Origin of the sequence: Fluviispira sanaruensis, from assembly GCF_004295685.1 — a bacterium.
GTDB classification, from domain to species: Bacteria; Bdellovibrionota_B; Oligoflexia; order Silvanigrellales; family Silvanigrellaceae; genus Silvanigrella; species Silvanigrella sanaruensis.
In genome coordinates, this window is the sequence record NZ_AP019368.1 from 3098186 (window position 1) to 3155319 (window position 57134).

The window sequence follows — 57134 nt, forward strand, 5'->3', positions numbered from 1 at the left end:
TTTTGGAATATCAATCCAACTTTTTATTTCCTTCATAAGACTTCCTTTACTAAGTAAGAATTTTATGATCAATAAGATGCTCTATGGGTTCTAAAAAACTACAAGTTCCAAAACTTTTTATATATTTTTTTCTAAGATTTTCAATCTCTTTATTTGTTAATAAAAAATTTCGAATTTTTAATCCATCCTGAGAAAATTTAAAATCTTCATATGTATAATTAGAGATTATTTCTTCAATTTCTTCTTCGCTAATATCGCCTTTATATAATAGCATCATAGAAGAAAAAACATTTAAAAATCCATGCAACAAAGTTCCAACTTCTTGATTAAAGTTAGGTATAGGAACATGCAACCCTGCAGTTGCTTTTATGCCTAATTTTTTTTGGGCACATAAGCTAATAAATTGCGCAATTTTTTTTGCTGGGGGGATTTGATCTTTTTTAACCCCTCCAGTCCTGATTTTAATTTGCACTTGATTGTCAAAATTACATCTGTTATAATCAAATATTTCATTTATTTTTTTGTTGAAATTATCATTTAATGGGATTTCACAAAAATATTCTATTTTTTTATTTAATGCAGAAAACTGCTGGAATAAAATTGACAAATACTCTTCTATCCTTTTATTTGAATTTGCAATGAGAATATCTTCTGCTGGCAAAAATTCTATGGAGAGAATATCAAGCGAAGTCTCAAAGTTTTTTGAAAGTAATTTAATGTTTTGAAAATCCTTATGCAGTATACTTGGAAAATCACTAAAATTCTTACATGTTGAAAGAATTATTGAAAAGTTTGCTTTTCTTTTTCCAACTTTTAAAAAAGAATTATGTGTGTTAAGAAACGAAATAGTTTCATCTATTTTATTTGCAGGAAGTACAAATTTCCCTAGCATATCTTCATACTCATGTGATAAATATTCCGCATAGTTCTTAAGCGATTCTTCTAACGAAAGCTGCGCTGGTGGAAACATTCCAGCGTAATCTAAAAGCTCATTCATAAAAACTTTTAAACTTTGCATAAATTCTCCTAGTGCTAAAAATGAATGAATAGATTTCTTGTTTCAAACAAAGAAATTGCGCTATCTTTAAAGAGACGATAATTTTGAATGGAGAGTAAGCTGAATGCATAATGTTTTTATCCAAGATCTCGCAGCCATCCTTCTCACAGGAGGAGCGTTCGGTTGGATGTTTAAAAAATTTTTCAAGTTGCCATTAATCTTAGGATATATATTTGGGGGAGTCCTCCTTTCATTACCGATATCCTACACGCCTTATGTTGTTAGTAAAGAATCAGCCAATACCCTCGCTGAAATAGGGGTTTTATTATTAATGTTTTCGATGGGACTGCATTTTGGCCTGCGCAAAATTCAATCTCTTGGTGTCTCACCCGCTATTGTAGGCGCTTCACAAGCGCTTTTGATGTGGTTGATTGGTACAAATGTCGCTCCCTTTTTCAATATTACGGGCTTTGAAGCGCTCTTTTTAGGGGCCGTCATAGCGACAGCTTCTACAGCAGTCATTGTTAAAATCCTTGAAGATCATCAACTGAAAAGTGCCCGCTTCGCAGAAAAGCTGATGGCAGTCTTGTTGATTGAGGATTCAATCGCAATTTTTATGATCATTTGGCTTTCGACCGCATCGAGTGGAGAAAGCATACAATTGATGGAAATTATCCCAATTTTTATCTTTAGTATTTTACTATGGTGGTTTTTAGGTACTTTATTATTACCACGTATTATTCACTCTGCATTTAAAACTGGAAAAGAAGAACTTCTTGTTATCTTAAGCATTGGCCTTGCACTTGGCCTGGCCTATTTATCTGCTTCTTGGAATTTCTCAGCTGCACTCGGTGCATTTATAATGGGATCTATCCTTTCTGATTGTAGAGAATTGAAAAAAATAGAATTGGTAATTGAACCCGTTAAAAACTTATTTACTTTAGTTTTCTTTGTTTCTGTCGGATTTCTTTTTTCGCCAGAAATTATTCTTGAAAAGTGGAGTCTTATTTTAGCGCTCGTAGCCACAATTATAATTTGTAAAATTGGTCTTAATCTCATTTTTAATTTATTTGTCGGTCAAGGTATTAAAGACTCTATTAGAATTAGCGGGAGTATGGGACAAATAGGAGAGCTTTCATTTGTAATTGCGCAAGTTGGAGTGAGCCTTGGCGTAATAGAAAATAAAACTTTTTCTGCTATCGTAGCAACTGCTGTGTTCACTATGCTTTTAACTCCATTTATATTTAAGTTTTCTATTAAATTAGCAGAAAATCCAGAAACACTCATACCAAAACCAATTTACAAGTTTATTGAGTCTTATTCACAAGCAGTGATTAATTTTTCACTTGAAAATAAAATGGCTCCCTTTTATAAAAGATTTTCTATTTTTAAATGGATTCGCTATTTAACTGAAAATACAAAAAGCCGACTGAAAAAAAACTTTATGTTGATGACTTCAAAAAACGTAACAGCAACTCTTGATCGCCTTGCACCATGGGACGAATATTTGGTGCATGTGCATGTCGGAGCAGATGCAGATATCACAGGACGAAACTTAATAGATCTTAAACTCAGAGAGAAGTTTTCTGTAAATATTGTAGCAATTGAACGTAATAATAGAACGATTATATCACCGAAAGCTACGGAAGTTGTTATTCCAGGCGATACCCTTTTAGTTTATGGCAATGAAGAATCCATTACAAAATTAGAATTATTTTGTTCAAAAGAAAAACAAGAAGACGAAAATCCTCTTACAATTGATCAATGTTTACTAGCAGGGGTAAATCTCCATGAAACACATCCATTTATTGGCAAAAGTATTTTAGAACTTGGAATAAGAGTCAATTATAATTGCATTGTTCTTGCCGTAAATAGAAATAATGTGAGAATAAAGAACCCAGTGTCAAACTTTATTTTTGATCAAAATGATGAGCTCTTTATCTTTGGCACGAGAAATTCTCTGGAAAAAATAAAAGAGTTACATGCTAGCGTTTAGATCTGTTGCTCTTTTTTCGTGTTGATCTTTTTTTTTAAATTTATAAATTAAATTTAACTTATAATCATGTAATTTCTTTTCGAGACCTGCTGGATAATGATGTGGGTTCATCAATCTTCTTATACTTGCATGTAGTTTTCTAAGTTGGGTGAAAGATCTTTCTCTTATTTCATTTAGTGTAGGGGGCTTATAAATAAGTTTACCTTCACGATAAATTGGCACTAGAAGATCTTCAGATTCACAGTTCTTGGGTATTTCACAGAAACGAGTGAAATCTTCTGGATCTATTATTAGAGATGACTTAATTTTATCAGAGCTCAGCGTGTCAAAAATCATATCTGCTTCAAATAAGTTTTTATTGGAAAACCTACGTACCTGCAAAATTCCTGGGGTAGAAATTTTCATAGATTGCTCAGATAATTTAATGCGATGTTCCCAATGCCCAGTTGAAGATTTTATCGCTGATATTTTATAAACAGCGCCCAAAGCTGGCTGATCGAAAGCTGTAACCAATTGTGTACCAACCCCCCAAACAGCTACTTGTGCTCCCTGTTCTTTCAGGCTCGCAATAACATTTTCATCTAAATCATTGCTCGCAACAATAACTGCTTCAGGAAAACCAGATTTATCTAGCATTTTTCTGGCTTCAATACTTAAATAAGCAAGATCCCCTGAATCGAGGCGAATTCCGCCCAACTTCTTTCCTTGAGTCTTCAGCCAATTGCCAACTTCAATCGCTTTTTTTACACCTTCTAAACTGTTGTAGGTGTCGACTAAAAAAATAACATTATTTGGCATGGCACGGGCAAATGCATAAAAGGACTCCACTTCATTATCAAATGCCATCACCCAGCTGTGTGAATGTGTTCCACGCACAGGAATATTAAAAATTTTCCCCGCTAAAGTGTTCGATGTAGCAGAACAACCCCCAATAAATGCCGCTCTACTTGCGCTTAAACCACCATCAACGCCCTGCGCTCTGCGCAAGCCAAATTCAAGCACTTGGCTCGTACCCGCCACTGACACAACCCGTGCAGCTTTTGTAGAAATCAATGAATGAAAATTAATAATATTGAGCAAAGGAGTTTCTAAAAGCTGGCATTGGATAAGAGGACCCGAGATTCTTAATAAAGGTTCATAAGGAAAAACGATTGTCCCTTCTTGAATCGCATCGAGATTACAAGTAAAAGACATATCTTTAAGATATTCAATAAATTCTTTTTCAAATAATTCTTTTCCATCTGCATCTTTAATAGAGCTCAAGTAACACAGATCATCTTCAGAAAATTTAAATTGATTTAAATAATCAATGACAAGCTCAAGTCCAGAGTTTAAAGTATATCCACCGTTAAAAGGGTTTTTACGAAAATAAAGATGAAAAACACTTTCTCTTTCAGAAATTCCAGATTTCCAATATCCATATGCCATGGTTAATTGATAAAAATCAGTTAATAATGTTAGAGAACCCTTGTAAACTGTTTCAAAAAATGAGCTCATGAATATTTACCTTAATTTTTTTTCTTACCACTTGTTTTGCCGCTCACAGCCTTCAAAAAACTCAGCAAGCCTTCTTCTAGTAGCTCTTGTGACATCATAAGGCAAATCTTCTAGGGAAAACCACTTGGCTTCTTTAATCTCTGGACTTTCAAAAGGCTGAGTGTCAAATTTTTTTATAACATAAAAACAGACAAAGTCATCCACACCAAGAATTTTATGATAATAGCAATCAAAAATAACAGGAAATTCATTCACAATAATACCTGCTTCTTCCCGCACTTCACGGACAATTGCTTCACGGGGTGATTCATTTTTTTCCACACCCCCACCTGGAAAATGCCATCCATTTAAATAAGTATGTTTGACAAGTAATATTTTATTTTCATGATTTATGACGAGTCCTCTCACACCGCAGGTGCGCACTCCAGAAATTCTTTGAATAATTTTCTTCAATATTTGATAAACAGTGTATATTGATATTGAGACTTTACGCATAGTTTCCCTATTTATATTTTACTTTTTCCGTATAAGTGGAATAAAATATACAAGAACAGGCAAGAGCATAGCAAGGACAAATCCATATTCTTCCGAAGTACTCATACCAAGTCCGGCAACGGGAGGTCCTATCAACGAACCCAAGCCAAACATAGCAACAACCGCTGTATTTGCTCCTGCCAAACTACTTCCCTTATATTTTTTTCCAACAATAATGAGCGCCAATGTATAAAAACCAGAAATACACGCTCCCCAAAAGAATAGTATAGGATATAAAACAAAAGGGGTGTTTATAAAAATCCCTATTCCAATTGCCCCTATTATTCCTATTAATGTACAAATAGTAAGTGCTTTTTTTGCACCATATTTATCTGCAATTGCACCAATAAAAAATTGTAAACACGCTTGCCCTATCCCTACAGTCACAAGTAAAGAGACTGAAGCTTTTTCAGTTAATCCATTATAGACACCATAAATTGGCAATAAATTAAATGCTGTGGTTTCCAAATATCCATAGACAATGGCTGCGCCCATTGCGATTGGCGATGACAAAATGATTGGTTTCAACGCAGTTTTTTCTTCACTTTTAATATCTGGTATTTGCTTTCTAGCTAAAATTATTGGCACAAATACGAGCAGGAGAAAAAAGGAACCCACAGCAAAAGGCAAAAGTCCTCTGCTTCCTGTAAAGGCTAAAATTCCTGCCCCCAAAAAATAGCCAATACTGAGACAAGATGAAAAAATCCCCATAATGCGTCCACGCATTTCATCGGATGACAGTTCCCCTATCCACGTTTCGCTTGCGACAAATATCCCGTCAAGGCAAGCACCAAAAACAAACCGAAGAACAAACCACAAAATTACGCTTTGGGTAAAAAAGAAAGACAGAAAGCACATAACCGCGAGAAAAACAGCGAATGTAATAAAACTTTTTAAGCCATATTTTTCCATAAACTTCAAAAAAATCGGCGAAAGCACAAATGCGGCAATAGCTGGCATAGAGGTATTTAAACCAATCATTATTGAAGAATATCCCATTTCTTTCATAACAAATGAAAGGAGAGGGAGGGAAAGACCAAAACCAATCCCTGTAGCGGCCACGCAACTCAACCCAGCAATGATTCCTGAACGCGACAAAAATTTGTTCTTGGCTGATAAAGAGCTTAAATTTTCTGAAGAATTCATAATATTTCTGATTCCTAAGGGAAAAATTCTGCTTGCAAACTGGGTTTGCTTAAAAACAAATGAATGTTTCTGCCATTTTTAAGCAAATAGCAAATAAAAGAGTTATTCAGGATAACTTTTAAACTGATATCCTTTAGGAAGAAGCTCATTTTGCAATTTTTTATTACTGATCTTTTTATTCATTTTTTTTATGCAAGTCACTGGAAATGAAAAATTTAAATCAATTTCTTTTTTTTCTTTTAATTCCTTAATAACTTCTGAATTTTTTTTATAAAATCCATTGCAAATATTAATACGTGATTTAGCTTTAAATTGCTCGAGTATAATATTTAAACAATAAACAATATCATCAACATGAATGAGATTTATAATTCCGTCTGGATCTTGAACCCTGCCTTGAATAAACCAATTTTTAGGCAAGCGATTCGGTCCAAAAATCCCTGCTAAATGAACAATACACGCACCCTGCAACCGCAATTCTTCCTCCGTTTTTATACGCAGCCTTGAATTATCGAGAGGTGAATTCTCATCTATGACTTCATCGTCATATGCATGGATATATGCCGAGGTTGTGCTTAATATTAAAACTTTTTTATTTAAACAATAATATGAAAAGAATTCTTTCGCATACTGACTTTCTATTTCACTTTCAGCCGCTGAAAATGTCCAAATAATATTTTCGCAAAATGGTAGATTTTTCCAAGAATCTTTATTTGTTAAATCGAAATATATTGCATCATCTTGAGAGTTTTTATTACGACTTGTTGCTAAAACATTTGGAAATTTTTCACAATAAAACTTTCCCACATAACCTTTTCCTAAAACGATAGTTTGACTCATAGCTATTCCAATCTCATTTCGTTGCGCCATCCTGTCCCTGTTCTTGCACAGGATTATTATCAGATTGATTTGGAATTTGCTCTGATTTATTTTGCGGTGCCATCATAGATTGCTCCGAAGCTGGTACAGGTGGAGCAAACTCTTTCGGTAGAGTAAGTCCACGCGTCGGCTTGCCCGTTTCTTTAGAATACGTACCTTTTGGTACAGGCAGATCTGGAAATTCGTTTTTTGGAAATTTTGGCAGCTCTCCTGGCATCATCGGATGATAGCTTTGCTCAACGCCCACTTCATATTGAGGTGCCTCAATTTGAATATTACCATTTTTATCAATCCGGACCGTTACATTTTCTAAATCTTGATTACGCACCGAGCTGATATTGACTCCATTTAAAAATATAATTCGTCCAGACATATATGTCGATTCATATGGCATCCTTTTTGAAATTGTATTGCCTGACGGCTGAATTGTCCCCCCTCGCACTGGCAAAGTAAAACTTGGAATAATCATTTGCTCAATATTTTGTGTTTGAATTGGAATTGGTGCACTGCCTACCCGCTGAATTCCAGATCCTTGCAATGATTGTGTTTGAATAGGCAGTTCTTTTGGCAATTGCTGCGCAGTTAAATACGGATGTATAACGCTTAGAATTGAAATAATAATATTTATTTTTAAAAAATTTTTTTTCATTTCTTGAATTTCCATTTTACATTTTTTCACAGAATAACATTGTATTATATCTTCAAAAAATATAAGAAATGGAGAGAAAAAATTGCCGCATTCGTTTTTTTTTAACACGAACCATATTATATTCCAATTAAACTTTCAGAAGGAGTTTGTATGCCAAAATTATTAGCTATTTTTCTAGTCATATGCTCAACATTTTTCTGGGGCACAAACTTCAACGTTGGGAAATATGTAGTCGGCGAAATAGCCCCCATGATAGCAACAGCGCTGCGCTTTCTTATAGCATCATTCCTTATTTTTGTCCTTGTTATGCTCAAAGAACGAAATTTTTTACAAACTTTCAAAAAGAATATTAAAATATATTCAATTTTAGGAATTATTGGCGTTGCAGGTTTCAATGGCTTATTTCTCTTTGGGGTAAAATACTCCTCTCCTATAAATTGTGCACTCATCATGTCTACCAACCCTTTAATTACAAATATTTTCGCTTATTTTATATTAAAAAAGAAAATATATTCATATCAAAAAATAGGAATGCTCCTGAGTCTCATCGGAGTGATCATTATTTTAACGCAAGGTTCTTTTCATACTATATTGAGTCTTAATTTTGCTGTTGGCGATATTTTAATTATCATTGGCAACATTTGTTGGGCACTGTATGGTGTTTTGAGTATTCGTTATTTAAGCAAATCTTCTCCAATTATTACAACTGCTTCTACTATGATTATTGGTACAATAGCTCTCATCATATTTTCCTTTTTTGAAGGACATGTCGATCAAGCTTTTCATCAATCCTCATCGATTTATTTTGCAATCACTTTTATGGCAATATTCGGCGCTGTCTTAGCTTACCTGTTCTGGAATATTGGTATGGCTCAGCTTGGAGCCGCACAGACATCTATATTTTTTAATTTCGTGCCAGTTTTTACAGTTCTAGTTTCACTCTTTTTAGGACATCCTATTTATTTTATCCAAGTTGTTGGTGGAGCAATTATTCTCTGCGGTGTGATTATTTCTTCGAATGTTATTAGGCTGCCCATTAATGCAAATTAAAGATATTCAAGCTTAAAAAAATAATTTATAAATTTTCGTTTAATAGACATAAAAATATTGCGAAATTTATAAAGCATTGAATCAGTCGAGAGTTTTTACTTTTAACTACTTAGTAAGATCTGCTTTTAAAAATTCAAAAGGTTTGGATTCTCCAAATAAACGAGCATTATTTCCTGAATAAACCTTTCCACCCGTAAGAGTTAATTTCTTAATTGGTGCCCTTTTTGAGAAATTTAAACCTTTAAAATCAACCCAAAATGTATTTGGTGTTGTAACTGAATCAAAATAATAAACCTTATTTTTCTGATCTGAAACGGTTCGCCAAATGGTAGAGGAAATGTTTGGTTGATCCTGAGACGAAATTCCTAATGGAACAGATACACTGCGAACAACACTTAAAGTGCTTGCAATAGCTTGATATACAAATTTTTTCTCAGGTATTGCATTGATATAATTATTAGAGATGCTTGTAGGTAAAGACTTTATTAAGAAAGAAGCTCTCGCAAATCGATCTGCAGCACGATTGGTTCCTGGTAAAAAATTTTTCTCCGAATAATTATCTTTAATAAATGTTATTCAATTAAAATATTGCCAAATTTCAATATCAAAGTTTAAATCTGCGCTTTTTTTTTTTAAAATTTAAAATAAAATTCTTCAACTTTATTATTATAATTATATATTTTTGATATTTATGAATTTTTGTAGGCAAAAAATTTTATTAAAAATTCATCTCGCTGTCTTCAATAATGGTATAGAGATAGCTCACCATATATTTTTCTTAAATGTTCTTTTAAGTTTTACTAAATTGAGATAGTCTGTCCCGCATATGTTGTATTCCATTTTTATCCATAGTAGATATAAAGCGCTGCATATAAAACAAAAAACAAGAAGGAAATCTATGTCTTTTTCTCTTTGTATTATTTTTTACTTACTAACAGGTGCTATTGCCGGACTTTTAGCTGGACTTCTCGGCATTGGTGGTGGAGCTATTGTTGTTCCAACCCTTGCATTTATCTTCCTGCACAATGGCATGCCAAAAGAACACATCATGCATTTAGCAATTGGCACATCATTGACTGCCATGTTTTTTACTTCCTTTTTTTCGAGCTATTCTCATCATAAAAAAGGACGAGTCGAGTGGGATATCCTTTTAAAAACTGCACCAGGAATATGCTTAGGTGTTTTTGTAGGAGCTTTTTTTTCTGCAAGAATGAATACAGATACTCTTACAATCGTATTTGCAATTTATTTGATTTTTATTTCCATTCAAATGTTCCTTAAAAAAGATAAAGTAACAGAAAAAAAACACCTCTTTAAAGATTCAAAACCAACGCTGGCTGGTGGTGGAGTGATAATAGGTTTGCTGTCGGGGCTCTTAGGAGTGGGAGGAGGAACGCTCACTGTACCTTTTCTAACCTATCTTGGCAAAAGTGTGCACAAAGCAATTGGTACATCTGCAGCCTGTGGATTTCTTATCACAATCGTTGGTACTATGAGTTTCACCTTATTAAGCAGTGAAGCTAAAAATCTTCCAGAAGGATCAATTGGATTTATTTATCTACCAGCAGCTCTTGGAGTTACAGTTATGAGCTCAATTTTTGCGCCTATTGGGGCAAAAATATCGGGACAATTGTCTCCAAAAGTTTTACTCAAATGTTTTTCGATACTATTGTTTGCAGTAGCGGTAAAAATGCTCGTTTAATATTGCTTAAAACAATTTCTCAAGCTGAGTTCCAACCATAGGCGCAAAAAGAAAGCCACTTTTGTGCGCTCCCGCGCACACATATCCAGTCAATTGATCACATTTTATATTAAGCTTTTCAATGACTAATTCACTATGGCCATAACCTACTCTCAAACCTGTTTTGTATTCCAAATTCTTTATTTTTTCCTTTGCTAAATAAGGATCATTTGCAAAAGATTCAGAGCAAAGTTTTATAAGTTCCTTATTTTTTTCTAATAGATCAGTTTCATCGAAGACGTTAATATCATCGATTTTGAGAGTGGAAGCTGAGATTGATTGATTATCAATTGGACCACTCATTGTCACTTTAGTTTTCATATTCTCAGCAACTCTTTCCATGAGAACATATTCTTCACTATAATTTTCAAAAATATTGTTCCCATAAAATGTTGTACCCACAGTTATTCTTTTTGCTTTTTTCATTTGATCCGGAATGGGTATCTCAAGATCTTTCAATAAAGACTCTGTCCATGCTCCTGTGCAAAAAATAATTTTATGCTGAAGACCTTCTTCGCTTAGTTTCTCCAGTTCGTTTTTCGTAAAAATTTTATTTATAAAGTTTACTTTTCGTTTAACTAATACATCTGTTAGCAGTTGCATGAGAACAAATGAATTGACCCATGCTTCTTGTTGGTATTTAATTTTTCTCTCCCCCTCTTTCAAAATAAAATCGAGGGGAAGATTTTTATTTTTCAATTCATCATCGTCTTGTTTAACTCTTTTATATTGTTTATCTCTATTATAATGACTCGAAAAGAAGTCTATGCCAAGCCCTAACTTAAACACAGATTTTATTTTAAGATCTACTTCTACTTCTAAAATTAAATTTTTAATCCAGTTCTGATAGCATTTTTTTGCATCTAACTTTACTTGAAAATGTTTATCTCGACCAAACAATTGTCCTTTTGTTGCTAAGTTTGCTGCAGCTGCATATGATCCTGCTAATGGATTGTTAGAGGAAATGATTTGTATTTCATTTCCATTTTTCTTTCCTCGTGAAAGATATTCCGCAATCGATAAGCCTAAAACCCCAGATCCAATTATTGATATTTTTTTCATATATATTCTCACTTCCAAACTTACAATCAAGACTTTCAGTGAATGATTGTGTAATATTGACATACTTTAAAAACAAAAAGAATAAAATAAAATTTTGACCATATATATTTACATTGCCGAAATAAATGCTTAAATTTTTTTTAACTAAAAAAATTACTTTTTATGAAATTTTCATATATAATATTATCGATATAAAAATCTAGGACCAAACAGAAGAGCTGTTAGGGTATTTTGAAAGAAAGCAAAGAGGACAATATCTTGCAAGATAACAATCCATCCTATTTTAATAAAACATTTCTTATTTTAAGCCTAGGATATTTAATTGATTATTTCGATCTCGCTCTATTTGCAGTTATTAGGCACAGTGCACTTTCAGCAATCGGGGTGATCGAAGCAGATATACTCACAACAAGTTTGCTTATGTTCAATTTACAAGCTCTGGGTTGCGTTATAGGCGGCTTTATTTTTGGTATTTGGGGAGATAAATATGGAAGAATATCAGCTGTACGAGCTGGTATTCTTTTGTACTCAATTGCCAATTTGGCTAATATTTTCGTTACAAATGTTCCTGCATTTGGCCTTATGCGCTTTTTAGCTGGCGTAGGCCTTGCTGCCGAATTAGCAGCATCAATCACTCTTTTAAGCGAAATTTATTCCAAAGAAAAAAGAGGAATTGCATCTGGAATTTTATATTCCTTCGGAATAGTTGGTGGGATCCTTGCTACATTCGTAGGTAGTCATTTGCAATGGCAGCAAGTATTTTTAATCGGAGGAATTTCAGGCCTTGTACTTTTATGTCTAAGATTTGCTTTTTTAGACTCGAAAATATTTATTAATTTAACAAAAAATAAAGAAATACCTAGAGGTAGCATAAAGTTAATGTTTCTGAAAAAGGAAAGCATAAAAAAACTCGTCTGTCTCACATTAGGTGTTTTTCCATTTTGGTTTGTTGCTTTTACTGTAAATTTCTCACCTGAAATTGCTAAACATTCTTTTTATACCTTCACACCCAATCAATCTATTTCTCTGGCAATCTTTTTTATTGGCAGTTTAATAGGTGCGCTCTTTTTTCCAATCCTCAGCAAATTTTTAAAGAGTCGAAAAAAATCTATTTTAATCGCTCTTTTTCTTATGCTAAGCTCATTTTCTACCTTTGCATTGCCCAATTTCATGCAATTAGAAATCTTTTATGGCATACTTTTTATCGGTGGATTTACCAATGGCTATCTTGGAATTTATTTGCTTTTTTGTGCAGAGGTTTTTGGTACAAATCAGAGAGTCACAGCAACATCTCTCATTTCAAATATTTCAAGAGGCTCGCTCATATTAAGCAATTTACTGGTACCTTTGGTTGCTTCATTTTTTTATGAAATGGGAACAGGCGTTGCTCTTTGTGCTGCTTTTTTCTTTATACTCGGTATAGTTCCTATTTTTGTTATTAAAGACACATTTAATAAAAATATAAACTTTATAGAGAAATAAATTATTTGCCATTACTTTCCATAGCAAATGTAAACTTTCCCATACTCTTTAAGTACATATATGCACTTTTAACTTGATAATCATCGCGCAATGAAAGCGGCCAGTGATCGGTATCTCTTTCTTCTTTTTTATTTTGCAGAGCAATTGTATTTTGGTCTTTTGCCTCTATATGTTTATCTAAATCTGCTTCGCGCCTCGCTCGGCCAATATTGGATTCACTTTGCACTTGCTGAACTTTGCCTAAGATAGATTGCGAAATAAGTGGAATATCAGGTGTAATACCCTTTGCTTGTATGCTTCGCCCTTTCGGAGTGTAATAACGCGCTATAGTGAGTTTCAATGCTCCTCCATTTGGCAATGGGACAATATTTTGTACGCTGCCTTTGCCAAATGTTTGGGTTCCCATAATAATTGCTCTCTCTCTATCCTGTAATGCCCCCGCAACAATTTCACTCGCGCTTGCTGTTCCTTCATTGACAAGAACAATCATAGGAAAATACGATAAAGAATTTCTCTTCACAGCATATTCAACATCTTCAGGTTTATTTTGATCTCTTCCAATTGTTGAGACAATTATACCTGAATCAATAAATAAATTGGTTACACGTACAGCTTGATCCAACAGTCCACCTGGATTGTTTCTGAGATCTAATATGAGTCCTTTTACCTTCCCATGATTTTTTACTTCAAATTCTTTTATACTTTTCGAAAGTTGTTCAGAAGCATCTTCTTGAAATATTGTTAATTTAGTATAGATATATCCTGTACCTAATTGATACATTACCACGCTATTACTACGAATAACTTCTCGCTCTAAAGTAACACGTTTCGTAATTATAGTTTTAGATGATTTATCTGGTGTATAAAATTCAAGAGTGAGATCTGTCCCAACCGCTCCACGCATTTTTGAGAGTGCTTCTTCAATATTTTTAGTATTTACGACTATGTCATTTACGTTGGTGATAAAATCACCTGCGCGAATTCCTGCTCTCTCAGCAGGAGAATTATCTATCACTTCAATTACTTCTAATTTTCCACCCGCAGGATTTACCACAACTCCTATTCCACCAAATTTTCCGCTGGTATCTGTTGAAAAGTCTGAATATTGTTTTTGTGATAAATAAGTTGTATGAGGATCCAAATCCGATGTCATTCCTTTCAATGCTTTTTCTATTAATACATCTGGATTTACGACACTTGGATCGACATAACTTGACTCTAAAAGATTGAGTGCCTTTGAAAAAGCTTCGAGAGCTTGATATTTTTTATTTTCAATTTCAGCTCTTTCACTAATGATATGTTCATTTGTTACAGGCGGTGGAGTGACTCCTGCAAAATTTGAATTTGCTAAGATATTTATATTAATTAGAAATTGTGGAAAAAATAAGAATAGAACTTTATTTATTTTTTTTCTTTTTATTTTTAACATCACGATATTCCTCAATAAAAAAATTGAATATCTTTTCAATAGAAGTCAATCAATATGATAGGATTAAAAACAGACCTTTGTAAGCATGCAATAAGCTCCTAATTGACATCAAATAATAACTTGACTGTATAAATGAGCAAAAAATTCGTCTCTTGAGACCATCTCCATAAAAATCAAAAAATATTTTGCTTTTTTTCTAAAAAATACAATAAAAAATTGCACATATTACGTCAATTAAATGACATTGATTCATAATTGTTTTTTTCACCCAAATTATAATATATTTTTTTAATGCATATAATAAATTTCTTCTTATTTTTGAAAAATATATCTAATAAAATTGTGTTATAACTCTATTCAATTTAAAAAATATTCAAAAATAAAAATCAAATATTATAATAAAATTAATTTTTATTACCAAGACATACACAACTTGAACTAGTATAATTTACCAAATAATAATCGACAAATTTTTGGCGCATAAAAATTGTCTTTAATTTTTTCACTGCTAGATTAATTTTTTCAACACAAAAATATTAATTTAGGAGATAGAAATGCTTTTTTTATTTATTAAAAATACATTAAATCAAACAAAGAGGTTTGCTCTGTTAGGCTTTGTAGCTGCTAGCTCTTTACCTGCAATTGCCAATGCAGAAGAATGCTTTTTTATGCAAGATAAAGCAACTGGCCATTATCTAGATGGTAATAATTCCTCTATTTATACACAAGATTTTAATAATGGAATGTATCAAAGATGGAGTTTAATTCACACGGGTGATGGAAAATCTGTCTTTTTAGTAAATAAAGCCACTGGAAAAGCTCTTGATGGCAATGGAAAAGCTCTTTATCCACATGCCCCTAATGGTGGTGCATATCAAAAGTGGGAATTGGTTTCATCCCGTGATGGTGGAAATTTGTTTTATGTAAGACACCAAAATTCAAGGAAGGTTTTAGATAGTAACCATGCCTATAATGCTTATTTATTCGATTACAATGGTGGTGATTTTCAAATCTGGAGATTTCACGCTACTGGCTGTAATTGATAACTTGCTTGACATAAAATATTCTTAAAAAGGTATTTATAAAATATAAATACCTTTTTTTATTTATGAAATAAAGTAGCAAGTTGAAAAAATTTCAATCAGCGATTTAAATACCTGTTTCGTTATGCAGGAGATCCTTCGTTTGCTCCACCGCCGGAACGTGGGTAACTTTTGCGTCCCGATATCATTGAGCGCATAAACTCACGGTTCAAACGCGCAATATTTTCAAGGCTGATATCCTTCGGACATGCACCCGCACAACTACCCATATTTGTACACGAACCGAAATCTTCTGCGTCCATTTGATAAACCATTTTTGCCACCCGCTCAGATCTTTCAGCTTGTCCTTGAGGCAACAAAGTCAATTGAGAAACCTTAGCAGAAACAAACAACATAGCCGCTCCGTTACGACAGGCTGCAACACATGCGCCACAGCCTATACAAGTTGCAGCATCGAAAGCTAAGTCAGCTTTTTCTTTTGCAATTGGCAAAGCATTTCCGTCTGGTGCACTTCCAGTATTCACAGAAACATATCCACCCGCTTGAATAATTCGATCAAAAGCGGATCTATCGACCACTAAATCTTTCATGACAGGAAAAGATTTTGCTCTAAAAGGCTCAATCACGATAGTTTGTCCATCGCGATAATGGCGCATATGCAATTGGCAAGCTGTTGTTGATTTTTGCGGCCCATGTGGGTTGCCATCAATTACCATTGAGCAAGATCCACATATCCCTTCGCGACAATCATGTTCAAAAGCAACGGGCTCTTCACCTTTTAAAATAAGTTTTTGGTTAAGGATATCAAGCATTTCAAGAAATGACATATCTGGATTGACACCTTCGAGATCATAATCACAGAGTTTTCCTTCTGCGTTCTGATCTTTTTGTCTCCAAACTTTAAGGTGTAAGGTCATATGTTTGTTAGAACTTTTATTTTTCATAAGAATTTGTCCTTCTTGTTTACTTATAACTGCGTTGGGTTGGATGACAATATTCAAAATCCAATTTTTCAACATGACGCTCAGGTTTTTTAGCATCCCCTTTGTATTCCCAAGCAGCTACATGGGCAAAATTCTTATCATCACGCTTAGCTTCATTGTCTGGAGTTTGATGCTCTTCTCTAAAATGTCCACCACAGGATTCTTCTCTTGTGAGGGCATCGAGACACATTGTTTCACCAAGTTCTATAAAGTCGGCAACTCTACCTGCTTTCTCAAGTTCTTGATTGAGTCCTTCACCATGTCCTGTGATTGCCACATTTTGCCAAAACTCTTCGCGAATTTTTGGAATCTGTTTGAGAGCTTTTTGTAGGCCTTCTTTATTGCGCGCCATGCCACAATGATCCCACATAATATGCCCCAATTCTTTATGAAATTGATCGACAGTCTTGTTACCTTTAATTCCAAGTAGCTTAGTTGTTCGTGCTTTTGCACTTGCTAGCGCTTCTTTAAAGGCAGGGTGATCGGTTGTTACCTTAGGAAGGGTTGTGCCCCCAATATAGTTTGTCAAAGTCGTTGGAATAACAAAATAACCATCAGCAAGTCCTTGCATAAGTGCAGATGCTCCTAAGCGATTCGCACCATGGTCGGAAAAGTTTGCTTCACCTAGAACATGCAAGCCTGGAATTGTTGATTGAAGATTGTAGTCTACCCAAAGACCACCCATCGTATAATGGACGGCAGGGTAAATACGCATAGGGGATTGATAAGGATTTTCTCCCGCAATTTTTTCGTACATTTGAAAGAGATTTCCATATTTTTCACGGATTTTATCTTCTCCTAAACGTTTAATAGCGTCGGCAAAATCCAAATAAACAGCAAGCTTTGATGGACCGACCCCTTGTCCATTGTCACATTCCAGTTTTGCCGCACGGGATGCAACGTCACGCGGAACCAAGTTACCAAAACTTGGGTAACGGCGTTCTAAATAATAATCTCTTTCATTTTCTGGAATTTGTGCAGGTGGACGGGTGTCGCCTGCCTTTTTAGGTATCCAGCAACGGCCATCATTGCGCAAAGATTCTGACATAAGAGTTAGTTTTGACTGATGATCACCTGAAACTGGAATACAGGTAGGGTGAATTTGGGTGTAACATGGGTTGGCAATAAGTGCGCCTTTTTTATGTGCCCGCCAAATAGCTGAGGCATTAGAAGCTTTTGCGTTGGTAGATAGATAAAAAACGTTTCCATATCCACCAGTTGCTAAAACAACGGCATCGGCATGGTGCGTTTCAAGTTCACCCGTTGCGAGGTTGCGCACAACAATTCCTCGTGCGTGCCCGTCTATGACAACAAGTTCAACCATTTCACGGCGTGGATACATGTCGACATTGCCGTCTGAGACCTGTCTCATCATGGCTTGATAAGCACCAATTAGCAGCTGCTGTCCGGTTTGCCCTCGCGCATAAAATGTACGAGAAACCTGAGTTCCACCGAAAGATCTTGTGTCTAAAAGACCACCATATTCACGTGCAAAAGGCACACCGAGTGCAACACAGTGGTCAATGATACGCACGGATGTTTCCGCTAAACGATAGACATTTGATTCTCTCGCACGGTAATCTCCACCTTTAATTGTTTCATAAAAGAGGCGATAAATGGAGTCGCCGTCATTTTTATAGTTTTTAGCTGCATTGATACCACCTTGAGCGGCAATTGAGTGCGCTCGGCGTGGAGAATCATGAATGAAAAAGCTTTTCACATGATAACCCATTTCACCCAATGATGCTGCTGCCGATGCACCACCCAAACCTGTTCCTACAATTATTATGGAATGTTTTCTACGGTTTGCAGGATTTACAAGCTTTGAAGAGAAACGATGGTTCGTCCATCTGTCTTCAATAGGACCTGTCGGAGATTTGGAATCGAGGTTGATTGCCATTTGATATTACCTCGCAAAATAGACAAAAAGTGGTTGAGAAATAAAACCAGCAGCAACAACAACTGCATAGGTATAACCAAAAATTTTAAAGAATTTATTATAGCGTGGGTGGCTGAGACCAAGCGTTTGAAAAATAGATTGCACACCATGATAAAGATGTAAGCCAATTAAAATCATAACAAGACCATAGCCTGCAACATAAAGTGGTTCATGAAATTTTTCGATCACCAATTTATAAATGTCTCTCATTTCAATGCCATTATAAGTAACAAAATATTCTGGGCCAAATTTAAAGGTAATAAGGTGCCAAATCACAAAAGCTAGTGTAGCTGTACCTGTGTAAATCATGGTTCTTGATGCAATAGAAGCTGATTTTTCACGCATAGGAGTGACGGCATAAAATTTTGGTTTTGTCCGAGAGTTTCTTACCACTAAAGTCAAACCCGTAACAGCATGAAATAATAAAACAGCTACTAAAAATGCCTCGATCAAATAAATTATTGGATTTGAAGTGAGCGCATGACTATAATTATTGTATGCTTCTGCACCGACAACAATAAGCATATTTCCTATCATATGAACCATGACAAATAACGACCAAACGATAGCAGTTAATGCCATTAAGTATTTTTTACCAATGGTACTCGTTAAGAAACTAGAATTTGCTGACATAGAGCAATTCTCCTAATAAATGATCAGAAAAAACAAAACCTCTCAATACACAATTGAGCATTCACACTCAACCTGTCAAACGTATAAAGATAATATTCTCATAAGACAAATTGCAAGTTTTGCGCGCGGATTACAATTTGCTTGAAAGATAATACAAATCAATAAAACACATCGGTATTATCAAGTTGCTTCTCAATATTAACATGCAAAACGGATGACATATTTTCTGTTGATTCCTGATTGATCTTATCAAATTTTGCCGCAAATTATTTGCCTGCGTTGAGTTTTTGAAATTTACATGAAATACATTTTTGATTCGCTTTTAGCTTAAAAGTAAGGTATAAAATTTTTCTTAAATAAAATAAAAATATTTTATACGTAGTTTTTTTCGCTCAGATTAAAACTAAGCTGCGATGAAAATTTCAAAAAATGATTTATTATAAATATATTTTAAGCTTTTTAAATATTTTTTATTCGATAAGGAGATTTTATGAAATTTTTTGTTTCTTTAATTATTTTTGTGGGATTTTTTGTGGGTTGTGGGAAGGAAAATGCGAATAATATACCTGCAGAACAGCTAAAAACAAGACAGATTACAGATGAAGAAATAGCCCAGTGCTTAAAAGAAGATCCAACCAATCGATTTTGTATAAAATATGTTTTAAAAAGCACAGAAGTATTAAGTTATGATGAATATGAAGCAGATAGACTTTATCTTTTAAAGAATAAACGCATTACACAAAATGAGTATAATACTCTTGTTAAGTTTGAGTATGTCCCGAGTTATAATGATAGAATTGTGTATATTACCGGACTAACAGATTGCCTTCCAAAACCTAAAGCGAATTAACCAACCTTAGACACAAGTAAGGTCACAGCAAAAAAGCACATAACGAGACCGGAAAATATTGAAATATAGCGCGCTTTGTTTTGTAAAAATCCGGAAGCTTTGCGTGCAAGCAATAGATAAGTTAACATTGATAAACACGTAACGATAATTTGAATAATACACAACGTAATAAGTTGAGAAAATGCTTTCTCATCCTGCGTTATAAACTGCGGAATAAGAGCAACATATATAAATAATACTTTCGGGTTCGTGATACAGCATAAAAAGGCTTCACTAAAAAGAGCTTTTTTAGACCGCTCTGCAATAGAATCGGTTAAAGAAAATTTTAGATTGCCTTTGCTCATAAACGATTTAATTCCCAAATAAAATAAATATAAAGCTCCTACTATTTTGAGACCCATAAAGAAATTGGGAGAGATTTTTAAGACACCACCAACACAAAATACAGTGACTGCGGCAAAAAATAATAGAGCAAAAGCAGTACCAGGAACCGCAAATAAAGCGTTATTTAATTTATACTTTAAGCCATTGTTGATCATGAGGACAACATTTGGCCCAGGTGAATAAGCAAGTGCCAAAACTGTCCAAGTGAACAACAAATAAACATTTAAATTTTCCATATATTTCCTTATTAAACTAATTTGTCTTGAAAACGAGCGAGCAAAGGGGTTAAGTTTACATTTTTTATTTCAAAATAGATCCGTTCAATTCCCTTCGACTTTCCTTTGCGTTTGATATGAATATCACCCACATCATACAGAGCTTCGAGGTGAGTGCCACCGCAGGGTATGGAAATACCGTTCATCTGCCAAATTCGACACTCTGGTTCGCCTGGAATTTCGACTATCTCAACTTTGTCTTTATTTTGAATAGAATTCTCTACGAATAACTTAATAAATTTAACATCATCTTCCAGAAATTTTTCGACGCCAACGTCAAAACGTCCACCTTCATTGCCAATAAGACACCCAAAAGTTGTTTCAGGAACAGCGTTTCTCAGTTCAGTCATACCCATATAAACAACATGCGATATTGTGTGACTTATAGTCAATTCACAACGGTTTTTAAGATCAATTTCGACTTCAATCTCACCAGAGTCTGGCAATAAATCAAAATTTTCTTGCGCAAGGGTCAAACGCACTTCACCCTCAACGTTTATCAGTGGAAAATCTTTTCTGACAACAGAGCGACCCATTCCAACTGACTTTTGAGTGTCAATAAAAGGTAAAGTTATTGCTTGGTATTTTACCACACCTTTATCACCAAGTTGTCCGCCTCCTTCCGGATAAGCAATGGAACGTGCCAATGCGATGGTATTGCCTTCTCTTTTTTCAAATTGGGTCTTTGCTCTTTTACCATATGGAAATTGGTAAAATAGTTTTTCTGTTTTAAAGGTCATAATATTCCTTTCAGACATGCATTCAGTCTCTGTAACAAATTTTCTAAATTCACCGTTGCGTCAGGACTGAGTCGAATGCGTTCATTTCTAATTTTTGCAATGACTCCGAATTCGAGCAGTTTATTATAAATTTCCAAAGTATCAATATTTGCTAAGGTAAATGACACGATACCTGTACATTTTTCTTCAACAATTGGAGAATGTACAATTGCTCCATAACTTAATAAATGCTGCGTAATGGCAAAAGAATTTTGTTTTAATTTTGTTACGACATTATTATAATTTTCATTTAATAACTCTGATATTGCGCTGTGTAAACTTATAAATGAAACCCCACTCAAGGTTCCTAATTCAAACCTAAGCAACGAATGATTAATATGACGATTTTTACAATCATATTGATTCCTATCAGAAAAACTATTATAGCCAAAAATAGTTTGTTTTAAGAGCGAATTCATTCGTTCCGACACCACAGCAAATGCGGCTCCCTCGAGGGCACGTAGCCATTTGTGTCCAGCTGAAATGAAAAAATCGATATCGTGAATATCAAAATCAATCGCACAAGAGCCAACCCCTTGCACGGCATCCACAGCAAAAATTACATTGTTTTTTCGACACCAATGCGATAGATCTTTTAAGTTATTTTTATAACCGTTCCAATAATTAACCCACTCTATCAGCAGAACATCAATTTTTAGATCCTGTATATCTTCAACTTTTATTTCACCTTTGTCATTGCCTATCTCGACAACTTTATATTTCATTTGTTCAAAAGATAATTTTATTCCTCCAATTGATGGAAAATATTCTTTTGGAATAGCAACAACACTCCCTTCTTTCAACCTTAACTGAGTAAGTAAAATACTCATTGCATCGGTGGTTGAAGTATAAAGAAGAACGCTATTTAATTTATTTTGTAAAAGTTCAGAAATTTTTGAACGACACTGCTCTACTTTTTCCCATCCTTTTTTATATCCAGATATATAAAAATTATTTTCTTTATAAGAGTTAATAAACTCCATGACAGCTGCGTGGGTTTCAGCACGCAGCTGTCCAACTGATGCTGTATTTGAATAAATCATTGTCATTACCTATTTTAAATTTTGAAAGCACAATTGATTTCATCTGTATAAGTTTCTCCTCGATCTGGAGAAATGACTAAAACGGTTTCATTCGCTTTACATTGCTTTAAAAGTTGTTTTTTAGCAACACTAATTGCTAAACAAGTACTCATTCCGACCGTAAAAGAATTGCTGTTTGTAAATATTTTCATTTCATGCAATGTTCTATAAATATTTGAAACAAAAATCTCGTCTATATATTTTGCAGCTTCTAAAAATGTCAAACATATTTCATCCTCAGAACCCACCCCCCTACATGTTGATAACTTATAAGTGATAGAACGTTTTGCCTGATTCACAATGCTACTTGAAATATCACAACCAACTATTTTAGTTGCAAATCCGTTTTCTTTTAGGGCGAGACTCACCCCTGCGAGCAATCCGCCCGTACCAACAGGAGCCACAACAAATTTTGGTTTTATCTGCATTGCTTTGAGATCATTTACCAACTGCATTCCTAATGTCGCTTTAAAAGCATCTATAAGATCTAAATTATTATGCTGATCAAATGAATACCAACCTTCATTGTCAATCAGATGATTTAATTCTTCTATGCGGACAGAATTATTTTTTACCATTTTAAAGCATCCATTTTTGCTTTCGACAACTTTTGCCAAATATGGATGAGGAATTTTTGTTGTAATGAACTGTGTTTTTCCTTTAGCAAGATGCACACAATGGGAAAGAGCCATGGACCAAGAGCCACTGCTTCTATCGGCTACTTTAGATAGATCGACTTTTTTATTTAATGCCTTTTTTACTAGAAATGCCGCTGAACGAAACTTATGATTGTAATTTAGCGATCCCCCCTCCAATTTTAAATAAATACGCTCATCGTCAGAGGATTGAATAAGGGGAGTCTGTAAATGCATAATTCTGTCTAAATAATCTATACTTTTCATAGTTTCCCTTAAATAAAATTCTAAAGACAAATGACTTCATCACAACAAAGATGTTGTTTATTTAAATAAAAATCATTTAATTCTAATGAATCACATATTATGATATTTTGATTATTATAAGTCAAAACTTTTTCGAAATATTTCTCTTGAGACTTATCTTCATTAAATAGTATTACTTTTGAACAGACATCCACACCTGTAAAATGATTTGGCAGAGCTAATAACCCTTCTTGAATAATGTATTTATCTCTCTTTACATAAACAGAGCCACTTAAAAAGGAAAGACCCAAATTTTTATTTTGCATCGTATGAATAGTATCTGTTTGTAAATCTTTTACATACTTTCTCATACCTACAGCTTGCAAAAGAGAAAGAATATAAAGACAACAAAGGTCGTCGACTTTACCGACTCTATTTCTCAAATAGCTTAGTAAAATATTAAAACTCTGAGGAATGTTATCATTCAATTCTTTTACATAGATATTTTCACATACCAATGAACATGAATAGTTATGTATTTTAAAAAAATCATGATTTATCTCAACTTTAAAAGAAATATTTAAATCTGAATTTGTTACAGGAATAACAGCTTCCAGATCCTGACTCACAATAGGCAAATAAGTATTATAAAATTTTATATCCATTTTTTTCTCATACATCATAAGACATTATTTTTGAATAAGTGCTTCTATAAATTTCAAACGAATAATTATTTCTATTAAAAATATTAACTATGTTACTTTTTTTAATATTGTATGCAGGATCTGTGATATTTAATATAATTCCAATAGCCGTCCCTGAATGAGCAACACAAACACCACAAGCTTGATTTTCTAGACATATCTCTTGTATCTCGGTAAAATTCTTTTTTGGCAAATAATTCTGACTAATCTGTGCACTCATCGTAGCACATTTTCCTAAAATTTCAGTATTCCTTATTTTAAGAGCAAGTTTGAGCTGCTGATAAATAATTTCAAATTTATTCACTTCAATATTACTGTATTTAATATTTTTTGAATTAAATTTTAAAGTATCCACAACCCCATCTTCAACTATACCGATTATTTCAAAAGGCATATAGCCTAAGCTTTCCATTAAATGACAGTCATGATGATGATAAGCGTTAAATCCAGGATACATCACTCCATCCGTTGGTTCGACCTGTCGACAAATAGAGGAAATCAAATCACGTTCTTTATCTTCTTCAATTTTTTCATTATGCAGAATTGCTTTTAATGTGGCGACAATGTCAGCTGAGCTTGATGCTAGCCCTTTGCCACGAGACAATTCTGAATGTATTATAAGTGAATAATCCCCTTTTTTTCCTATGTTTTCTCTTAATATATCTGCAGCTAGATAGCTTTTTGCATAAATATCCCTGTTCTCAAGAAGAGTTCCTTCAAGATATTTAGCACAAGAAAATTTTTGAATTGGCAGAGTAACAAGAAAAGGTTTTGAGTGAATAACTCCTTGGATAAGTTCACCAAAGGTTCCGTTGCAAACAGCTTGTGATTGGATGTACATATATGCATTAAATCTTTCTATAGAATAATAAAAAAATTCTTCAAATATCAAAAAGTGAATATTCAATCCTATAAATTACATTTCATAACAATTACATTTAATGAACTACTCTTAAAGATTTTTCAATGCAAGATGATTTAATAAATTTTTTATTTAGATATTTCACATAGACTTCCAATAATTAAACATAAAATTCTGATATTTTTTCAAATTCTTAATTCATAGACTACCATAATAAAATATGTTCTTTAATAATTTTTTATGGCTTTAAAGAATTTTATCTTAAATACAAATGTAAGTTTTTTTATTTTACAAAGTATTATTTGTAAAAAAATTTAGATTAAGCATTATTTTATTTTTTTAAAAAAAATTCAAATAATTATTTCTGACAAATTCAACAACTCCTTATTTGAAGTCTACTCCATTTCATAAGTTTTCGTGAAATAGAATAAAAACAGAAGCTTAATAAAAATGATAAATTTAATTATATATGTGAAATATCATTTAGAATAGAAAAATTTGTGCATAGCTAGAATTGTCGATGGAGATAAAACATCGGGTCTGGTTTCTTCAGTAACTCCATGTGAGGCAGCAAGTTGCCAAAATTCACTCATTCTACCAGGACTTTTTTCTTCAAGCTGCTGGAGCTGCGCATGCAATGCTCTTCTTAACATCTTTCTCCGCGCACTGAATAAAACAGTGGTAAATGAACTAAAAGCATTATCCTCATCTGGCGTTGGAAAAGAAAAACTCTTCGGACAGAGCAAAACAATAGCAGAGTCTACTTTCGGCTGAGGAACAAAACATTTCGCAGGCACGACAAAAAGTTTTTTGACCTCGAAAAAAAGCTGAATACGTACGCTCAAACGTCCGTAATCCTTTGTTCCAGGTTTTGCTTGTAACCTATCTGCAACTTCATTTTGCACCATGAAAATACCATGTGTATAAAATTTATAATATCTACAAAACCAAAAAAGAATATCACTTGTAATATAATATGGTAAGTTTCCGACGCAAATACATTTTTGTTCTAAACTAAGAGCGGGATCTTCACTTGGATTCCATTTTAAAATGTCAGTCTGGACAACTTGAAATTGATTTTTAAAATCTTTTGCTAAGGTTTCATTTAAGCCTTGTACGGAACGTTCGTCTTTTTCCAGAGCTTTTATTTTTATATTTTTTTGTAGAAGAGGCAGAGTCAAAGCCCCTGATCCTGGGCCAATTTCATGCACATATTTTTGTTCTTTTTCACTAAAAAGTGTATCAATAGAACTGGCTATTTTTTCAACTACGTTGGCATCTCTTAAAAAATTCTGACCAAGGGATTTCTTTGCGTGAAGATGAAAAGCATGGTCTGCTTTCTCTTTTTTGAAATCTTTTTCTTTTTTGAATTTACTGCGCATAGCCGTCCTGCCAGTTGAGGGTTTAGAGGAGATGACTCCAGTTATTGCATTGCAAGAAGGAGGGTTCAGTGTCAAGCAATCCTTTTAGACTTTACGAATGTCCAGCAACACGGTCCGACAGAATTAAGTTTATGCTCGAAGAATTATGCATTCCCTATGATTTAAAATTGATAGACCTTGCAAATGGCGAGCACAAAACCCCTGAGTTTTTAAAAATAAACCCCTATGGCGCCGTTCCTGTGCTTGAAGACATAGAAAAAAAGCTTTTTATTTCAGAATCAGGCGCTATCTGTGAATATATAGCAATGAAATATAAGCATAAACTTTATTTCCCTAATGAAAAGAGCGATGAATTTATTCGTTATAAAGAACTCATGTATTTTGCTGTCAGTTCCCTTGATCCTATCTGTTTAACTATTTTACACCAGGCAAAATCACTTGCTCCAGAAAATCGATCGGTATATCTTCTTGAAGACGCCATTAAGAAATTTTCTTATTGTGCTCAATTTTTAGAACACGCTCTTAAAGATAAAACTTATGTACTTGGAAGCAATATAAGCACACCGGATTTTATCATTGCAGCAACACTGATTTGGGTCAAAGAAGAAGTTGCAAAACATCCTATACTACAAAAGTATATAGAAAATATTTTAAAACTTCCTTCTATGATGAAAGTCCGAAATGATATTAAAAACCGCATTAAGTAGCAAAAATTAAAAAGGCCTTAACAAATGTCTCCACAAATGAATTTTATCTATAAAGCAAGGAATGAATTGCCATTATATATGCAAAATAAACATATTCACTATGCATATGGGAATACCTCTTTTGGCACTTATTTTTGCGTCTTTGAAAATCATAATATTATACATTTAATTTTTATTGATGAAAATAACTTAAAAAAGACAATTGAAAATTACAGTATAAAATATCGTTCGGCCTTATCATTTCATTCAGCTGAAGCCACTCATATTTTTGATAAAGATTTAAATATTATAGACGAAAAAGCACATTTTATATTATTCGGCACGCCCTTCCAAATAAAAGTTTGGCAATCCCTTCTTTTAGTGCCATTTGGTAGCCAAATTTCTTATAGTCAATTGGCCATAAATGCCAATTTACCTAAGTCCTGTCGAGCTGTCGCAAATGCTATTGGTGCAAACCCAATCGCCTATTTTATTCCTTGTCATCGCATTTTGCGCAAAGATGGAGGGATTGGTGGATATCGTTGGGGAATAGAAAGAAAAAAAATTATGCTCAGTTATGAAAATATTAAGATGCCGTCTTCTTTTTGTACAATGTAAAACTCTATTATTTATTAAGGAGAAAATATGGAAATTGCTACATTCGGTGCAGGGTGTTTTTGGGGAGTGGAAGCGAAATACAGAACAATTAAAGGTGTTATTTCAACAGAAGTTGGCTATCTGGGAGGGACTCTTAAAAATCCCACTTATGAAGATGTCTGCTCCGACAAAACAGGACATGCTGAAGTTGTACAAATCACTTTTGATCCTAAAATTGTCAAATATTCTGATTTACTCGATGTATTTTGGAAGTGTCACAACCCTACGACGTTAAATAGACAAGGTCCAGATATTGGCTCACAGTATCGTTCAGCCATTTTTTATCACAGTGATGAGCAAAAAGTTGTTGCTGAGAAATCGAAATTAACTTTAGAAGAAAAGCATGTGTATAAAGACAAAATTGTTACAGAAATAACCCCTACCTCAACATTTTATAAGGCGGAAGAATATCATCAACAATATTTAGAAAAAAAAGGACTTGCGAGTTGTCACATTTAAAACAAAAAAAGCGTTGAGTTATCAACGCTTTTTTTGCTCTTTTTGGTTAGTAACAGGCTGCTGCTCTGGCTGTTTTTGACTATTAGCCTGATTCGCAGTGGCAGCTTTTTTATTCTTATCTTGCTTTGGTTTTTTCTTACCATCTTTACCTGGCATCGAAATCTCCTTTTCAAATGTTATGTTAAAGTAACTTTAATAAAGTAAGCGATGTCAAATTAGATTGCAATGAGGAAATAAAATTTATTTTAAGTCGAAAATAAAAATCAGAAGGCCTGCCGTTCGGTGCCGACCTTCTGCGTCGTTCTTCTGAGGAAGAAAAGTGGAATGTAAATGTAAGTGAGGACAATGCTAAGGCGAGAGATCAAAGGTAGGGATTTTTTTATAGGTTGGAATAGAAACCTTAATCCGAACACGTTTGTTTCTGGGTGTGTTATAAACTCAAGTAATTTCAAAATGCAAGTTCTGATTTATGACTTCGCAAAAAAATAATAATTAATTTCTCAGCTACTGCACAGAAAAATGCATTTGTTCTTAGTTTTTTCCTCTACTTGTCCCCATGAGCTCTCTTTCAAGTTGATTCTTGTCAATAAATTCAGCAATATAAATTATTTGGGATTTTTCATACCTCTAAGACAGCTGCTCGTTCATATAACAAAAAAACCGCGTTTTTATTGTTTTTAAACCAATTGGGAGGGAGGTATTCACAAACTCTCCGTAAAATTATCACTCAGATTTTCTTCGCTAGGAGAGTAAAAGAATTAATTATGACTGATAAAAAAAGAGCTAAAGGTTATGGAGCTTTTTTAATTTTTCAATAGTTTCTCTTTTTCCTCTTATTTTATAATTAATTCCTTCATTTTCATATTTTTCCACTAATACACGAAATAAACTTCGGATTTCACCAATCACTCCTTGAACATTATAAGGAACAAACAAATCGGCCTCAAGCATATCTTTTTCAAAAAATTCCTGAATAAAGTGATGCATAAATTCAATATCTTTTTCATTTTTAGTGGAGATCAGAAGCGCATCAGGAAAGTCACTTTTTAATTGTTGAATATCATCTTTACTGAGTCTATCACTTTTATTTAAAACCAAACGAGCGGGAGTTTCGTCTGTCACACCTATTTCTTTCAAGACAGATTGGGTTACTTCAAGCTGAGATTTCCATGATATATCTGAAGAATCTACCACAAATAACAGTAAAGAAGCGTTCATAGCTTCATCAAGAGTTGAACGAAAGGAGGCGACTAAATCATGTGGGAGTTTTTTTATAAAACCAACCGTATCTGAAATTAAGATCCGCGGTTGCGTTTCAGGATAAAGGGTACGCACAGTTGTGTCGAGGGTCGCAAACAATTTATCTGCGACAAGAACCTCACTACCTGTAAGTTTTCTCATAAGTGAAGATTTACCAGCATTGGTATAACCAACAAGCGCAACGCAAGGCTGTTCCGAGCGCTTTGCTCTTCTGTTACCTTGTTCTTTTTGGATAGCTGCAATTTCACGTCGGAGTTCCGCAATGCGATCCCGGATCCTGCGCTTATCTATTTCGACATCGGTTTCACCCGAGCCACGCGCCCCAGCCCCACTCCCTTGTCTTTCACTTTGCCCAGCTTCTCGAATTCTGGGCGAAAGATATTTCAGTTTGGCAATTTCAACTTGTAGACGTGCTTCACGGGTCTTTGCATGACGACTGAAAATCTCAACAATAACTCCTGTTCTATCAAGAACCTCCACACCAAAAGCACTTTGCAAGTGCGTAATTTGTGAAGGAGTCAACTCACAGTCAAAGACAACAGCCTCTGCTTTTTCTAATATTTCATCCTGTTCATTATTTTCTTCATCTTTATAATCCGCAAAAGCTTCCTGTGCTCCAATCTCACTTTCATCTTCTGCTGACCCTTGCTCCGCCTCTGCCCTTAATTTTGCTTTATTTTTCCTAACAGGCACAGCAGATTTCACAATCCCTGTTCCGCCTGTAATTTTGGCAATTTCTTTTAGCTTACCTTCTCCTAATGGCACAGCTCCTGACAGATTCGGACGTCTTTGCTGAGTTGAGCCGACAACCTGAAAACCCAGAGTCTGCACCAATCTCTCAAGTTCTTTTAATGATTCTTTATTTTCAATATCGCTTGTACCTGGTAAAGAAATACCAACAAGAATGGCTTTTAAAACCTTATTACTTTCATTTTCAAGCAGCATAAATACCTTTAAAATATATTAAATGAACTGGTTCAACCAAATTACTGTGTAATTATGGATAGAGTTTAGTGATTCAGAGCATTGACGGCATTCCTAAGCACAAAGTCGATCTCCGCCAGCTAGCACCAACTTTATCGTAAATATTTAAAAAACCAAGAGCATTTCTGAGTAAAGAGACAAGGAGCAATTTAAAATGATCCTGAATAATTGACTTGAGCAATTCTTCAAGAATTTAATCTGTCTAAAAATAGAATAAGTATTCATAATCCTCTTTATTTGACTATAAAAGTAACAACATTAAATTATGACTAAAACTTGACAACTAATTCCTTATTTGAAAACTAATAAGATCTAAAATGAAATGATTTTATTTCATTTTAGATCTTATTTTTTGCTTTTATTTTGCTTTATTTTATTAAAAATACATACAATAAAGTGACCAAATCAAAAAATAGAAATGTTCTTTTAAAGAGTGACAAAATAATTGTTACTCTTTAATAAAAGGAGGATTGTTGCATTATGATTTTTTTAGAGTTTACTATAATCATTGCCTGCCTATTGTTAGGCACTCGATTTGGTGGTTTAGGTCTGGGCGTCATTTCTGGAATAGGTTTGCTTTTATTAACATTTGTTTTCGGCCTTTATCCTGGAACACCACCTGTGAATGTCATGCTGACAATCATGGCCGTGATTGCCTGTGCATCCATTCTGCAAACAGCTGGAGGACTCAATGTCTTAATGTGTTTTGCAGAAAAACTTTTACGTAAGCATCCAAAATATATTACCATTTTAGCCCCCCTTGCCACTTGGACTTTAACAGTTCTTTGCGGTACGGGCCATGTCGTTTATACGATGTTTCCTATTATTTATGATATTGCAATTAAAAAGAATATTCGCCCAGAACGCCCAATGGCTGTCGCATCTGTGGCTTCACAATTAGGAATTTGTGCTTCACCTATGTCCGTCGCCGTTGTCTCTATGATATCCATTTTAGGCAGTGCGCATGGATTAACGCATGTGATTAGCTTGATCGATTTATTAAAAGTTGCCATTCCTTCTTCATTTATTGGTGTTTTAATTGCAGCAATTTGGAGCTTGCGTCGTGGTAAGAATTTAGAAGACGATAAAGAATTCCAAGAAAAAATCAAAGATCCCGAGAATGAAGCTTATATTTATGGAGGAGCTAAAAGCACTTTACTCAATGAAAAGTTTTCAAAACATGCATATCTTTCACTTATCATATTCTTTTTTGCAATTACCATTGTTGTTCTTTTAGGGGCATTTGAATTTTTAAGACCACATATTATGGTAAATGGTAAAGAAAAAATTCTATCAATGAATTTAAGCATACAAATGTTAATGCTAGCAGCAGGAGCATTTATATTGATGCTTTGTAAAGTTGTTCCAAGAGAAATTCCGAATGGCGCTATTTTTAAAGCAGGAATGGTTGCTGTTATTTCTGTTTTTGGCGTCGCGTGGATGGCAGATACATTTTTTCATGCACATTTTCAGTTATTAGAACACATTTTAGAGGAAGTCGTTAAAACGAAACCTTGGACATATGCGATCGTTTTATTTCTAGTTTCAAAACTTGTTAACAGCCAAGCAGCTGCTATTGCCGCCATTGCACCTATGGGAATTAGTTTAGGAGTTGATCCCAAAATTATGGTAGCCTTTTTACCTGCTGCATATGGTTATTTTGTGCTCCCCACCTATCCAAGTGACTTGGCTTGTATCGGTTTCGATCGATCAGGCACAACCTCAATTGGTAAATATGTTATAAACCACAGCTTTATTATTCCAGGTTTAATTGGCGTATCGACAAGTTGTTTTATAGGATATTTCTTAGTGAAAATAGCTTTTTAAATCAAAAAAGTGGAGCCCATGTCCGGGCTTGAACCGGAGACCTCTTCCTTACCAAGGAAGTGCTCTACCGCTGAGCTACATGGGCAAAAAACATTGACTTTGTCTTAGCGGATTTAAATAAACTTTTGCTTGGGGGAAAATACTCTCAACCACAAGAAAAGGGCTAAGGTCGAAGAATTGGAGCGGGTGAAGGGGCACGATCCCTCAACATTCAGCTTGGAAGGCTGACGCTCTAGCCAATTGAGCTACACCCGCAAAGGGAAACTTTGGGAAAATGGTGGGGAGGGGCAGATTCGAACTGCCGAAGTCGTAAGACAGCGGATTTACAGTCCGCCCCATTTAGCCACTCTGGAACCTCCCCGAGAAATATGGAGCTGGCTAAGGGAATTGAACCCCCAACCGCCTGATTACAAATCAGGTGCTCTACCAATTGAGCTAAGCCAGCCTACATCTCAGTGAAGATGTGGTTAAACTATGACAGCCGATCTTGTCAAGCAAACTTATAAAAAAAAATTGTCTTCCTCTCAGATCGCTTTGAAGCCGTTAAAAAAAGCCTTGCAAAAAACGGAATTATTTTCCTAATTATTGTTTGACTATTATAATTCAATCTTATTTATGCAAAAATAAAATAATTGAAAACATCTCTAGCTTAGCGATATGGAGGCATTATGAAGCTCGGTGTCCGCAAGAGCCTGCAGGACAAGCTCAAAATCATTTTCCTAATCGGAGCCCACCTCATTCTGACAGAAACTGTCTCTCTCTCATGCCACGCACAACAGATGTACACAAGCGATGAGGACATGCACGACATTTTTCTTGCAGGCGGCTACGGAGCTCTGTTTGGCGCCCTTATGGGGACAGCTATTCTTCCTTTTCTCTCAAGCTCACCGCTCGACAACCTTAGAATTGTCGCTGGAGGCGCCTCCATAGGCTTTATGATGGGAAGTGCTTATGGAATTTACTCTGTTTCACACAACAAAAAAAATTCATACTTTAATTATGCACCAGAACCTGAAGATAATTATTATTATAGCATGCCACCCACTGTTCCCAATCAGGGCAACAACACAATAAAAAGTAATTCAGATAAACAAACAGCTCAGACCCTACGTTCTCTGCCCAAAGCAGGTGCTCTTGTTGTTGGCGAAGGCAACCGCATTGCCTTTGCAATACCTGCATTTTGGATAGGCCAAAATCAATTTGGAATCATGCTTGCTTCGTTAAAATTTTAAATCTTCATAAAAAAATTTAAGCATTAAAATTCTTTCTCCGACTCGCTTTTAAAATTTTATACTGATAAATAAATAAAATGTATTTTTTCATCAAATGGGGTTTTTATGAATGTACATTATTTTAGTCCAGGCCCAGCACGCTTGCCCGAAGAGGTTCGCAACCAAATAAAAGAAGAACTGCTCGATACCTTTGGCATGGGTGTCAGCATTATGGAAATATCGCATCGTTCAAAACAATACGAGCAACTCAGTCAAGAAACACTTGCGCTCGCAAGAAAAACCTTCCAAGTTCCAGACACGCATTCCTTGCTTTTTTCAGTCTGTGGCGCTCAACAACATTTTTCACTGCTCACACAGCATTTGTCGGCACCTGAAGACGAAATTGCATACACTAACACTGGAGTTTGGTCACATTTAGCCTGCGAAGAAGCTTATGCCAGCGGACGAAAAGTTCATTTAGTTTATGATGGCAGACCCAACTACTCAACCTTAGGCAACCCTAAGGAGTGGAAAATTCCTAAAAAAGCAAAATACGTTCATATCACAGTAAACAATACGGTGTATGGTACAGAATACAAAGAAATCCCGACCTTTGCTGACATTCCAGTCGTACTCGACATGACAAGCTCGTTGGGCGCGCGCACAGATATCCCATGGGAATCCACAGCTTTGGTTTATGCCAGTGCACAAAAAAACTTTGGTATTGCAGGCGTCTCTGTTATCATTATGCGCAATGATCTCCTAGAAAAAAGCAGAGAACTCACAAAACTTGACAGAGTGGGTAAGGCTCTTACCTATCACGCTGTCTTCGATGCCAAAAGCGCTTTAAATACACCTCCTGTCTTTCCTATTTTTGCTATGAACAAAATGCTGAATTGGATTGCTTCTTGCGGTGGTGTTTCCACAATGGAAAAATGGGCAAACGAGAAAGCAAAAATGGTTTACAGCGAAATTGATGCTGGCTTTTATTTATTTAATATCGATAAAAGCTATCGTTCGCGACATAACTTTGTCTTTAAATTACCCTCAGCAAAACAAGATGAGCATTTTATCCAAGAAGCTCAGAAAAACGGCATCCTTGAAATCAAAGGCTACAAAAGCTTAGGTGGCATACGCGCTTCTATGTACAATGGAGTGAGCCTGGAATCTGCCTCTATATTTGCAGAGTTTATGCGTGAATATCGCAAAAAGTTTGGGTAATATCAATCAAATATTTTTGTCAAAATAAGCTTTTCAAATATAAAAAAATTCTTTTTTGAACTAATTTTTTGTTGAACTTTTGATATTATAAGAATCTTTATTAATTGAAATTGAACTGTCAAAAATTGTTTTGTATTCAGCTCTACAAACCATTTATCCACTACTTCGTGCAGATAGATATTAGCAAGAAGTGGTGATAACTAAAAACCTCCTGACGTCGATTTTTTGAAGAAGGGGATTCCCTAGATACAAAAGAAAAACGAGCTGGAATTTTTCATAAATATATATTCAGATATTCAAATGTTTTTAAATCATTTAAAATAGAGGCAAAAGAGAATTAATAAAAAATTTACCCAACAAATAAAATCATCATCTTCATTATTAATGTTTACCATAAACGTTAAAACATTTATTTAAATGTAGAAATTTATTTTACAATTTCCCTTATTTGCATTATACTTAATTTTGTTCTTATGCGCTAAGACACCTTGAAATAAATCTTATCTGCGATTTATTTTTTACGCTATCAAAGAGAAAATTTCGATTAAATAAATGAATAAAAAAAGGAGTTAAGAATGATAATAAAATATTCATTTTGCTTTTTAGCATTAGCTATTTCATGTTATAGTTATGCATATTCAGCTAAAAGTTGCCCAGAAATTATTCAATTAAAAAACTATAATAATAGAGTCTTTTCAACAGAAAGTGGAGAATGGTTTGGAGTCGCAAATAATTCCGCTCTCAATGTAAGAATAGAAAAATTTGATTCCGCTATATTTCGTCCTTCCGCTGTAATAAGAGTCTTAAATACGAATGCTACAGTTCCGATAGGTGAAAACTTTAAATGCTCATATATACTTTCAGATAATAATCTCTTAGATGTATATTACGAAAGTAATCAAACTAAATACAGAAAACTCTTAAATATTCAAAGTTGGCAGTCTACAGAACTTTTTGGTACGACTTATTACGAATGCAAATCCACTCCCCATCAATGTCAATTTGTTGATATTGATACACCTGTTGTAAAATCAAGTTTTAACTAAACTAACTTTTATTTATTCCACTGAGGGGAGGAGGGGGAGGGATAGACATTTTTAAAAGCTTTGCCAGCCCCAGAAATTAACGTAGGAGAAGAAAATTTTATATAAATTTCAGATTTATTGAAAACATCACAGGAAAAAATAGTTGCATGGGAATGTACCTGTTATTTTTTTATCAAGATTTTTTCAAGTTGTTTTTTATTTAAAATGATATCTGCTAATGTTTTTTTCTTCAAAGTATTGATAAAACTCTGCGTAGCTTCTGCTATATGAGGTTTTAATAAACAAACACTTTGAATAACACAGCACTTCTTGCCCGGATCAAAACACTCGACAACATAAAAGTGATTTTCAATCTTTTCTATGATCTCGCCAATATTTATTTTTTCTGGCAATTGAGCAAGTAATATACCCCCACCGCGTCCCCGCTGTGTGTTTATATAAGCAAGCTCTCCCAATTTATGAACAATACGAGTCAAATGATGAGCTGATATTTGATAAGCTTCAGCAATTTCATCTATTGTACTCAGCTCATCTTTTTTTAGTGCTAAATAAATCAAAACTCTTAAAGTATAATCACTCTGTAGCGTAAGTTGCAAAATCTCTCCTAAAAAACGATACAAGCAAGTTATTTTCTTGCCCCATACGGAGAAGACCGTCTTGCTTAATTTTAGCTCGAAACAACAAATATATCAGAATGAATGTTTGCACCATCCGCACCGGATAAAAAAACAAGTTCTTGAGTTTTTTTAACGAAATCGTCCCCTCCACATATATAAACTTCCCAATTTGTTAAATCTGAAAAATGCTCTTCAACATAAGAGTGAATATCTTTTGTTCTCTCTGGATTATCTGCATCTTGTAAAATACAAGTATGCACTTTAAAATTCTTATTATTTAAGCTTAAATCGATCAATAAAGGATTTGCATACAATGACTGTATATTCAATCCACCTTGCACAATATGAATTTCGGACAAATGATTTTCAGACAGTGCATGACGAGCAATTCCAATTAATGGCGCAAGCCCCGTTCCAACACCGATCAGAAGCAATTTTCTTACTCTAGCTTCTTTAGAATAAAAGCACTGACCAAGTGCTTCAGAGATAAAAAGGGTGTCACCAATTTGAATTTCATTATAAAGCCAACTCGTTAATTTGCCGTTCTCATAATATTTAATATGCAACTCTATTTCACATTTTTCACTTTGTAAGCTTGCAATAGAATAGCAACGTATTTCACCAGAGGGCTTTTTTATATTAACATACTGACCAGGAAAAAATTGATAATTAAGCGGATGTTTTATTTTTAAAATAATAACCCCAGCAGCTAAAATTATTTTTTCTTGAACAATACATGCATACTTTTTTTTGCTTTCATTGCACTTTTTTATAAAAATATCCTGAGTAGGCTTAGACAAACAGGGAAGAAAATGTGATTGCATTTTCTCAGCCTCTGAAAGGCCGAATTGACTCTTTAACGGAATGTTTCCGTGCTCAATTGCCATTGTACAGCTTTGACAAAGTCCACTTTTACAAAAATAAGAAATGCTTTCATTATTTTCCAACAAACAATCCAGAACCGTTTGTTGTTCCTTAAGTTGATAATTTTTCCCGTTATAATTGATTGCAACCATAAAGTCCCTTTTCATTATTTTCCGAGTACAAGATCTCTTGCTGCTTCCGCTTTAGCGCTAAGTGCATTGGCAATTTCATCTGGTATGGAAAGATCAACAAAAGTACTTTGCAAATGAGCTAGCACAGCATCAAAATGTGAGTCATTTAATCCACGAGCAACAAGATGAGCATGCCCACTTTTTAAATCTTTTCCTGTATAATTATTAGGCCCATCAAATAGCAAAGTAAAAAAAGCTTTTTGTTTCTGCATTTGCTTAGTCATGTCTATATCATTAAAAAAATGCTTGATATTTTGATCTTTTAAAACTTTACGGTAAAAAACATTGACAGCTTTTTCCATTGCTTTGTCACCGCCCACTAGTTCATAAAAACTGCTCATTTCATTCTCCGACATGAATAAATTGCTCAAAGCGAAATCTTTAGAAACTCTTTTCTAAAGATGTATTTTAAATACATCTTTAGACTTATTAGTGCAACTCAATCTAGAAAATATTATTTAATTCTTTTTTTGCAATATTTTAACACAATTTATTGCTAATGACTATTCGCCAATTCAAAGCCGTACCAGTCCGAAAAAGAGGAATCAGCGGGCTGCATAAACTCATCTTTATTACAATATTTTTTAGTTCTATAATATTCACTGTAAGACGTTACAAAAACAAAAGTATTTCGATTAAAATCAAATAAATACTTATAATTTGCATGATCACTTCTGAGTGAAGAAGCTAGGTCATTTTCAAGGACTTTTTCCCAATAACCTTTAATTGTTACATATTCATTCTTTTCATCAACTGCCCATCGCCAATATATATTATTATTTTTGTTAGCACAAAAAACATATGTGCTCGATATTGGTTGTTTCGCAATTAAAGTAGTTGAGGAGAAACACAACAATACTGAAAAAAACGATATCTTGAATCGTACCATCTTATTTTCCTTTTTTTAATAAAAAGTATTGTTCTCACGCTTAATTATTTGATAAAAAAGTTACGATGCCTTTGACAAAAGTATCATCATCTATCGCAAAAAGGCTCCACCGTTGCAGACTCGAATCTGCAGGTTGCGCATAGATATAATTTGTTCCGAACTCATTAGTGCATTTATCTCTTAACGCTTTAACTTCATCAAGTCCGTTTGTTATTACAAAGTAATTAAAATACATTCCTCGCCTAATAGAAGCCGTGTCCCAATAGCCAGAGACTTTTATAGTTCCCCCAGATAACCAGTACCATTTTCCATTTTCATCCGCACAATAGACATAAGTTTCAACAGCATAAGTTTTGTTTTCAAAAAAAAATAACGACGAAAATAATATAGCTAAAAATATATTTTTCATATTCAACCCAAGTTATAATTATAAAAATTAGTTAGAATATAAATAAGTAACTATAAAAATAAAATTAGAAAACTAGAGTGATAGATAATATTTTTTTGCTTAAAAATCAATAGCTAAATGCAATTATTCTAAAAATATTTTTATTCTACTTATAAAATATAAAATGGATTTTTGATTTATATTATATAAATATTACATCCCAATGCTTAAGCATATCATAACCAATATTTGATTTAAGTAATAATTTTATATAAGTTATAAAAGGATATTTTTAATAATTTAAATATCTCTAATTACTTGAAAGGAATTTTTTTATGCTAAAAAAAGTATTTATTATATTTTCTTCGATATTAGCAATCCCTGCATTTTCCAGAGAGCCTAAAATTCCAAAAACGACTACTTTTGTTTTTTGTTCTCCTATTCTCGCTCGCTCTAACTGGAGGTGGGCAGTAGATACAAATAATAATTATGTAACAGCAACAGGTTATTGGAAATTAGTCAAAAGCGAAGAAGAGATAATATATGGCACTAAATTTGATCCATATACTTTTGTTTTTGTTATAAATTCAAATGAATATAAAAGACTAATTCACTTTTGTAAAGAAGATGAGTTTATTCAACCTGCTGATAAATCCACCTCCTCATGGTATGCATTCTCAGTAGAGGCCAGTTCAAAGAAATAAGCTCTAAATCAGTTGCAAAATAACCGCAAGGTTAATCATCCAAAAAACTTTTGCGATTGATTTATTTCTTTCTTTTTGATCTTTATTTTTAGTGGAATTTTAATTGCAGTATTATAAATAGAGATAGTTATTATACTCACATTCATAGCATTTTGTCTTCACTCTATTTGCATTCTATTGATTAAATATAAAAGTGAAAAACAGAATGAAAATAAATTTTCTGTGAAAAAAATTTTCCAAATTATTGCAGATGGTTTCATATACACGACAAAAAATAACGAAAATGTTTAGCTATGGTGTCATTTTTCTCGCTGGAAGCTTTTTATTTTCATTAAGAAAAATTACTTCACCTCAACAACAATAGAAGTCGCCGCTGAGTGGGCAGAAATTAAGGCATTTTCAGGGGTATTTCCTGTAGCAATCACTTGAGCAACTTGCCCCATCATATCCTTTGTTTCTTTAGCGTAGTCACCAATTTTTAAGCCTTGAATCACTTGCAAAACATTTGGGAAAAGTGAGGCTAATTCCATTCCTTTTATACTTTCGATCACACCGGGTTTTTGCGAATACACTGTATAACATGCAGCAGCTTGCAAATTTTTACAATCTAAATCAATTTCTTTAGTTTCAAATAAATTTTCTATTAACAGCTCGTAGACACTTAGGTTTAAGCTATAGGACATTATTTTCCCAAGTTGACCACCGCCCAAACGTGCATTTATTTCAACTAAATAAACATCATCATGCCCCAAAATATACTCAATATGGCTGTAACCAAATTTATACTCAATTTTATCAAGAATAAATTTAGTATACTCTTCAAGTTTAGTTTGTAAAATATTTTCATAGCGACAAGGAAATGCGTAACCAAGCTCGACAAAGTAGGGCTGTGGTCCCATAAGTCTATTTGTAACGCCTAATAAATGATGTTTACCATTGCTTGTAAAACTTTCAACCGAAACAACTCTACCCAGTATAAATTCTTCTAATAATAAATTTGCAGATGATTCGTTGTTAAAAAATTTATCGAGCATAGAGAGATCTGTTTTGCTCTGAATGATAATTACGTCTTTACTACCCGAACCTTTTGTCGGTTTTGCCACGAAAGGAAATGTTAAAGACTTGAGTGAAATAAACAATTCTTCTTTAGTATTGACATAACAATATTTGGGAGAAGGAATAAATGTTTGCGAAAAAAATTCTCGCATTTTTTCTTTATTACGTGCAATTTTCATAGCTTTACTTGATGTAAAATTTAATTTAAATTCCTCAGCAACTTCTGCAACAGCTTCGACAAAAGCATCCCTTTGGGTAAACAAAGAGAATTTTTCTTGTTCATGAATCAATTTTAAATATTCTTGACGTACAGATGTCTTGTCCCAATTCACTTTAATAATATTAATTCCCTCAGCAATCTCTGCTGGACAATGGCATTCAAACCAAGAGTATTCAGCTGTTATAAAATGAATTTTGACACCTTTGCTTTTGGCTGCTTTGATAATTTCAAGCCCAGAACCTGTATGCAAAGTTTCAATAAGAACAAGATTTTTTTTCATAGCATAACCTATTTATTTAAATATAATTTAAAAATGCGTCATAGTTGTTTCAGGAACGCCCAGTGAGTATATAAGATCATCACGATAATTTTCAACGATATTTGGTCTTGCTTGCGGTTCATCAATAGAACTTAGAAGTTTATAAAGTAATTCCATATGAGATTCAAGTGGAATATCATTTTCTTTGAGCCAATCATCATTAAATAAAGTGTTTAAATATCTCTCTCCACTGTCACCTAGAATTGCTATTAAAGGTTTTTTATTTTGAATTTTTTGAGAAAGTTTAAGAGCTGAAAGCACAACAGCACCCGATGATACACCCGCAAGTATTCCTTCATTTCTACATAAAATCCGTGCAGATATATAAGAATCTTCATCACGAATGCGATAGACATAATCAATATTATTTACATTCCTAATATTTCTTGGAGTCCAGCTCAATCCGACACCTGGTATTTTATAGGAATGCGGCTCCCCACCAAAAATGGAAGAGCCGTAAGCATCAACACAAGTTACAAGATATTTTGTAGATTTTTCTGCAAAGAATTCTGCAATTCCTCCTATCTGCCCACCAGTGCTGACAGCCGCAACCACACCCGAAATTTCACCTTGAGTTTGTTCAAATATTTCTTTCGCAGTTGTTTCTTTATGCGCGATTGAACTGAGAATATTAAAACATTGGTCAGGTCGATATGAATTTTCAATCTTCCGTGCAAGTTCATTGGCGAGCTGAATTCTTGTTTTATGATAAGATCCTGCATCGTCTTTTTTATCAACAACAATAACTTCTGCTCCATAGGCTTTTATTAGGCCAACATTGACATCTGTCGCTTTCGGATCGACTAAAATAATAACTTTATAACCACGCGCAGCTCCAATCATAGCTAAGCTGATTCCAAAATTTCCTGAAGAAGATTCTATAATTGTTCCTCCATGTTTTATAAGATTATTTTTTTCAGCGTAATCAATTATATATTTTGCAGCTCTATCTTTTATACTTCCTGCTGGGTTTGTTTTCTCTAATTTCACTTGTACATTTGTTCCGCAAAATTTATTAATTTTCCCAATATTCACAATAGGTGTATTTCCAGTACATTCTAATATATTCATTATAATTTATCCTATATAATTAGCATATTTAAGTCTATTTTCACATTATAAAGAGGGATTAAAAATATATGTCGAGTTGTTTTAACCGGAAATTTTTTGCCAACACGAACTGTTTCAAAAATACTATTTACATCAAATTTTTCATTTGTATGCCAATTTAAAACGTCAATATATTTTTCCCCATAATTCATTAAGTAACACGGTATATTTTTCACCCCCATTCTTTTTGCTACTTCAACTCTGTGGTGCCCATCCATTATTATTTGTGTTTTTTTATCGATTACAACAGGAGATCTCCAGAATCCATCTTTCGATATTTTAGAAATTAATAAAATAATAGCATCATAATCAAAGTTTTCATGAGGGATTAATTTCTCGACTTCGATGAATTCAAGTGTGACATCTTTAATTTGATGCATAATCTTTTTTCCTCTAGTAATTAATATTTTAATATCGGAAAGAGATAATGACGTTCAATCTTGTTAATTATAAATAGGAACTCTGGTTTATAATTACTACATGAAAAAAATTAAGTCAAATTATTTTTAAAAATTTACCACCAAAAAACTGTTACTTTATTTAATTGCAAATTTTTTTCAACTAGAGATAAATAAGATAAGCATAAGTGAAAATATGATTGAATTTATATAAATAATTTAAAGACAGATATTGTTAAATTATAATTTTATAAAATTATTTTTAAAAATAAAATATATTTAATGAAAAGACTTAAACTTCGTCGCGTCCTGCAATGAAGTTTTCAGCATCACGTGTGGATGGATTTGTAAAGAATTGAGCAGTTCTTGTGTACTCTACCATTGTTCCATGTCGCATAAAAAGAGTCCAATCAGTTACCCGGCTTGCTTGAAAGAGATCATTTGTGGCCCAAACGAGAGTTGATTTTTCGCTCATATTTAATATTAAATTTTCTGTTTGTTTTAATAATACTGGATCCATTCTTAAAAAAGCATCATCGAGCAAAAGTATTTTGGGTTTACGAATAAGTGCACGGATAATTGAAAGCTGTTGCAAAAAGGGTACTTCAACTTGACTTGGTAAAAGCTCAGCTAAGGAATCAATTTGCGCTTTATTGTGCTGTGATATAGGTAAATTTTCGATCAATTGGTGGAAGTCGAGAATATATTCAGCACCCATTAAACTCTGAGATAATGCAAAGTTTTCTGCTATTGACACAGGTAACCATGCACTTTTTTCAGATACCAGCACAACATTTGGATATATTTTTTTTAGTGTATTGACTGATGGTTTTTCACCACCAAGTGGTATTCCAAGAATTTTTAAGTTGCCTATCTGTTTTAATGAGTTTAATAAAAATTTATCATCAATTTCCCATAAAAACTGAGCTATAATTGATAAAACCATACTTTTACCCGATCCTGCTGGCCCAATGATTGCAACAGATTCTCCCTCATGAATTGCAAAAGAAAGCTCACGGATAGGTGAGATAAAGCCAACTGATAAAGAGTATTTATCAAAGCATATTGCTGGTTCATTCACTTTTATATTATTATCTGACATATATTAATCCAAAAAAAAGATTGACAGGAAAATCCTATCAATCTTATTTTAGCAAAAGAATAAAAAACTAAATATTTATTTTCTATTTTTTATATCTTGGTACTTTGCATCTGTAGGTCCAACATATTTTGCCGATGGACGATAAATGCGGTTGTCACGCCACATTTCAATAATATGCGATGACCAACCCGCAACCCGAGACACAGCGAAAATAGGCGTAAAATCTATCGAATCAATGTCCATAAGGCGATAAAGTGAACCTGACCAGAAATCAACGTTTGGCCAAATATAGTCTTTTGAAGTTTTACCTAGTTCTTCAATCATAGTGTCATGCACAATTCTAAGAGTTTCATATGTGCTTTTATCACTTTTTGTTGCAACAAGTTTTTCAAGCATACCACGTAAAACTTTAGCGCGCGGATCCATTGTGCGGTATACGCGGTGACCAAAACCCATAACTTTTGCTTTTGTCGCAATCGCGTTTAATACCCATTCTTTTGCATGTTCTGGTGCGCCAATTCCATCAGCCATTTCAAGAACTTTTTCATTGGCACCGCCATGTAAAGGTCCAGAAAGAGCGCCTATTGCCGCAGAAATCGACAGCGAAAGCTTAGCTTCGGTAGAAGCGACCACACGCGCTGAGAAAGTAGAAGCGTTGAAGTCATGATCGAGATGCAGGATCAAGGCAACATCAAAAATACGCGCTTCTTCTTTATTTGGTACTTTACCATGGAGCATATACAAGAAATTTTCTGCATGTGACATTTCTGTATTTGGTGGGATATGTGAAAGTCCACGACGATCACGAGAAATATGCGCAACAGCAGTTGCCAATTGACTTATAATTTTGATTGCGTTGTGTATATTTGCATCTTCATTTTTTAAGTTAACAGGCTGCTCGTCAAAACCCATTGCAGCCACTGCTGCTTGCAGCACAGCCATTGGGTGAGCAGAACGCGGCGCTGCGGCAATCACTGCTTCCACAGCTTTTGGTAACACGCGATTGTGTCTTAATTCTGTATTAAATTTTGTCAATTGATTTTTCGTCGGCATTTTTCCATAAAGAGAAAAATAAACACACTCTTCATATGTAGATTTTTCAGCCAACTCTTCGATAGAAATTCCACGATAAATAAGGCGTCCGTCTTCACCTTGAACTTGACTCACAGATGTTGCATCGGCAACCACTCCCGCAAGTCCTTTTGAAAAGCCGAGATCTTCACCCATAAAAATATCCTCCGAAATTATGAAATATAAAATACTTTAAAATAATCGTAGCGAAGCAGAAATACGAAACTCCAAAACAGAATGGCTTACGTACTCTTGATTCTCTATACTCCTGTCGGTACGCACACACAACTATCGGCTCTTTCTAGAAAGTCTTAAGCATTTTTTGCATATGCAAAATACTTATCACTTTCTATTGCTAAATCCCGATAACTTTTTGGTTTTCCTTCTTTTAAAAGCCATTTTTCGAACCATATAAGACATTCCTTAAACCGATCTTCTGAAAGAATTCCTCTAAATTTTTGGATAGCAAGAAATACACCGTATGAAATTAATACATCAATTGCACAGTACTCCTCTATTTTATCTGATGCATTATTAATGTAAAATTCCGAAGCAACTTGGGAACCATCCATTCCACTTAATTTTCCGGCAAGTCCCATTGATTGGGCAAGAATATCTAAGCCAATGCGTGCATTTTTATTGTCAAAGTTTGATACAAAGCTCATCAGATCAAACACTTTATCCGATGCATATTTATAGCGATAAGAATCGTTACCTAAATTTTTTACGTAATCATCAATCGGACAAGTTATAAAATGAATGAGACTTCTTTGTTCTATAACCATTAAATCGAAATTAGAAATATTATATCCGCAAAATGTTACGGGTAATTTTTTTAATTTGTTCCTTTGGTAATCACTCATATAGCGATCATTCATAGTTTGATCGTACCAATATTTATGAAAATCTTGATGTTTTATAGAAAAAGCCCAAAACTCTTTCAGAATGTTTTTTTCAGCTCCTTTTAATTCACTATAACTCTCAACGTTTCTGATAGTTCTCTTAAATCCATCCATGATTTGATAAGTTTCTGGATCGATAAAGATAGCACAAATTGAAAGCACACAATGATAAATTGTTTGAGGGAAATCAATTTTAGTCTGCGCTTTTATCTCTTCGAGTTTTTCATTGTCATTCCAATGAGAGTCTTCATTAAAAACAAATTTATTCTCGAGTCTGTCTTGATAATTTACGTATAATAATGGTATATCAGGAACTGTTTCTATGTCGAAAATAAGAATAGGAGCTTGAGGTCGTTCATTTTTTAAAAGATTTCGAGATGTATTCATAGTCATATTTAGTTAGCTCATTTTTTCATTGCTGTGATTCACAAAATCAATATGATAATATTTTAGAAAAAAATAAAGTCAATAATATTTTAGCGACATGTTAATTGGGCGGGTTTTGCTTTTAATATTTAAATTGTTTAAAAGTTTTTTTTGTAGAAAACATTCAAAAACTAAAATTGTTTAAAAGTTTTTCTTAGCGACTGAGTTTTCTATCAATGGACAATGCTCCACCGCCATTTAGTATAAGTGCAAGTGATAAACCAATGGCAAGAATAAAGAATTCGATCCCCTCACCCGTTTTTGTGCCTGACCAATTCATAAAAAATCCATTTGAGCGATGCATGAGCATTGCCACTGTCATGACAGAACCCACACCAAATGCAGCCACCCGTGTCAGACAACCAAATATAAGACCTAAGCCCCCTAAGAATTCAGCCATTATAGCTAAAAAGGCGAAAAAAAGTGGGATACCTTCCGCCTGATTCATATATTCCAACGTTTTTGAAAATCCTCCGCCACCAAATAAGCCAAAAGTTTTTTGCAAGGCGTGGGGCAATATCATGCAACCAAGCGCTAAGCGCATAATAAGAGTTGAATACTCTGGATTCGTCTGAAAAATAATTTTACTTATATTTTTTTTCATTTTCTGCCTTTTCCTATTGATTCATAACGATTAGAACATTTATGTACGCAATAACTCTTTTCAAGAAACGTGAAACAACTTAAATTACCAGTTTGCCGATAAAGATCAAACGCAAACTTGATTTAATTTATTTTTCTTGGAATAAATTTTTATTTTTAAAAGGATTTTATATATTTAGAAAGAAAAAATATGAAACTACAAATGAAAACAATGCTAAAATTAATGCGTTTTTGGCCACCTTATTTGGGAGCGGGTGTTCATATTAATAACATATCTGACGATATGACATCACTAGATGTCGAGATGAAACTAAAATTCTGGAATAAAAATATTAAAGGAACACAGTTTGGTGGATCTCTTTATTCGATGACAGATCCATTTTTGGTATTGTTACTTATGCATCATCTAGGTAATGACCATATTATTTGGGATAAATCTGCGACAATTCATTTTAAAAAACCAGCGGAAAGCAAAGTCTTTGCTAAAATATTAATAACCAAAGAACAAATTGATAATATTCGTAAGAATACTGCGAATGGAAATAAAATGGAACCCACTTTTAATATTTTTATTAATGATGAAAGCAAAAATTTAATTGCTGAAGTTGAAAAAACTCTCTACATACGCAAAAAAAGCTCCCAAAACAAATAAATGTATTGGGAGCTTTTTTAAAGCAAACGACACTCAATTTATTATTGAGCGTTGCGAGCCTTGTTTACATAAGCAGTTAAACGGCTGATACGACGAGCCATATTGTTCTTATGAATTGTGCCTTTTTTGCGAGTCTTAGCAATAACAGATTGAGCCGCACGAAGGAGTTCTGCAATATTTGAGAAGTCCTTTTTTTGTACAGCTTCAATAACTTTTTTTGTTGCTGTTTTCATTGCGCTCATGTTTGCACGATTACGAAGACGACGAACTTCGCTCTGACGAGCGCGTTTTTCGGAAGAAATATGATTAGCCATGTGAAGCTCCAATATGCTTAAATAAGTAAGTGCTGCTTGAAAAATGAATGCTGGTACACAAACTTACTTGAACCGATTCCAACATTCAAAAACATGACTCAGGAGCTACGGAAACCCAAGTCAATAAAATAAGAGAAATTAACCTTGGCTTTTTGCAAGCTCAGCAAGGTCAACTTTTTTAATTTTAAGAAGATTTGCAACAGTATTCGTTGGACGAGCGCCAACGCCAAACCAGTGTGCCATTCTGTCTGTCTTAAGTTCTACAACAGAAAGGTCAGGCATAGGATTGTAATGTCCAACACGCTCAATAAAACGGCCATTACGCGCATTACGAGAGTCTGTAACAACTACGTGATAAAAAGGACGACCTTTACAGCCAAAACGCTGAAGTCTAAACTTGAGAGCCATATTAAAAACTCCTAAATGGGCAAAGCCATCTATTGGGCACTTGCTGCTGAGTGACGATCCGCAGATACCGTTACCTGCGGTCTAAGCTCGCACAGGGTGCGTTGCCAGAAAAAACCATGCAATCTTGCACAGCAACTGCCTCTGATAAATTCTTATAGAATGAAAGTCAAGAAAATAAGCACTTCATCCATGAAAAAGAAAGGGCGCAACTGTGGCTTGGAAGCTATACAACGGTTTGATATAATTTCAAAAATCGAGGTGACTCCGTGAGTTTACAGACCTTACAAAAAGCTCTTTATATTACTGACTCACCCAGCACGGAGGAGGTTGTCCGAGCGGCACTCTGGCGCTGTGGCGCACGTGAGATCAAAAACGCGCGCACGACCGCAGAAGGCCTTGATATTATTATAAAAAAAGGGTATAAGCCGCATTTTGTGGTTGAAGATCTGAAGAATATAGATAAAATTCGCTTTTTCCCTGCACGATTTCCCGACGCAAGCCATAAATTTTTTCCCCCACCACCCTGCCTTGCCATTTGTCACGATGCGGATCAAGAAGAGATAAAACTTCTTAAAGCAAGTCTTTACAGCAATTTTATCCTCAAGCCTTTAAATGAAAGTCTTTTAGAGGAGCGCATACGCAGCTCATATATAAAAAGTTATTCATATGCCAAAGGTGGAATGCTGATTGAAGCCATTAATTCCCTTATTAGCAGCCATCAGTTAAAAGAAGCATATAACTTACTCGTCCCTGTGCTTGCTAAAAAGCAAAATTCAATGGAATATATCACGTTATTATCTAAAATTCTATTTGAGCTCAAAGAATTTGCTTTCGCAGAAAAAACAGTAAAGCATCTTTTAGCAAAAGATAAAGAGAATTTTTCAGCCAAAAATATGCTTGCAAAAATTCTGATCGCGACAGGTAAACACAAAGAAGCTGAAAAACTTCAATTGTAAAACCTGTTTCTGATAAATTTAAATGGAGAAATTTATGCAAAATATTAAAAATATACTTTGTGTCACTGATCTTTCACAAGTATCGATCAATGCGGAATTAGCAGCAATGCGTCTCACTCAGATGTTCGATGCCAGAATGACAGTGCTCAGTTGTGGTCAACATTATTTACACGAACCAAATAAATTTTTAAATGATGATGTTGTTCAGCCAAAAGATAATATAGCCCAGAGTGAAGAATATAAAATTTTTTTAGAACAAAAAACATTAGAAACACATGACCATTTTAAAAAAATCTCAGAAAGATTTCATGTAAAAATTCCAGAAAATATAGAATATAAAATTAAACTTGAGAATGAAGTCACTGCAACTATCGATATTTTGGAAGAGCAAAGCAGCCAAATTGATCTTATTATTGTTGGGAAACAACAAAGTTCATTTTGGGAAAGAATATTATTCGGTTCACCCGCAAAAGAAATCGCTATAGAATCTAAAGTTTCGACTTTAATTATGCCATCAAGTGAAGAGTGGAGTTCATGGACTCCTATAGGAATACTAGCTGCATCTGCTCTTAATGAAACAAGTGAGTTTGCAGAAGATATGGCCGCAACGTTTGCGGCAAAAGCAAACTGCCCACTTTTACTATTACATGTTTTTGATGCCACTACGACCCATTTAGACATGAATATTTCCCATATTTTTCCAATTGATTACATTCCTTCACAAGTTCAAACAGATACGATAGATGAAATCAAAGCGCAAAAAACAGAAGAAATTACAAAAATAAAACAAAATTTACAAAATAAAACTGGTTTTATGAATATTAGCACTCAAATTGATGTTGGTAGAGTCGGTGACGATATTTTAAAACTTCTGAAAAAAGATAAAAATAAGAACTTGCTGATCATTGGAGCAAGAGGGGAAAGTGCATTGAAAAGATTTTTCTTAGGCAGCAAAACATCTTCAATTGAAGAAGCATGTTTTGTTCCTCTTTTAGTAGCACAAAAAAATTAAATATAAAATTTCATTTTTTTTATGGCAATTATTTTGGAAATAATATACTCTGCGCATTGACTTTATTGCACAAAGGAGTGTCTTATGCCAATTCAAGTTGCAGCACATGGTTTCGAACTTACACAGCCACTAAAAGAGGCCTGTGAAGCAGAATCTAAAGACAAACTGCATTCAATTGCACTCAATCATATAAAAACAAAATGGACTTTATCTATACAGCGGGAAGAACAAATCGCTCATTTAACTTGGGTTGATGGTGCATTTAACGGAGATGTCACTGTTAAATCAACTGATATGTATAACAGTATTCACCAATGCGCAAAAAAAGCAGTGGAACAGCTGAAAAAAAGCCACGCAAAGAAACAAGATCATCATAAAGATTCCAGAAGTATTTTTTATGCTCAAGATACCGAATAATATTTCTAGATCGTTTTTAACATAAAACCTCAAAATATTTATTTATTTTGAGGTTTTACTTTTTATCAGCTATATTTATCATTGATAATATCTGATTAATTCCTTGCGTGTCTTCTGCCAAATGAAAAGACTCTATCCCTTTCAAAGCATATTCATCATTTCCTAAATTCAATGCATAAGCGCATTCATATAATTTACCCGAAATTTGGAAAAATCCCAATGTCATATAAAGAGCAGCTGGTTTAGCACAAATTTCTGTAATATTCTTTTTATTATAAATCTTTTTTTGGTTATATTTTTTCATAGTCGCTATCGTTATACGATCTTGTTTAGCCAACTCAATTGCAGCTTTGAGCAATACTTTGTTAGAATCCGAGGAAAATTGTTCAGAACCAAAGCCTTCTTTACTTAAAGTGTACAAAACTTCATATAAATTCAAAGCAGCAAAAAAATAACCATTTTCATGTAAAAAAATTGCATCATTCTGCATATTTTCAGGATTGGTTTCTTCATTTTGTGAGACAAGAATATCTTCATATTGAGGTAAATCTTCATAAGACATGACCATATTTTTATTTTCTGCTGCACTCTCTATGGCTTTGCCATAGATGATTTGATATTTTTTAATATTAAAAAATGCCATTGAGAACAATATATTTAATAATATTATTCCTACATAATAAATACGATGTCTTTCAAAAAACTTTTTCTTTAATTGCATAGAGTTTGCAGAAGACAAAATAAATTTCAAATTCCATTTATGCCTTGTTGTTAAAGCAAAACCAAATAGTATTCCAGCAAGAGAGCCACCTAAATGAGCGGCCCAATCAAAAATTGGGATAGAAAAACCAAAAATAATATTTAAAACCAAGTTCACAAGCAGGACTCTACCAAACTGCATCCCCTGAGTCGGACGCTTAAATTGTTTTGACAGTCTTTCTTCATATTTTTGAATAATAAACAAACATAATAATAAGCCAAATAAACTTCCTGAAGCACCCACAGATAAATTCTGTAACAAAGCAAAACTACAAAAATTACCGGTTATTCCTGCAACAAGATATAGAATAAATAGATTCCTATGCCCTGCTATCATTTCAAAGATCCGACCAATCGACCATAGACCAAACATATTAACGAGGAGATGCACAAGATTTACATGCATAAAAATTGGAAAAAAAAGTCTTTGCATTTGTCCAGATGCTATCAAACCATTTTCCTTTGCTCCGTAGGCAACCAACAGGTCGTAACCCGGTCCTTGGACTATTTTTGTCAAAAAATTTCCAGACTGAGCACATATAAAAAGATAATAAATGATATTAATTGAAACGATCGTAAAACTAGCTATACTATATTTTCTAAACAAAAATCTTCTTCTATTCGTACTGATCATAATTATCTTTCCACTGCTGAAATAAAACGAATCAATAATATTCTTTTATAATTTCATTCATAAAATGTATTGCACTTTTATTTTTACTCTTCTTCATAAAAGACTTTAGTTCTGAAACAAAGTAATCTATCGTCTGCCTTTTTCCATGATACCAAGCATAACTTATACTATTAATATTTCCACCTGTTTCATGAACTGCGAGTAAAAACTGTTCTCGAATAAAATCATATCTTACTTCATTTTCTCCAAATAAATTACAAAAATTTTCAAGAGTCTTGTCCAATTTATCTTTTGGAATGATTGTAAAAACTTTTCTATTCTCTAATAATTTATTATTAATAATCAAGCCCAATAATAGATTTGTTATAAATTTTGCCTTTTCTCTCAAAAAAATATCCTTGTCATAAATACTTGAATAAAACTCTTTTGGAAAAATATTATTCGAGTCAATAAATTCATTATTATAAGTTCCATAAAAAATTTTATTTCCGCCAGTATTCTTCACCAAAGTTCCCGCGTTATCCCGAGTACGCATATATCCTGCAATTATTAACGCTCGGATAAAATGAATCGTGAGAAATCCTTTTTTACTTAATTTTATTTTAAAATTTTCGATTTTTTTCTTATCAACAAAGCCATTATTTAAAAAAATAATGGTTATTATTTTCTCACCTGCTACTCCCTTTAATATCTTTAATATATATACAAAAACATTTTCCGCATTCTCTGGTGGTAACGTGACATAAAAATAAATATTTAAACTTTTTATTTTGGAAAAAATATTTTGTGGATTTTCATTTAGCAGCACTGCTTGCAAATCTGATTGAAATTGCCTCCCATCGACATATTCAATTGTGAGAGGAAGAACAGTCCGTGATTTGTTCATGATATAAAGTGAATCTTGAGGATACACGATTTTGAGAGTGTGGGCTAAAAATAACCCAACCGCACCTGCGCCAATGACAAATCGACAAATTGAATTATGCGAATTTACAATTTCTAGCCTTTCAGTCCTCGAAAGCACTTCAATTCTCCTACAAAACAGAGTATGGCAGACTCTGATATTGATGAGGGATACGAATAATCTGCACTCAAGAGCTATAACACAAAATTTCGCAAAGAATGGCTCACTTGTTCATACTTCTCAAGCGAAGATCAGATCGCGTATAGATACTCTTATCAAACCAAATGAAAGGCCGTAGATCTCAATGACTCAAAAAAACGATATTTGCTATGAATTAAAAATAAATATCAGTGAAGAAAATAAAGATATCCTTGCAGAATTGTTTGCTGAACTCGATATTCACGATTTTGTCTTAGGGACATTAGAATGCGATGTCGAAGCAGAATACAATCCTCAAGATCCCAAACACGATTACTATACTGAATTAGCTCATAACATCCCTGTTATTTTATATAACAACGATAAAGAGTATTTGCTCTCTATTCAAAGCGCCTTAAAACATCTATTTCCCAAAGTGAATATTCCTTTCGACGAAACGACTTTTACGATTCAAGAATTGGCTGATCAGGACTGGAAAGAAAGCTGGAAAGCATCTTTCCGTCCTATTTTTGTGAAGGATATATTTGCTATCATTCCTCCCTGGGAACAAAGTAAAAGTTTTACGCAAAAACACAAAATTGTCATTGATCCAGGCATGGCTTTTGGCACAGGACAACATGAGACAACGCGATTGTGTTTAGAAACGATGCTCAATTATACAATTCCAAAAAAGGTTTTAGATGTTGGGACAGGCAGCGGAATTTTGGCCATTGCGGCCCAGAAATTAGGGGCTGAATTTATAATTGCCAATGATCTCGATCCCGATTGCATGCGCATTGCTGAAGAAAATGCTCAAACAAACAATGCAGCTGGAATCCAATTTACCAACATACCTATTGAAGATATAAAAGAAACCGATTTTGCATTGATTATTGCCAACATTCAAAGCAGACCTTTAAAAGCTATAATGCCCTCTATTAGGGAGCATATCGCTGATAAAGGAATTGTTATTTTATCTGGTATACTTGTTTCTGAGAGAAAGGACTTTCTCGCTTTTCTTGCAGAGAAAAAAATGAACTTCCTCGCAACCCACACAATGGGCGATTGGTGCTCGATTGTTTGCACTAAATAACTGCGTTCACAGACGATGATTTTTCGTCACACAAAATAGGAAAACAGAAATGTCCGATTATCAATTCGATGTCGCCCTCATTGGTTCTGGTCCCTATGCTTGTTTCACCGCACTTTTATTAGCTGAACAAAATATGTCGGTGGGGCTGATTATTCCCGAAAATTCACAACCATTTGATTCCTTCTTATCTTCACTCAGTGCCTGTTGGCCAACTCTGAATGACCCACCCACTCGGGCGGACGTGGCACATGGGCACGATGTTGCTCTGTATCTCAATGATTTTTGCAGCAAAGGCGTTCACTTTTTTCAAGATAAACTGCTTCCTTTAGTGGGTGACAGTGACAATTGGCTTGCAAGTAAATGCCTGAGGATTGGTTTAAAAGATTTTGAAAAAGAAGAGCTTGTCACAGCCCAAAAACTTGGTTTCTCTCTGCAGAAAACTGCTCAGGATGGTGTCTATCTTGAAAATGAAAAAGCACTGTTATGCATAGATAAAATATTATTGCAAAAAAATATAATTAATGCATTAAATAAATTAAAAGTGACGGTGATTTCTTCAAAAGCTATAAACTTAAAAGAGACTCAAAACAAATGCTTTATTGAACTCAATAATAAAAAAACAATTGAGAGCGAAGTTGTTGTTCTAGGAAATGGCTTAGATATTGCAAAATTAATTGCTAAATTTGAAAAATATCTTATTCCCATGAGCGATTGTTTATACGAATATGAAGCACAGACGGATAAAAAAATTCAGATCGAACCCCTTTCTTTTCGTGCTTCCAATGGGCATATTTGCGGAACATTTATTCAAGATGAAAATAAAGTTACTTTAAGAATATCCGGGCCAAGATTTTTACTTCCAGGAGCAGGGGCGGGCGTTAACTTAACAGAGACTAAAATTCCTGATAAAACTTTTATAAATGTTGAAAAGTTCCAACAGGAAATTGTCTTTCCTATTTTTGCAAAAGAACTTAAATATGCTTCTCTTAATGATTTTACAAATACTTTTAAATTTAACTTAGCAACAATAAAAATATTAGCTGATTGTTACCCCTGCGATGAACTTCCTTTACTGGGAGAATATGGAAAATTGGGTCGTGTGCTGGGCAACACGGGCTGGCTTGCCACAGGATTTCCTGCTGGAGCATGGGCTGCGAAAATAACAACCGATCTTATTTTAAATGAGAAAAGCCCTGACCTACATCCAAGACTGCGCCCCCGCAGATTGCAGACAGCATTTATAAAAAAACATGAAGATTAGTGCTTTCATTACTCATACCTATATTTGTTTTTTTAACTTCCCATATTATTTTCAATGAAGAAGAGGGTTCTCTAAAATTATTGCTACCATTTTAATCTTAATAGGTGTTTATATACTTGTTTTTGGAGTAAAGAAAAAAAAGTAGAAATTTTTAAACCCAAGTATTTATTCATAATGATATATATATTTTATATAAGAGCTAAAGATCGACGTTTTTTTTTTGCGCAGCATTAGCGCCATAAAATTAAGAAATTCTTTACGCATAAATATCTTAAAATATATGATAAAAATTGATTTTAAAGTTTAAATATAAAAATATCATTATAATATTTATCGTTACTCCGCTTTAACTGTATAGAGTAAAATGTTTTTTGATAATTCCTTGAATTACATTTCAATAACAAAAACTTATTATACTCAGAGCATGCATCAAAAATATATTTCGAAGCTTTTATATATGGGTAAACTAAGGTATCATTATCAATTATATTTATAAAATTCACATCAAACTTTTTTGTATTTGAAATAAACTTAAAAGTGAACTCCGTTTCATTTAAGATATTTTGGCTTGTTATAGTTAAGTTATTAATTAAATTATATATTAAATCTGGACTTATTGAAATAAAATCATTTTGCATAGAATCTAACCAATTTTTAAGTAGTTTAGCCGAGTCTAAATTTAATTTTTGAGTTATAGATTTAAATGTTTTATCCAAGATATTTCCATACCTAACATCATATGAAACATTTTGCAATTTATAACTTAAATACTCATTCAAACCTAAGCTTATGTATAAAGGATCATTTAATAAAGGAGACTTGCGACAATTTTCAGAATTATCGTTTGTGTATTTATTAAAAGAATCTGACAGATATTGTATTTGCGTATTCGTTAAATTTTTAAAATCAGTATTACTGAAATAAGCCATAAGTGGAATTCTGTTTCCATTATCTAAACTGTTAAACCAGTCTGTAAAGCAACCAGTGGTAGTTTCATAGCTATTTTTTTTAATATCAAAATAAAGATTTAAATTCTCATATCTTAAATTTTTGTCTAGAGTTTTAGTCTTTGATAACAACCATGAATTAATAATTTCAATTTCATTACTAGAAAAACTACTTTCTGTTGGGCTAAATGTAAATATCCCTATTTCTTTTTGTAAAAATGTTCCTTTGATACTTTCTATTTGTGCTGAAGCAAAATGTCCATAGAGCAATGAAAGTAATACCAATATTTTTTTCATAATCTCCTCAAATATAAATAGATAAAAATGAATATTATTTCATTTTTATCTTAAGTTCATTTACTTATTTTTTTTTCTTAAGTCTTAGAAACTACCTGGTAAAATATCACCATTTTGATCCACTGGAGCTCTTTCGTTTCTTCTTTCACCACATTGAATCGCGTCAGACATGCCTGAGCAAACAGTAGATTTTGCCGCTTGTTGTGTTGCGTCGGTTAATGGAACTGCTTCGCGTTGTTGTTCTGGAGTACAAGTTTTGTATGCTTTAATTTTTGTATTCCACACATAACAGATGTCTGCTGCAATAGGAATTTCTGCTTTTGTACTTCCATTTTCAATGATTTCTTTATAAATTTTTACATTTGATAGCATATTAACATTTTGAATATTTGTATGCCAATAAAAATTGGAAGCCGCTGAAAATGCGCTGACAAATGCTCCACCCCATCCACTTCTCGTAAAGGCTGCAAAAACATTTTGAAACCCTGAATTCGCTCCTGAATGCCTATTATTTTGCACATCTCTTTGAACGGATTCCCAATAAGCTTTCTTATCTTCTGCTGCAAGAAGAGTTTTCTTAATTTGTAAACTTGTTAGCTCCGCATCTAACGCTTTTAGAACCCCATATGACGCTGAATTTATATCGCCACTGATAAGATTCATTTTACAGCCACCCGTACTCGTATCTGTTCCGTCCATATTCATAGTGATGTCATTGTTATAAACCACAAGTCCATCTCGAACATCTGCTCTACCTTTTAAAGACCATCCTGTACTAAAGTCACAATTCAAGATCGCATGAAATGGTTCTAGTTTGAGCGAAGTTGTTGCATTTAATGAAACTGGTAATATAAATGGACCATTTCTTCTTG

At 33.8% G+C, this 57134-nt stretch carries 60 protein-coding genes and 4 tRNA genes (2 of these 64 running past the window's edge); 20 read left to right on the forward strand and 44 right to left on the reverse strand.

Annotation, left to right across the window (positions count from 1 at the left end; genetic code table 11):
• Positions 1-27: the beginning of a fumarylacetoacetase gene (gene fahA, locus EZS29_RS13055; protein WP_130612909.1), read on the reverse strand. It extends 1230 nt beyond the left edge of the window; the window shows 27 of its 1257 coding nt (coding positions 1-27); it begins with the start codon at positions 25-27; the stop codon falls past the left edge of the window.
• 22 nt (positions 28-49) lie between these two features.
• Positions 50-1018 carry a hypothetical protein gene (locus EZS29_RS13060; protein WP_130611574.1) on the reverse strand — a complete coding sequence of 323 codons (969 nt, stop codon included), beginning with the start codon at positions 1016-1018 and terminating at the stop codon, positions 50-52.
• Positions 1019-1121: 103 nt separating this feature from the next.
• Here EZS29_RS13060 and EZS29_RS13065 point away from each other — a divergent pair, with 103 nt between their 5' ends.
• Positions 1122-2993, forward strand: a complete 1872-nt coding sequence (locus EZS29_RS13065; protein ID WP_130611577.1) for a cation:proton antiporter domain-containing protein — start codon at positions 1122-1124, stop codon at positions 2991-2993.
• Here the strand turns inward: EZS29_RS13065 and EZS29_RS13070 are convergent.
• The 5 genes from EZS29_RS13070 to EZS29_RS13090 form a co-directional block, all read right to left on the reverse strand.
• Positions 2976-4490, reverse strand: a complete 1515-nt coding sequence (locus tag EZS29_RS13070) for a nicotinate phosphoribosyltransferase (protein WP_130611580.1) — start codon at positions 4488-4490, stop codon at positions 2976-2978. The genes EZS29_RS13065 and EZS29_RS13070 overlap by 18 nt on opposite strands.
• Before the next feature lie 24 nt (positions 4491-4514).
• Positions 4515-4985 carry an NUDIX domain-containing protein gene (locus EZS29_RS13075; RefSeq protein WP_130611583.1) on the reverse strand — a complete coding sequence of 157 codons (471 nt, stop codon included), beginning with the start codon at positions 4983-4985 and terminating at the stop codon, positions 4515-4517.
• A gap of 18 nt (positions 4986-5003) precedes the next feature.
• Positions 5004-6170: an MFS transporter gene (locus EZS29_RS13080; RefSeq protein ID WP_130611586.1), complete on the reverse strand. Its 1167-nt coding sequence runs from the start codon at positions 6168-6170 to the stop codon at positions 5004-5006.
• Positions 6171-6272: 102 nt separating this feature from the next.
• A complete protein-coding gene (locus EZS29_RS13085; RefSeq protein ID WP_130611589.1) occupies positions 6273-7010 on the reverse strand; it encodes a Rossmann-fold NAD(P)-binding domain-containing protein in 738 nt (245 codons plus the stop codon).
• Positions 7011-7023: 13 nt separating this feature from the next.
• Positions 7024-7698 carry a hypothetical protein gene (locus EZS29_RS13090; RefSeq protein ID WP_130611592.1) on the reverse strand — a complete coding sequence of 225 codons (675 nt, stop codon included), beginning with the start codon at positions 7696-7698 and terminating at the stop codon, positions 7024-7026.
• Positions 7699-7848: 150 nt separating this feature from the next.
• Here EZS29_RS13090 and EZS29_RS13095 point away from each other — a divergent pair, with 150 nt between their 5' ends.
• Positions 7849-8748, forward strand: a complete 900-nt coding sequence (locus tag EZS29_RS13095; protein WP_130611595.1) for a DMT family transporter — start codon at positions 7849-7851, stop codon at positions 8746-8748.
• A gap of 105 nt (positions 8749-8853) precedes the next feature.
• Here the strand turns inward: EZS29_RS13095 and EZS29_RS16270 are convergent, their stop codons facing one another.
• A complete protein-coding gene (locus EZS29_RS16270; protein ID WP_130612912.1) occupies positions 8854-9324 on the reverse strand; it encodes a linear amide C-N hydrolase in 471 nt (156 codons plus the stop codon).
• Between the two features lie 322 nt (positions 9325-9646).
• Here EZS29_RS16270 and EZS29_RS13105 point away from each other — a divergent pair, with 322 nt between their 5' ends.
• Positions 9647-10450 carry a sulfite exporter TauE/SafE family protein gene (locus EZS29_RS13105; protein WP_172603952.1) on the forward strand — a complete coding sequence of 268 codons (804 nt, stop codon included), beginning with the start codon at positions 9647-9649 and terminating at the stop codon, positions 10448-10450.
• A gap of 6 nt (positions 10451-10456) precedes the next feature.
• Here the strand turns inward: EZS29_RS13105 and EZS29_RS13110 are convergent, their stop codons facing one another.
• Entirely contained in the window at positions 10457-11551 is a 1095-nt protein-coding gene (locus tag EZS29_RS13110; protein WP_172603953.1) for an FAD-dependent oxidoreductase, read from the reverse strand.
• Positions 11552-11809: 258 nt separating this feature from the next.
• On the opposite strand from EZS29_RS13110, the gene EZS29_RS13115 reads away from it, so the two are divergent.
• Positions 11810-13033, forward strand: a complete 1224-nt coding sequence (locus EZS29_RS13115) for an MFS transporter (RefSeq protein WP_172603954.1) — start codon at positions 11810-11812, stop codon at positions 13031-13033.
• A 1-nt stretch (position 13034) separates the two neighbouring features.
• Here the strand turns inward: EZS29_RS13115 and EZS29_RS13120 are convergent, their stop codons facing one another.
• Positions 13035-14462, reverse strand: a complete 1428-nt coding sequence (locus EZS29_RS13120; RefSeq protein WP_130611608.1) for a S41 family peptidase — start codon at positions 14460-14462, stop codon at positions 13035-13037.
• Positions 14463-15016: 554 nt separating this feature from the next.
• Between EZS29_RS13120 and EZS29_RS13125 the strand changes: the two genes are divergently transcribed.
• Positions 15017-15505 carry an RICIN domain-containing protein gene (locus EZS29_RS13125; RefSeq protein WP_130611611.1) on the forward strand — a complete coding sequence of 163 codons (489 nt, stop codon included), beginning with the start codon at positions 15017-15019 and terminating at the stop codon, positions 15503-15505.
• Between the two features lie 122 nt (positions 15506-15627).
• Here the strand turns inward: EZS29_RS13125 and EZS29_RS13130 are convergent, their stop codons facing one another.
• Genes EZS29_RS13130 through EZS29_RS13140 form a run of 3 tightly spaced genes read right to left on the reverse strand, consistent with a single transcriptional unit; the run spans position 15628 to position 19060 of the window.
• Entirely contained in the window at positions 15628-16422 is a 795-nt protein-coding gene (locus EZS29_RS13130; protein WP_130612915.1) for a succinate dehydrogenase/fumarate reductase iron-sulfur subunit, read from the reverse strand.
• A 46-nt stretch (positions 16423-16468) separates the two neighbouring features.
• Positions 16469-18388, reverse strand: coding sequence for a fumarate reductase/succinate dehydrogenase flavoprotein subunit (locus EZS29_RS13135; RefSeq protein WP_130611614.1), 1920 nt, complete (start codon positions 18386-18388; stop codon positions 16469-16471).
• 6 nt (positions 18389-18394) lie between these two features.
• A complete protein-coding gene (locus EZS29_RS13140) occupies positions 18395-19060 on the reverse strand; it encodes a succinate dehydrogenase cytochrome b subunit (protein WP_130611617.1) in 666 nt (221 codons plus the stop codon).
• A 490-nt stretch (positions 19061-19550) separates the two neighbouring features.
• On the opposite strand from EZS29_RS13140, the gene EZS29_RS13145 reads away from it, so the two are divergent.
• Positions 19551-19910: a hypothetical protein gene (locus tag EZS29_RS13145; RefSeq protein ID WP_130611620.1), complete on the forward strand. Its 360-nt coding sequence runs from the start codon at positions 19551-19553 to the stop codon at positions 19908-19910.
• Here EZS29_RS13145 and EZS29_RS13150 read toward each other — a convergent pair.
• The 7 genes from EZS29_RS13150 to rsmA form a co-directional block, all read right to left on the reverse strand.
• Positions 19907-20530 (reverse strand): LysE family translocator, encoded by a 624-nt coding sequence (locus EZS29_RS13150; protein WP_130611623.1) that lies wholly within the window; start codon positions 20528-20530, stop codon positions 19907-19909. The genes EZS29_RS13145 and EZS29_RS13150 overlap by 4 nt on opposite strands.
• Before the next feature lie 11 nt (positions 20531-20541).
• The gene (locus tag EZS29_RS13155) at positions 20542-21327 is read right to left on the reverse strand and encodes an alanyl-tRNA editing protein (protein ID WP_130611626.1); all 786 of its coding nucleotides are present in this window, start codon (positions 21325-21327) and stop codon (positions 20542-20544) included.
• Positions 21306-22391, reverse strand: coding sequence for an aminotransferase class V-fold PLP-dependent enzyme (locus EZS29_RS13160; protein WP_172603955.1), 1086 nt, complete (start codon positions 22389-22391; stop codon positions 21306-21308). Before EZS29_RS13160 ends, EZS29_RS13155 begins: the two co-directional genes overlap by 22 nt.
• Positions 22392-22405: 14 nt before the next feature.
• Complete coding sequence (locus tag EZS29_RS13165) at positions 22406-23332, reverse strand: PLP-dependent lyase/thiolase (RefSeq protein ID WP_130611632.1); 927 nt, start codon at positions 23330-23332, stop codon at positions 22406-22408.
• A 20-nt stretch (positions 23333-23352) separates the two neighbouring features.
• Positions 23353-23976 (reverse strand): hypothetical protein, encoded by a 624-nt coding sequence (locus tag EZS29_RS13170; RefSeq protein ID WP_130611635.1) that lies wholly within the window; start codon positions 23974-23976, stop codon positions 23353-23355.
• A gap of 7 nt (positions 23977-23983) precedes the next feature.
• On the reverse strand, positions 23984-24856 hold the full coding sequence (locus EZS29_RS13175; protein WP_130611639.1) for a GHMP family kinase ATP-binding protein: 873 nt from the start codon (positions 24854-24856) through the stop codon (positions 23984-23986).
• Positions 24857-25356: 500 nt separating this feature from the next.
• The gene (rsmA, locus tag EZS29_RS13180; RefSeq protein ID WP_130611642.1) at positions 25357-26259 is read right to left on the reverse strand and encodes a 16S rRNA (adenine(1518)-N(6)/adenine(1519)-N(6))-dimethyltransferase RsmA; all 903 of its coding nucleotides are present in this window, start codon (positions 26257-26259) and stop codon (positions 25357-25359) included.
• A 68-nt stretch (positions 26260-26327) separates the two neighbouring features.
• On the opposite strand from rsmA, the gene EZS29_RS13185 reads away from it, so the two are divergent.
• The 3 genes from EZS29_RS13185 to msrA are packed head-to-tail and all read left to right on the forward strand — an operon-like array spanning position 26328 to position 28061.
• On the forward strand, positions 26328-26966 hold the full coding sequence (locus EZS29_RS13185; protein WP_172603956.1) for a glutathione S-transferase family protein: 639 nt from the start codon (positions 26328-26330) through the stop codon (positions 26964-26966).
• 24 nt (positions 26967-26990) lie between these two features.
• The gene (locus EZS29_RS13190; protein ID WP_130611648.1) at positions 26991-27563 is read left to right on the forward strand and encodes a methylated-DNA--[protein]-cysteine S-methyltransferase; all 573 of its coding nucleotides are present in this window, start codon (positions 26991-26993) and stop codon (positions 27561-27563) included.
• A 27-nt stretch (positions 27564-27590) separates the two neighbouring features.
• Positions 27591-28061 (forward strand): peptide-methionine (S)-S-oxide reductase MsrA, encoded by a 471-nt coding sequence (gene msrA, locus EZS29_RS13195; RefSeq protein WP_130611651.1) that lies wholly within the window; start codon positions 27591-27593, stop codon positions 28059-28061.
• 21 nt (positions 28062-28082) lie between these two features.
• Here msrA and EZS29_RS16230 read toward each other — a convergent pair whose 3' ends face one another.
• Entirely contained in the window at positions 28083-28217 is a 135-nt protein-coding gene (locus EZS29_RS16230; protein WP_281276277.1) for a hypothetical protein, read from the reverse strand.
• A gap of 627 nt (positions 28218-28844) precedes the next feature.
• On the reverse strand, positions 28845-30266 hold the full coding sequence (gene hflX, locus EZS29_RS13200; protein ID WP_130611654.1) for a GTPase HflX: 1422 nt from the start codon (positions 30264-30266) through the stop codon (positions 28845-28847).
• Positions 30267-30785: 519 nt separating this feature from the next.
• On the opposite strand from hflX, the gene EZS29_RS13205 reads away from it, so the two are divergent.
• A complete protein-coding gene (locus EZS29_RS13205) occupies positions 30786-32132 on the forward strand; it encodes an anaerobic C4-dicarboxylate transporter (protein ID WP_130611657.1) in 1347 nt (448 codons plus the stop codon).
• Between the two features lie 10 nt (positions 32133-32142).
• On the opposite strand, the gene EZS29_RS13210 is transcribed toward EZS29_RS13205, so the two are convergent.
• From EZS29_RS13210 to EZS29_RS13225, 4 genes are all read right to left on the reverse strand, one after another.
• A tRNA-Thr gene (locus EZS29_RS13210) sits at positions 32143-32217 on the reverse strand.
• A 93-nt stretch (positions 32218-32310) separates the two neighbouring features.
• A tRNA-Gly gene (locus tag EZS29_RS13215) sits at positions 32311-32387 on the reverse strand.
• A 20-nt stretch (positions 32388-32407) separates the two neighbouring features.
• Positions 32408-32493, reverse strand: a tRNA-Tyr gene (locus EZS29_RS13220).
• An 8-nt stretch (positions 32494-32501) separates the two neighbouring features.
• Positions 32502-32577: transfer RNA gene (locus tag EZS29_RS13225), tRNA-Thr, on the reverse strand.
• A gap of 223 nt (positions 32578-32800) precedes the next feature.
• On the opposite strand from EZS29_RS13225, the gene EZS29_RS13230 reads away from it, so the two are divergent.
• The 3 genes from EZS29_RS13230 to EZS29_RS13240 all read left to right on the forward strand — a co-directional run bounded on the left by EZS29_RS13230 (position 32801) and on the right by EZS29_RS13240 (position 35610).
• Positions 32801-33364, forward strand: a complete 564-nt coding sequence (locus EZS29_RS13230) for a hypothetical protein (protein WP_130611660.1) — start codon at positions 32801-32803, stop codon at positions 33362-33364.
• Between the two features lie 105 nt (positions 33365-33469).
• Positions 33470-34564 carry a 3-phosphoserine/phosphohydroxythreonine transaminase gene (serC, locus tag EZS29_RS13235; protein ID WP_130611663.1) on the forward strand — a complete coding sequence of 365 codons (1095 nt, stop codon included), beginning with the start codon at positions 33470-33472 and terminating at the stop codon, positions 34562-34564.
• 575 nt (positions 34565-35139) lie between these two features.
• Positions 35140-35610 (forward strand): DUF3757 domain-containing protein, encoded by a 471-nt coding sequence (locus EZS29_RS13240; protein ID WP_130611666.1) that lies wholly within the window; start codon positions 35140-35142, stop codon positions 35608-35610.
• 161 nt (positions 35611-35771) lie between these two features.
• On the opposite strand, the gene EZS29_RS13245 is transcribed toward EZS29_RS13240, so the two are convergent.
• The 5 genes from EZS29_RS13245 to EZS29_RS13265 form a co-directional block, all read right to left on the reverse strand.
• Positions 35772-36206: an RrF2 family transcriptional regulator gene (locus EZS29_RS13245; RefSeq protein ID WP_130611669.1), complete on the reverse strand. Its 435-nt coding sequence runs from the start codon at positions 36204-36206 to the stop codon at positions 35772-35774.
• A gap of 71 nt (positions 36207-36277) precedes the next feature.
• Entirely contained in the window at positions 36278-37243 is a 966-nt protein-coding gene (locus EZS29_RS13250) for an FAD-binding oxidoreductase (protein ID WP_172603957.1), read from the reverse strand.
• A gap of 14 nt (positions 37244-37257) precedes the next feature.
• A complete protein-coding gene (locus tag EZS29_RS13255; protein WP_216678682.1) occupies positions 37258-37623 on the reverse strand; it encodes a group I truncated hemoglobin in 366 nt (121 codons plus the stop codon).
• A 155-nt stretch (positions 37624-37778) separates the two neighbouring features.
• Positions 37779-38171: a hypothetical protein gene (locus EZS29_RS13260; protein ID WP_130611678.1), complete on the reverse strand. Its 393-nt coding sequence runs from the start codon at positions 38169-38171 to the stop codon at positions 37779-37781.
• A gap of 40 nt (positions 38172-38211) precedes the next feature.
• Positions 38212-38580: a hypothetical protein gene (locus EZS29_RS13265; protein ID WP_130611681.1), complete on the reverse strand. Its 369-nt coding sequence runs from the start codon at positions 38578-38580 to the stop codon at positions 38212-38214.
• Between the two features lie 314 nt (positions 38581-38894).
• Between EZS29_RS13265 and EZS29_RS13270 the strand changes: the two genes are divergently transcribed.
• Entirely contained in the window at positions 38895-39263 is a 369-nt protein-coding gene (locus EZS29_RS13270; RefSeq protein ID WP_130611684.1) for a hypothetical protein, read from the forward strand.
• Between the two features lie 341 nt (positions 39264-39604).
• Here the strand turns inward: EZS29_RS13270 and EZS29_RS13275 are convergent, their stop codons facing one another.
• From EZS29_RS13275 to EZS29_RS13305, 7 genes are all read right to left on the reverse strand, one after another.
• Entirely contained in the window at positions 39605-40819 is a 1215-nt protein-coding gene (locus EZS29_RS13275; RefSeq protein WP_130611687.1) for an ATP-grasp domain-containing protein, read from the reverse strand.
• A 27-nt stretch (positions 40820-40846) separates the two neighbouring features.
• Positions 40847-41929: a cysteine synthase family protein gene (locus tag EZS29_RS13280; protein ID WP_130611690.1), complete on the reverse strand. Its 1083-nt coding sequence runs from the start codon at positions 41927-41929 to the stop codon at positions 40847-40849.
• 11 nt (positions 41930-41940) lie between these two features.
• Positions 41941-42348, reverse strand: a complete 408-nt coding sequence (locus tag EZS29_RS13285) for a ParB N-terminal domain-containing protein (protein WP_130611693.1) — start codon at positions 42346-42348, stop codon at positions 41941-41943.
• Between the two features lie 310 nt (positions 42349-42658).
• On the reverse strand, positions 42659-43468 hold the full coding sequence (locus EZS29_RS13290; protein ID WP_130611696.1) for an ATP-binding cassette domain-containing protein: 810 nt from the start codon (positions 43466-43468) through the stop codon (positions 42659-42661).
• 75 nt (positions 43469-43543) lie between these two features.
• The gene (locus EZS29_RS13295) at positions 43544-44695 is read right to left on the reverse strand and encodes a citrate/2-methylcitrate synthase (RefSeq protein WP_130611700.1); all 1152 of its coding nucleotides are present in this window, start codon (positions 44693-44695) and stop codon (positions 43544-43546) included.
• A 155-nt stretch (positions 44696-44850) separates the two neighbouring features.
• The gene (locus tag EZS29_RS13300; protein ID WP_130611703.1) at positions 44851-45834 is read right to left on the reverse strand and encodes a 3'-5' exonuclease family protein; all 984 of its coding nucleotides are present in this window, start codon (positions 45832-45834) and stop codon (positions 44851-44853) included.
• Between the two features lie 187 nt (positions 45835-46021).
• Positions 46022-46471, reverse strand: coding sequence for a DoxX family protein (locus EZS29_RS13305; protein ID WP_130611706.1), 450 nt, complete (start codon positions 46469-46471; stop codon positions 46022-46024).
• 189 nt (positions 46472-46660) lie between these two features.
• On the opposite strand from EZS29_RS13305, the gene EZS29_RS13310 reads away from it, so the two are divergent.
• A complete protein-coding gene (locus EZS29_RS13310; protein ID WP_130611709.1) occupies positions 46661-47122 on the forward strand; it encodes a YiiD C-terminal domain-containing protein in 462 nt (153 codons plus the stop codon).
• 41 nt (positions 47123-47163) lie between these two features.
• Here the strand turns inward: EZS29_RS13310 and rpsT are convergent, their stop codons facing one another.
• Together rpsT and rpsP are read right to left on the reverse strand one after the other, a co-directional pair.
• Complete coding sequence (gene rpsT, locus EZS29_RS13315; RefSeq protein ID WP_130611712.1) at positions 47164-47436, reverse strand: 30S ribosomal protein S20; 273 nt, start codon at positions 47434-47436, stop codon at positions 47164-47166.
• A gap of 138 nt (positions 47437-47574) precedes the next feature.
• Positions 47575-47844, reverse strand: a complete 270-nt coding sequence (rpsP, locus tag EZS29_RS13320; RefSeq protein ID WP_130611715.1) for a 30S ribosomal protein S16 — start codon at positions 47842-47844, stop codon at positions 47575-47577.
• Between the two features lie 266 nt (positions 47845-48110).
• On the opposite strand from rpsP, the gene EZS29_RS13325 reads away from it, so the two are divergent.
• From EZS29_RS13325 to EZS29_RS13335, 3 genes are all read left to right on the forward strand, one after another.
• A complete protein-coding gene (locus EZS29_RS13325; protein ID WP_130611718.1) occupies positions 48111-48800 on the forward strand; it encodes a tetratricopeptide repeat protein in 690 nt (229 codons plus the stop codon).
• Between the two features lie 34 nt (positions 48801-48834).
• The gene (locus tag EZS29_RS13330; protein WP_172603958.1) at positions 48835-49812 is read left to right on the forward strand and encodes a universal stress protein; all 978 of its coding nucleotides are present in this window, start codon (positions 48835-48837) and stop codon (positions 49810-49812) included.
• Between the two features lie 84 nt (positions 49813-49896).
• Positions 49897-50229: an HPF/RaiA family ribosome-associated protein gene (locus EZS29_RS13335; RefSeq protein ID WP_130611724.1), complete on the forward strand. Its 333-nt coding sequence runs from the start codon at positions 49897-49899 to the stop codon at positions 50227-50229.
• Positions 50230-50284: 55 nt separating this feature from the next.
• Here EZS29_RS13335 and EZS29_RS13340 read toward each other — a convergent pair whose 3' ends face one another.
• Together EZS29_RS13340 and EZS29_RS13345 are read right to left on the reverse strand one after the other, a co-directional pair.
• Positions 50285-51505 (reverse strand): rhomboid family intramembrane serine protease, encoded by a 1221-nt coding sequence (locus EZS29_RS13340; RefSeq protein WP_172603959.1) that lies wholly within the window; start codon positions 51503-51505, stop codon positions 50285-50287.
• Between the two features lie 148 nt (positions 51506-51653).
• A complete protein-coding gene (locus EZS29_RS13345) occupies positions 51654-52646 on the reverse strand; it encodes a hypothetical protein (RefSeq protein ID WP_130611730.1) in 993 nt (330 codons plus the stop codon).
• A 184-nt stretch (positions 52647-52830) separates the two neighbouring features.
• Here EZS29_RS13345 and EZS29_RS13350 point away from each other — a divergent pair, with 184 nt between their 5' ends.
• Both EZS29_RS13350 and EZS29_RS13355 read left to right on the forward strand, forming a co-directional pair.
• Positions 52831-53757 carry a 50S ribosomal protein L11 methyltransferase gene (locus EZS29_RS13350; protein ID WP_130611733.1) on the forward strand — a complete coding sequence of 309 codons (927 nt, stop codon included), beginning with the start codon at positions 52831-52833 and terminating at the stop codon, positions 53755-53757.
• Positions 53758-53806: 49 nt separating this feature from the next.
• Positions 53807-55018: an FAD-binding oxidoreductase gene (locus tag EZS29_RS13355; RefSeq protein WP_130611736.1), complete on the forward strand. Its 1212-nt coding sequence runs from the start codon at positions 53807-53809 to the stop codon at positions 55016-55018.
• A 296-nt stretch (positions 55019-55314) separates the two neighbouring features.
• On the opposite strand, the gene EZS29_RS13360 is transcribed toward EZS29_RS13355, so the two are convergent.
• Both EZS29_RS13360 and EZS29_RS13365 read right to left on the reverse strand, forming a co-directional pair.
• Complete coding sequence (locus EZS29_RS13360) at positions 55315-56262, reverse strand: hypothetical protein (RefSeq protein WP_130611739.1); 948 nt, start codon at positions 56260-56262, stop codon at positions 55315-55317.
• Between the two features lie 84 nt (positions 56263-56346).
• Positions 56347-57134 carry the 3' portion of a hypothetical protein gene (locus EZS29_RS13365; RefSeq protein WP_130611742.1) on the reverse strand. 910 nt of this gene lie beyond the right edge of the window, so 788 of the gene's 1698 nt are visible here — the last part of the coding sequence; the start codon falls outside the window, past its right edge — the gene reads right to left on this strand; it ends in the stop codon at positions 56347-56349.

What these genes read in the sequence shown, in the direction of transcription:
- EZS29_RS13190 (WP_130611648.1), top strand. Translation starts at nt 26,991, where the DNA reads ATGTCTCCACAAATGAATTTTATCTATAAAGCAAGGAATGAATTGCCA.
- EZS29_RS13175 (WP_130611639.1), bottom strand. Translation starts at nt 24,856, where the DNA reads ATGTACATCCAATCACAAGCTGTTTGCAACGGAACCTTTGGTGAACTT.
- EZS29_RS13295 (WP_130611700.1), bottom strand. Translation starts at nt 44,695, where the DNA reads ATGGGTGAAGATCTCGGCTTTTCAAAAGGACTTGCGGGAGTGGTTGCC.
- EZS29_RS13255 (WP_216678682.1), bottom strand. Translation starts at nt 37,623, where the DNA reads ATGAGCAGTTTTTATGAACTAGTGGGCGGTGACAAAGCAATGGAAAAA.
- EZS29_RS13310 (WP_130611709.1), top strand. Translation starts at nt 46,661, where the DNA reads ATGAAACTACAAATGAAAACAATGCTAAAATTAATGCGTTTTTGGCCA.
- EZS29_RS13170 (WP_130611635.1), bottom strand. Translation starts at nt 23,976, where the DNA reads ATGGATATAAAATTTTATAATACTTATTTGCCTATTGTGAGTCAGGAT.
- EZS29_RS13060 (WP_130611574.1), bottom strand. Translation starts at nt 1,018, where the DNA reads ATGCAAAGTTTAAAAGTTTTTATGAATGAGCTTTTAGATTACGCTGGA.
- EZS29_RS13275 (WP_130611687.1), bottom strand. Translation starts at nt 40,819, where the DNA reads ATGAAAAAAAATCTTGTTCTTATTGAAACTTTGCATACAGGTTCTGGG.
- EZS29_RS13080 (WP_130611586.1), bottom strand. Translation starts at nt 6,170, where the DNA reads ATGAATTCTTCAGAAAATTTAAGCTCTTTATCAGCCAAGAACAAATTT.
- EZS29_RS13280 (WP_130611690.1), bottom strand. Translation starts at nt 41,929, where the DNA reads ATGAATATATTAGAATGTACTGGAAATACACCTATTGTGAATATTGGG.
- EZS29_RS13270 (WP_130611684.1), top strand. Translation starts at nt 38,895, where the DNA reads ATGCTAAAAAAAGTATTTATTATATTTTCTTCGATATTAGCAATCCCT.
- EZS29_RS13205 (WP_130611657.1), top strand. Translation starts at nt 30,786, where the DNA reads ATGATTTTTTTAGAGTTTACTATAATCATTGCCTGCCTATTGTTAGGC.
- EZS29_RS13305 (WP_130611706.1), bottom strand. Translation starts at nt 46,471, where the DNA reads ATGAAAAAAAATATAAGTAAAATTATTTTTCAGACGAATCCAGAGTAT.
- EZS29_RS13290 (WP_130611696.1), bottom strand. Translation starts at nt 43,468, where the DNA reads ATGTCAGATAATAATATAAAAGTGAATGAACCAGCAATATGCTTTGAT.
- rpsP (WP_130611715.1), bottom strand. Translation starts at nt 47,844, where the DNA reads ATGGCTCTCAAGTTTAGACTTCAGCGTTTTGGCTGTAAAGGTCGTCCT.
- rsmA (WP_130611642.1), bottom strand. Translation starts at nt 26,259, where the DNA reads ATGCGCAGTAAATTCAAAAAAGAAAAAGATTTCAAAAAAGAGAAAGCA.
- EZS29_RS13110 (WP_172603953.1), bottom strand. Translation starts at nt 11,551, where the DNA reads ATGAAAAAAATATCAATAATTGGATCTGGGGTTTTAGGCTTATCGATT.
- rpsT (WP_130611712.1), bottom strand. Translation starts at nt 47,436, where the DNA reads ATGGCTAATCATATTTCTTCCGAAAAACGCGCTCGTCAGAGCGAAGTT.
- EZS29_RS13330 (WP_172603958.1), top strand. Translation starts at nt 48,835, where the DNA reads ATGCAAAATATTAAAAATATACTTTGTGTCACTGATCTTTCACAAGTA.
- EZS29_RS13075 (WP_130611583.1), bottom strand. Translation starts at nt 4,985, where the DNA reads ATGCGTAAAGTCTCAATATCAATATACACTGTTTATCAAATATTGAAG.
- EZS29_RS13335 (WP_130611724.1), top strand. Translation starts at nt 49,897, where the DNA reads ATGCCAATTCAAGTTGCAGCACATGGTTTCGAACTTACACAGCCACTA.
- hflX (WP_130611654.1), bottom strand. Translation starts at nt 30,266, where the DNA reads ATGCTGCTTGAAAATGAAAGTAATAAGGTTTTAAAAGCCATTCTTGTT.
- EZS29_RS13355 (WP_130611736.1), top strand. Translation starts at nt 53,807, where the DNA reads ATGTCCGATTATCAATTCGATGTCGCCCTCATTGGTTCTGGTCCCTAT.
- EZS29_RS13285 (WP_130611693.1), bottom strand. Translation starts at nt 42,348, where the DNA reads ATGCATCAAATTAAAGATGTCACACTTGAATTCATCGAAGTCGAGAAA.
- EZS29_RS13300 (WP_130611703.1), bottom strand. Translation starts at nt 45,834, where the DNA reads ATGACTATGAATACATCTCGAAATCTTTTAAAAAATGAACGACCTCAA.
- EZS29_RS13240 (WP_130611666.1), top strand. Translation starts at nt 35,140, where the DNA reads ATGATAATAAAATATTCATTTTGCTTTTTAGCATTAGCTATTTCATGT.
- EZS29_RS13230 (WP_130611660.1), top strand. Translation starts at nt 32,801, where the DNA reads ATGAAGCTCGGTGTCCGCAAGAGCCTGCAGGACAAGCTCAAAATCATT.
- EZS29_RS13070 (WP_130611580.1), bottom strand. Translation starts at nt 4,490, where the DNA reads ATGAGCTCATTTTTTGAAACAGTTTACAAGGGTTCTCTAACATTATTA.
- EZS29_RS13095 (WP_130611595.1), top strand. Translation starts at nt 7,849, where the DNA reads ATGCCAAAATTATTAGCTATTTTTCTAGTCATATGCTCAACATTTTTC.
- EZS29_RS13105 (WP_172603952.1), top strand. Translation starts at nt 9,647, where the DNA reads ATGTCTTTTTCTCTTTGTATTATTTTTTACTTACTAACAGGTGCTATT.
- serC (WP_130611663.1), top strand. Translation starts at nt 33,470, where the DNA reads ATGAATGTACATTATTTTAGTCCAGGCCCAGCACGCTTGCCCGAAGAG.
- EZS29_RS13350 (WP_130611733.1), top strand. Translation starts at nt 52,831, where the DNA reads ATGACTCAAAAAAACGATATTTGCTATGAATTAAAAATAAATATCAGT.
- EZS29_RS13160 (WP_172603955.1), bottom strand. Translation starts at nt 22,391, where the DNA reads ATGATTTATTCAAATACAGCATCAGTTGGACAGCTGCGTGCTGAAACC.
- EZS29_RS13250 (WP_172603957.1), bottom strand. Translation starts at nt 37,243, where the DNA reads ATGGTTGCAATCAATTATAACGGGAAAAATTATCAACTTAAGGAACAA.
- EZS29_RS13265 (WP_130611681.1), bottom strand. Translation starts at nt 38,580, where the DNA reads ATGAAAAATATATTTTTAGCTATATTATTTTCGTCGTTATTTTTTTTT.
- EZS29_RS13360 (WP_130611739.1), bottom strand. Translation starts at nt 56,262, where the DNA reads ATGAAAAAAATATTGGTATTACTTTCATTGCTCTATGGACATTTTGCT.
- EZS29_RS16230 (WP_281276277.1), bottom strand. Translation starts at nt 28,217, where the DNA reads ATGCCAGGTAAAGATGGTAAGAAAAAACCAAAGCAAGATAAGAATAAA.
- msrA (WP_130611651.1), top strand. Translation starts at nt 27,591, where the DNA reads ATGGAAATTGCTACATTCGGTGCAGGGTGTTTTTGGGGAGTGGAAGCG.
- EZS29_RS13155 (WP_130611626.1), bottom strand. Translation starts at nt 21,327, where the DNA reads ATGTCTGAAAGGAATATTATGACCTTTAAAACAGAAAAACTATTTTAC.
- EZS29_RS13145 (WP_130611620.1), top strand. Translation starts at nt 19,551, where the DNA reads ATGAAATTTTTTGTTTCTTTAATTATTTTTGTGGGATTTTTTGTGGGT.
- EZS29_RS13120 (WP_130611608.1), bottom strand. Translation starts at nt 14,462, where the DNA reads ATGTTAAAAATAAAAAGAAAAAAAATAAATAAAGTTCTATTCTTATTT.
- EZS29_RS13260 (WP_130611678.1), bottom strand. Translation starts at nt 38,171, where the DNA reads ATGGTACGATTCAAGATATCGTTTTTTTCAGTATTGTTGTGTTTCTCC.
- EZS29_RS13165 (WP_130611632.1), bottom strand. Translation starts at nt 23,332, where the DNA reads ATGAAAAGTATAGATTATTTAGACAGAATTATGCATTTACAGACTCCC.
- EZS29_RS13135 (WP_130611614.1), bottom strand. Translation starts at nt 18,388, where the DNA reads ATGGCAATCAACCTCGATTCCAAATCTCCGACAGGTCCTATTGAAGAC.
- EZS29_RS13140 (WP_130611617.1), bottom strand. Translation starts at nt 19,060, where the DNA reads ATGTCAGCAAATTCTAGTTTCTTAACGAGTACCATTGGTAAAAAATAC.
- EZS29_RS13150 (WP_130611623.1), bottom strand. Translation starts at nt 20,530, where the DNA reads ATGGAAAATTTAAATGTTTATTTGTTGTTCACTTGGACAGTTTTGGCA.
- EZS29_RS13090 (WP_130611592.1), bottom strand. Translation starts at nt 7,698, where the DNA reads ATGAAAAAAAATTTTTTAAAAATAAATATTATTATTTCAATTCTAAGC.
- EZS29_RS13065 (WP_130611577.1), top strand. Translation starts at nt 1,122, where the DNA reads ATGCATAATGTTTTTATCCAAGATCTCGCAGCCATCCTTCTCACAGGA.
- EZS29_RS13125 (WP_130611611.1), top strand. Translation starts at nt 15,017, where the DNA reads ATGCTTTTTTTATTTATTAAAAATACATTAAATCAAACAAAGAGGTTT.
- EZS29_RS13085 (WP_130611589.1), bottom strand. Translation starts at nt 7,010, where the DNA reads ATGAGTCAAACTATCGTTTTAGGAAAAGGTTATGTGGGAAAGTTTTAT.
- EZS29_RS13130 (WP_130612915.1), bottom strand. Translation starts at nt 16,422, where the DNA reads ATGACCTTACACCTTAAAGTTTGGAGACAAAAAGATCAGAACGCAGAA.